Origin of the sequence: Agreia sp. PsM10 (genome assembly GCF_030433855.1) — a bacterium.
GTDB lineage: Bacteria > Actinomycetota > Actinomycetes > Actinomycetales > Microbacteriaceae > Agreia.
In genome coordinates this window covers 1-56,672 of sequence record NZ_JARUXC010000016.1, presented here as the reverse complement: position 1 = coordinate 56,672, position 56,672 = coordinate 1, and the positions used below count along the sequence as shown (strand labels likewise).

Annotated in this window: 56 protein-coding genes and 1 tRNA gene (1 of these 57 running past the window's edge); 27 read left to right on the top strand and 30 right to left on the bottom strand. The window is 67.4% G+C overall.

The genetic code is table 11. The features are described from left to right. A protein-coding gene (locus tag QCD70_RS16510; protein ID WP_301218319.1) for an ABC-F family ATP-binding cassette domain-containing protein crosses the window boundary here: on the bottom strand, window positions 1-755 show its start. Its footprint begins 901 nt before the window's first position; only the first 755 of its 1,656 coding nucleotides appear in the window; its start codon is at window positions 753-755; its stop codon lies off the left edge, out of view. Between the two features lie 155 nt (window positions 756-910). On the opposite strand from QCD70_RS16510, the gene QCD70_RS16505 reads away from it, so the two are divergent. Continuing rightward, window positions 911-1,216 (top strand): helix-turn-helix domain-containing protein, encoded by a 306-nt coding sequence (locus tag QCD70_RS16505; protein ID WP_301218317.1) that lies wholly within the window; start codon window positions 911-913, stop codon window positions 1,214-1,216. Then, on the top strand, window positions 1,216-1,830 hold the full coding sequence (locus tag QCD70_RS16500) for a hypothetical protein (protein ID WP_301218315.1): 615 nt from the start codon (window positions 1,216-1,218) through the stop codon (window positions 1,828-1,830). Before QCD70_RS16505 ends, QCD70_RS16500 begins: the two co-directional genes overlap by 1 nt. 5 nt (window positions 1,831-1,835) lie before the next feature. Here the strand turns inward: QCD70_RS16500 and QCD70_RS16495 are convergent, their stop codons facing one another. From QCD70_RS16495 to QCD70_RS16485, 3 genes are all read right to left on the bottom strand, one after another. Further along, window positions 1,836-2,996, bottom strand: coding sequence for a hypothetical protein (locus tag QCD70_RS16495; RefSeq protein ID WP_301218314.1), 1,161 nt, complete (start codon window positions 2,994-2,996; stop codon window positions 1,836-1,838). After that, window positions 2,993-4,018, bottom strand: a complete 1,026-nt coding sequence (locus QCD70_RS16490; RefSeq protein ID WP_301218312.1) for an XRE family transcriptional regulator — start codon at window positions 4,016-4,018, stop codon at window positions 2,993-2,995. Before QCD70_RS16490 ends, QCD70_RS16495 begins: the two co-directional genes overlap by 4 nt. Before the next feature lie 304 nt (window positions 4,019-4,322). Further along, window positions 4,323-6,533, bottom strand: coding sequence for an ATP-dependent DNA helicase RecG (locus QCD70_RS16485; protein ID WP_301218310.1), 2,211 nt, complete (start codon window positions 6,531-6,533; stop codon window positions 4,323-4,325). 44 nt (window positions 6,534-6,577) lie between these two features. On the opposite strand from QCD70_RS16485, the gene rsmD reads away from it, so the two are divergent. After that, window positions 6,578-7,147 (top strand): 16S rRNA (guanine(966)-N(2))-methyltransferase RsmD, encoded by a 570-nt coding sequence (gene rsmD, locus QCD70_RS16480; protein WP_055946973.1) that lies wholly within the window; start codon window positions 6,578-6,580, stop codon window positions 7,145-7,147. Window positions 7,148-7,151: 4 nt separating this feature from the next. Here rsmD and QCD70_RS16475 read toward each other — a convergent pair whose 3' ends face one another. Further along, the gene (locus QCD70_RS16475) at window positions 7,152-8,201 is read right to left on the bottom strand and encodes a thiamine-phosphate kinase (RefSeq protein ID WP_441004952.1); all 1,050 of its coding nucleotides are present in this window, start codon (window positions 8,199-8,201) and stop codon (window positions 7,152-7,154) included. 77 nt (window positions 8,202-8,278) lie between these two features. Here QCD70_RS16475 and QCD70_RS16470 point away from each other — a divergent pair, with 77 nt between their 5' ends. From QCD70_RS16470 to QCD70_RS16415, 12 genes are all read left to right on the top strand, one after another. Continuing rightward, window positions 8,279-8,812, top strand: coding sequence for a DUF3515 family protein (locus tag QCD70_RS16470; RefSeq protein ID WP_301218307.1), 534 nt, complete (start codon window positions 8,279-8,281; stop codon window positions 8,810-8,812). Between the two features lie 55 nt (window positions 8,813-8,867). Next, complete coding sequence (corA, locus tag QCD70_RS16465; RefSeq protein ID WP_301218305.1) at window positions 8,868-9,845, top strand: magnesium/cobalt transporter CorA; 978 nt, start codon at window positions 8,868-8,870, stop codon at window positions 9,843-9,845. A gap of 87 nt (window positions 9,846-9,932) precedes the next feature. Beyond that, window positions 9,933-11,144, top strand: a complete 1,212-nt coding sequence (locus tag QCD70_RS16460) for a toxic anion resistance protein (protein WP_301218303.1) — start codon at window positions 9,933-9,935, stop codon at window positions 11,142-11,144. Between the two features lie 25 nt (window positions 11,145-11,169). Continuing rightward, window positions 11,170-11,688 carry a hypothetical protein gene (locus tag QCD70_RS16455; RefSeq protein WP_301218301.1) on the top strand — a complete coding sequence of 173 codons (519 nt, stop codon included), beginning with the start codon at window positions 11,170-11,172 and terminating at the stop codon, window positions 11,686-11,688. An 11-nt stretch (window positions 11,689-11,699) separates the two neighbouring features. Next, window positions 11,700-13,289 carry an AAA family ATPase gene (locus QCD70_RS16450; RefSeq protein WP_301218299.1) on the top strand — a complete coding sequence of 530 codons (1,590 nt, stop codon included), beginning with the start codon at window positions 11,700-11,702 and terminating at the stop codon, window positions 13,287-13,289. Further along, window positions 13,286-14,626: a hypothetical protein gene (locus tag QCD70_RS16445; RefSeq protein ID WP_301218297.1), complete on the top strand. Its 1,341-nt coding sequence runs from the start codon at window positions 13,286-13,288 to the stop codon at window positions 14,624-14,626. Before QCD70_RS16450 ends, QCD70_RS16445 begins: the two co-directional genes overlap by 4 nt. Further along, complete coding sequence (locus QCD70_RS16440; RefSeq protein ID WP_301218295.1) at window positions 14,623-15,624, top strand: glutamate ABC transporter substrate-binding protein; 1,002 nt, start codon at window positions 14,623-14,625, stop codon at window positions 15,622-15,624. The genes QCD70_RS16445 and QCD70_RS16440 overlap by 4 nt, the downstream gene beginning before the upstream one ends. A 56-nt stretch (window positions 15,625-15,680) precedes the next feature. Next, entirely contained in the window at window positions 15,681-16,820 is a 1,140-nt protein-coding gene (locus tag QCD70_RS16435; protein ID WP_301218293.1) for a hypothetical protein, read from the top strand. Further along, window positions 16,817-19,138, top strand: a complete 2,322-nt coding sequence (locus tag QCD70_RS16430; protein WP_301218291.1) for a serine/threonine-protein kinase — start codon at window positions 16,817-16,819, stop codon at window positions 19,136-19,138. Before QCD70_RS16435 ends, QCD70_RS16430 begins: the two co-directional genes overlap by 4 nt. Continuing rightward, the gene (locus QCD70_RS16425; protein WP_301218289.1) at window positions 19,135-20,361 is read left to right on the top strand and encodes a PP2C family serine/threonine-protein phosphatase; all 1,227 of its coding nucleotides are present in this window, start codon (window positions 19,135-19,137) and stop codon (window positions 20,359-20,361) included. Before QCD70_RS16430 ends, QCD70_RS16425 begins: the two co-directional genes overlap by 4 nt. Window positions 20,362-20,386: 25 nt before the next feature. Beyond that, window positions 20,387-21,667: a VWA domain-containing protein gene (locus QCD70_RS16420; RefSeq protein WP_055931216.1), complete on the top strand. Its 1,281-nt coding sequence runs from the start codon at window positions 20,387-20,389 to the stop codon at window positions 21,665-21,667. Then, on the top strand, window positions 21,664-22,581 hold the full coding sequence (locus tag QCD70_RS16415) for an FHA domain-containing protein (protein WP_301218286.1): 918 nt from the start codon (window positions 21,664-21,666) through the stop codon (window positions 22,579-22,581). The genes QCD70_RS16420 and QCD70_RS16415 overlap by 4 nt, the downstream gene beginning before the upstream one ends. 57 nt (window positions 22,582-22,638) lie before the next feature. On the opposite strand, the gene QCD70_RS16410 is transcribed toward QCD70_RS16415, so the two are convergent. The 7 genes from QCD70_RS16410 to QCD70_RS16380 all read right to left on the bottom strand — a co-directional run bounded on the left by QCD70_RS16410 (window position 22,639) and on the right by QCD70_RS16380 (window position 30,302). Further along, window positions 22,639-23,742 carry a D-alanine--D-alanine ligase family protein gene (locus tag QCD70_RS16410; RefSeq protein WP_301218284.1) on the bottom strand — a complete coding sequence of 368 codons (1,104 nt, stop codon included), beginning with the start codon at window positions 23,740-23,742 and terminating at the stop codon, window positions 22,639-22,641. Continuing rightward, a complete protein-coding gene (locus QCD70_RS16405; RefSeq protein ID WP_301218282.1) occupies window positions 23,645-24,769 on the bottom strand; it encodes an NAD(P)H-dependent glycerol-3-phosphate dehydrogenase in 1,125 nt (374 codons plus the stop codon). Before QCD70_RS16405 ends, QCD70_RS16410 begins: the two co-directional genes overlap by 98 nt. 10 nt (window positions 24,770-24,779) lie before the next feature. Then, a complete protein-coding gene (locus QCD70_RS16400) occupies window positions 24,780-25,526 on the bottom strand; it encodes a lysophospholipid acyltransferase family protein (RefSeq protein WP_367316740.1) in 747 nt (248 codons plus the stop codon). Beyond that, window positions 25,523-26,893, bottom strand: coding sequence for a UDP-N-acetylglucosamine 1-carboxyvinyltransferase (gene murA / locus QCD70_RS16395; protein ID WP_301218280.1), 1,371 nt, complete (start codon window positions 26,891-26,893; stop codon window positions 25,523-25,525). Before murA ends, QCD70_RS16400 begins: the two co-directional genes overlap by 4 nt. A 23-nt stretch (window positions 26,894-26,916) precedes the next feature. Further along, entirely contained in the window at window positions 26,917-27,513 is a 597-nt protein-coding gene (gene leuD, locus QCD70_RS16390; RefSeq protein ID WP_301218278.1) for a 3-isopropylmalate dehydratase small subunit, read from the bottom strand. Then, window positions 27,513-29,024 carry a 3-isopropylmalate dehydratase large subunit gene (gene leuC, locus QCD70_RS16385; protein WP_301218276.1) on the bottom strand — a complete coding sequence of 504 codons (1,512 nt, stop codon included), beginning with the start codon at window positions 29,022-29,024 and terminating at the stop codon, window positions 27,513-27,515. The genes leuD and leuC overlap by 1 nt, the downstream gene beginning before the upstream one ends. Before the next feature lie 168 nt (window positions 29,025-29,192). Then, window positions 29,193-30,302, bottom strand: coding sequence for a TerC family protein (locus QCD70_RS16380; RefSeq protein ID WP_301218274.1), 1,110 nt, complete (start codon window positions 30,300-30,302; stop codon window positions 29,193-29,195). Between the two features lie 217 nt (window positions 30,303-30,519). Here QCD70_RS16380 and QCD70_RS16375 point away from each other — a divergent pair, with 217 nt between their 5' ends. Beyond that, window positions 30,520-31,281 (top strand): TIGR00645 family protein, encoded by a 762-nt coding sequence (locus QCD70_RS16375; protein WP_301218272.1) that lies wholly within the window; start codon window positions 30,520-30,522, stop codon window positions 31,279-31,281. A 27-nt stretch (window positions 31,282-31,308) separates the two neighbouring features. On the opposite strand, the gene QCD70_RS16370 is transcribed toward QCD70_RS16375, so the two are convergent. The 9 genes from QCD70_RS16370 to QCD70_RS16330 all read right to left on the bottom strand — a co-directional run bounded on the left by QCD70_RS16370 (window position 31,309) and on the right by QCD70_RS16330 (window position 38,265). After that, complete coding sequence (locus tag QCD70_RS16370) at window positions 31,309-32,028, bottom strand: PadR family transcriptional regulator (RefSeq protein WP_301218269.1); 720 nt, start codon at window positions 32,026-32,028, stop codon at window positions 31,309-31,311. Next, entirely contained in the window at window positions 32,025-32,915 is an 891-nt protein-coding gene (locus QCD70_RS16365) for a DUF4097 family beta strand repeat-containing protein (RefSeq protein WP_301218266.1), read from the bottom strand. Before QCD70_RS16365 ends, QCD70_RS16370 begins: the two co-directional genes overlap by 4 nt. A 171-nt stretch (window positions 32,916-33,086) precedes the next feature. Continuing rightward, the gene (locus QCD70_RS16360) at window positions 33,087-33,359 is read right to left on the bottom strand and encodes a GlsB/YeaQ/YmgE family stress response membrane protein (RefSeq protein WP_301218264.1); all 273 of its coding nucleotides are present in this window, start codon (window positions 33,357-33,359) and stop codon (window positions 33,087-33,089) included. A 109-nt stretch (window positions 33,360-33,468) separates the two neighbouring features. Further along, on the bottom strand, window positions 33,469-34,500 hold the full coding sequence (locus QCD70_RS16355; protein ID WP_301218261.1) for an LLM class flavin-dependent oxidoreductase: 1,032 nt from the start codon (window positions 34,498-34,500) through the stop codon (window positions 33,469-33,471). A gap of 78 nt (window positions 34,501-34,578) precedes the next feature. Beyond that, window positions 34,579-35,610 (bottom strand): zinc-binding dehydrogenase, encoded by a 1,032-nt coding sequence (locus QCD70_RS16350; RefSeq protein ID WP_301218258.1) that lies wholly within the window; start codon window positions 35,608-35,610, stop codon window positions 34,579-34,581. A 110-nt stretch (window positions 35,611-35,720) separates the two neighbouring features. After that, entirely contained in the window at window positions 35,721-36,764 is a 1,044-nt protein-coding gene (locus tag QCD70_RS16345) for a DMT family transporter (protein ID WP_301218256.1), read from the bottom strand. After that, on the bottom strand, window positions 36,745-37,113 hold the full coding sequence (locus QCD70_RS16340) for an ArsR/SmtB family transcription factor (RefSeq protein WP_301218253.1): 369 nt from the start codon (window positions 37,111-37,113) through the stop codon (window positions 36,745-36,747). The genes QCD70_RS16345 and QCD70_RS16340 overlap by 20 nt, the downstream gene beginning before the upstream one ends. Window positions 37,114-37,226: 113 nt before the next feature. After that, window positions 37,227-37,299, bottom strand: a tRNA-Glu gene (locus QCD70_RS16335). 51 nt (window positions 37,300-37,350) lie between these two features. Next, the gene (locus QCD70_RS16330; protein ID WP_301218250.1) at window positions 37,351-38,265 is read right to left on the bottom strand and encodes a diacylglycerol/lipid kinase family protein; all 915 of its coding nucleotides are present in this window, start codon (window positions 38,263-38,265) and stop codon (window positions 37,351-37,353) included. Between the two features lie 67 nt (window positions 38,266-38,332). Between QCD70_RS16330 and QCD70_RS16325 the strand changes: the two genes are divergently transcribed. Then, a complete protein-coding gene (locus QCD70_RS16325; RefSeq protein ID WP_301218248.1) occupies window positions 38,333-38,971 on the top strand; it encodes an MBL fold metallo-hydrolase in 639 nt (212 codons plus the stop codon). Window positions 38,972-38,985: 14 nt separating this feature from the next. On the opposite strand, the gene QCD70_RS16320 is transcribed toward QCD70_RS16325, so the two are convergent. Next, entirely contained in the window at window positions 38,986-39,450 is a 465-nt protein-coding gene (locus QCD70_RS16320) for a hypothetical protein (RefSeq protein ID WP_301218245.1), read from the bottom strand. 145 nt (window positions 39,451-39,595) lie between these two features. Here QCD70_RS16320 and QCD70_RS16315 point away from each other — a divergent pair, with 145 nt between their 5' ends. Beyond that, the gene (locus QCD70_RS16315; protein WP_301218243.1) at window positions 39,596-40,018 is read left to right on the top strand and encodes a DapH/DapD/GlmU-related protein; all 423 of its coding nucleotides are present in this window, start codon (window positions 39,596-39,598) and stop codon (window positions 40,016-40,018) included. 39 nt (window positions 40,019-40,057) lie between these two features. Here QCD70_RS16315 and QCD70_RS16310 read toward each other — a convergent pair whose 3' ends face one another. Then, window positions 40,058-41,275, bottom strand: a complete 1,218-nt coding sequence (locus QCD70_RS16310; protein ID WP_301218240.1) for an alpha/beta hydrolase — start codon at window positions 41,273-41,275, stop codon at window positions 40,058-40,060. 38 nt (window positions 41,276-41,313) lie between these two features. Then, entirely contained in the window at window positions 41,314-41,913 is a 600-nt protein-coding gene (locus QCD70_RS16305) for an NAD(P)H-dependent oxidoreductase (protein ID WP_301218238.1), read from the bottom strand. Between the two features lie 107 nt (window positions 41,914-42,020). Between QCD70_RS16305 and QCD70_RS16300 the strand changes: the two genes are divergently transcribed. From QCD70_RS16300 to QCD70_RS16280, 5 genes are read left to right on the top strand one after another with little or no spacing between them, the layout of a single operon-like run. Continuing rightward, window positions 42,021-42,620: a TetR/AcrR family transcriptional regulator gene (locus tag QCD70_RS16300; RefSeq protein WP_301218236.1), complete on the top strand. Its 600-nt coding sequence runs from the start codon at window positions 42,021-42,023 to the stop codon at window positions 42,618-42,620. Window positions 42,621-42,630: 10 nt separating this feature from the next. Beyond that, window positions 42,631-43,581: an LLM class flavin-dependent oxidoreductase gene (locus QCD70_RS16295; protein WP_301218233.1), complete on the top strand. Its 951-nt coding sequence runs from the start codon at window positions 42,631-42,633 to the stop codon at window positions 43,579-43,581. A 7-nt stretch (window positions 43,582-43,588) separates the two neighbouring features. Beyond that, window positions 43,589-44,455 (top strand): DNA-3-methyladenine glycosylase family protein, encoded by an 867-nt coding sequence (locus QCD70_RS16290; protein WP_301218230.1) that lies wholly within the window; start codon window positions 43,589-43,591, stop codon window positions 44,453-44,455. Window positions 44,456-44,482: 27 nt separating this feature from the next. Beyond that, window positions 44,483-45,406: a dihydropteroate synthase gene (gene folP, locus QCD70_RS16285; protein ID WP_301218228.1), complete on the top strand. Its 924-nt coding sequence runs from the start codon at window positions 44,483-44,485 to the stop codon at window positions 45,404-45,406. Between the two features lie 19 nt (window positions 45,407-45,425). Then, window positions 45,426-46,175 carry a pyrimidine reductase family protein gene (locus tag QCD70_RS16280; RefSeq protein WP_301218226.1) on the top strand — a complete coding sequence of 250 codons (750 nt, stop codon included), beginning with the start codon at window positions 45,426-45,428 and terminating at the stop codon, window positions 46,173-46,175. Between the two features lie 9 nt (window positions 46,176-46,184). Here QCD70_RS16280 and QCD70_RS16275 read toward each other — a convergent pair whose 3' ends face one another. Beyond that, entirely contained in the window at window positions 46,185-46,619 is a 435-nt protein-coding gene (locus QCD70_RS16275; RefSeq protein WP_301218223.1) for a VOC family protein, read from the bottom strand. Window positions 46,620-46,752: 133 nt separating this feature from the next. Continuing rightward, a complete protein-coding gene (locus tag QCD70_RS16270) occupies window positions 46,753-47,526 on the bottom strand; it encodes a hypothetical protein (protein WP_055931154.1) in 774 nt (257 codons plus the stop codon). A 202-nt stretch (window positions 47,527-47,728) separates the two neighbouring features. Between QCD70_RS16270 and QCD70_RS16265 the strand changes: the two genes are divergently transcribed. Next, complete coding sequence (locus QCD70_RS16265) at window positions 47,729-49,741, top strand: DUF262 domain-containing protein (RefSeq protein WP_301218218.1); 2,013 nt, start codon at window positions 47,729-47,731, stop codon at window positions 49,739-49,741. On the opposite strand, the gene QCD70_RS16260 is transcribed toward QCD70_RS16265, so the two are convergent. Both QCD70_RS16260 and QCD70_RS16255 read right to left on the bottom strand, forming a co-directional pair. After that, on the bottom strand, window positions 49,742-50,260 hold the full coding sequence (locus tag QCD70_RS16260; protein ID WP_301218216.1) for a hypothetical protein: 519 nt from the start codon (window positions 50,258-50,260) through the stop codon (window positions 49,742-49,744). Further along, complete coding sequence (locus tag QCD70_RS16255) at window positions 50,257-50,526, bottom strand: hypothetical protein (protein WP_301218214.1); 270 nt, start codon at window positions 50,524-50,526, stop codon at window positions 50,257-50,259. Before QCD70_RS16255 ends, QCD70_RS16260 begins: the two co-directional genes overlap by 4 nt. A gap of 23 nt (window positions 50,527-50,549) precedes the next feature. On the opposite strand from QCD70_RS16255, the gene QCD70_RS16250 reads away from it, so the two are divergent. Then, window positions 50,550-50,924, top strand: a complete 375-nt coding sequence (locus tag QCD70_RS16250; RefSeq protein ID WP_301218211.1) for a hypothetical protein — start codon at window positions 50,550-50,552, stop codon at window positions 50,922-50,924. A gap of 28 nt (window positions 50,925-50,952) precedes the next feature. Here the strand turns inward: QCD70_RS16250 and QCD70_RS16245 are convergent, their stop codons facing one another. Together QCD70_RS16245 and QCD70_RS16240 are read right to left on the bottom strand one after the other, a co-directional pair. Further along, entirely contained in the window at window positions 50,953-53,397 is a 2,445-nt protein-coding gene (locus tag QCD70_RS16245; RefSeq protein WP_301218208.1) for a lamin tail domain-containing protein, read from the bottom strand. Window positions 53,398-53,471: 74 nt separating this feature from the next. After that, entirely contained in the window at window positions 53,472-54,599 is a 1,128-nt protein-coding gene (locus QCD70_RS16240) for an FAD binding domain-containing protein (RefSeq protein ID WP_301218205.1), read from the bottom strand. 185 nt (window positions 54,600-54,784) lie between these two features. On the opposite strand from QCD70_RS16240, the gene QCD70_RS16235 reads away from it, so the two are divergent. Both QCD70_RS16235 and QCD70_RS16230 read left to right on the top strand, forming a co-directional pair. Further along, window positions 54,785-56,128, top strand: coding sequence for a HupE/UreJ family protein (locus QCD70_RS16235; RefSeq protein ID WP_301218202.1), 1,344 nt, complete (start codon window positions 54,785-54,787; stop codon window positions 56,126-56,128). Further along, window positions 56,125-56,544: a hypothetical protein gene (locus QCD70_RS16230; protein WP_301218200.1), complete on the top strand. Its 420-nt coding sequence runs from the start codon at window positions 56,125-56,127 to the stop codon at window positions 56,542-56,544. The genes QCD70_RS16235 and QCD70_RS16230 overlap by 4 nt, the downstream gene beginning before the upstream one ends. The last annotated feature ends 128 nt before the right edge of the window (window positions 56,545-56,672 follow it).

Here is a 56,672-nt window from a genome sequence, read left to right as displayed (position 1 = left end):
AGGAACGAGTCGTACCCGCCGCCATACACGCGATTCGTACCTTGGGCCAGGTCGAGTTCGACCACCCGGGTGACGCTCGACGCAAGGAATGCCCGGTCGTGGCTCACCAGAACGACACCGCCGCGCAGCCCTCGAATGAAGCCTTCAAGCCGCTCGAGCCCGTCGAGGTCGAGGTCGTTGGTGGGCTCGTCGAGCAGCACGATGTCGAAGCGCGAGAGCAGCAGTGCGGCGAGTCCGACGCGGGCAGCCTGTCCGCCGGAGAGCGAGGTCATGAGCGCGTCGGAGGAGAGCGAGAGCCCGAGCTCGGCGAGAACGACCGGAAGGCGGTCGTCGAGGTCGGCGGCCCCGCTGGCGAGCCAGCGTTCCAGCGCCGTCGAGTACACGTCGGCCGGATCGGGTGCGCCCGGTGCGACGCCCGCGGTCTCTCCGAGCGCCTCGGCCGCCGCATCCATCTCGCGTGTGGCCACCGTGGTGCCGGTGCGCCGGCCGACGTACTCGGCGACCGTCTCGCCGACGACCCGCTCGTGCTCCTGCGGGAGCCATCCGACGAACGCGTCGCCGGGCGCGAGCGTGACCGTGCCCTCGAGGGGTGCGTCGAGGCCGGCCAGGATGCGCAGCAGGGTCGACTTGCCGGCCCCGTTGGCGCCCACGACGCCGACGATGTCGCCCGGAGCGACCGTGAGATCGAGGGAAGAGAAGAGTGTGCGGTGGGCGTGGCCGCCGGCCAGGCCCTTGGCCACGAGTGTTGCGGTCATGACTCCATGGTGTCAGGAGTGCGAGGTCGGGGTCGAGTTGGCCGGTCGCGGCCTGGCGGACCGTAGCTGTCACCCGCAGGGCTGAGAGGCGCGCTTTCCACTAGTTCTTGACTCGGCTGTAACGCGAAACCCGGGTTACGGGTTACAGTGGATTGATGAGTACGGTTGCTGAGAGTCAGAGGCGGTCGAAGTTGCTCTTCAACAATGCCCATGTTCTGAGCATCGCGGCGATGATCGAAGAAGGCCAGAGCACTATCGACTCGAAGACGCTTCAGGCGAATCTAGCTTTGAGCCAGTCCACGGTGCAGCGGGTGCTACGAACGCTTGAAGGAATTGGTTTGCTGGAACGGCAGGAACGAACGGCTCGAACGGAGTCATTGCGTTATCGACGGATTCCGCACGGATTTTGGAGCTCGGCGAGGGCCTTGCATGACGCAGATGAACTGGAGGAACGATCCTGATGGCATTGCAGATGGAGCCTGTAGAACTTGCGCGACCTGTTGCTGAACCGCAGGGCCTGTTTCGCCACCGGGCGGTCTTTGATAGTCGTGAGGTCTCAGTAACCTACCGTTTAGATAGCGCCGAGCATGCGTGGCGCCAGCAGATCGGACTTGGAGCCGTCACAACGTCGCGCACGCTTGCTGCGCTGTTGTCGCTACCGGGAGAAGACCTTGGTCAGGCGGATCCGCTGCTCGCAGACGCGTTCGACAACCCGGGCACGGCTGCGATGGCAATCATTCTTGACGACCCTGACGGTACGCGATGGGGCAGGCGAATGTTGCGGGCCCCGCTCACGGTGGTGGAGATTGAGGTGCCGGCGACCAGATGGTCCCGTGGCAGGGATGCAGCTCATGACTGGGCCGGGTTCGGCCCGCGCGTGGTCCGCGTCGATGGAGCCCTGCCCCGCGACGAGACCTTCGTTTTCGCTGAGGCTTCTCACTACGGGATCGGAATCAGGGCCGGCGACGGCAAACTGCTACTCGAACCGGGCGAGTACACATCGACGTATTGGAGTCTCGCTCGATGGGGCTTAGCGGAGACTCTCTACGGACAGTTCCTCAATCTGACGTCCTAGCAATATCAGCCCGTCGGCTCACCCCACACCCCGAGGTCGTTCGGTATTCGCACCGGGCGCCCAAGGTGGCTCTCTAGCTGAGGGTACGTGTCAAGAGCGCCTTCAACCAGGCCCGCCCAGACAGCAGCACGTTGTGGCCGAGGTGTGCCCAACATGATAGACGCGAGACGCTCAATGCCGACCACGTTGTGTCGATGTCCCGCCGCCCGCTCAGCCGTACTTTCATGGAGTCTGTCGATCGGGGAGCCCCCGCAAATCCTGCAGAAGCAGTCCATCGGCGGTGCGCTGACGAACCATTTTTTCCGCATTTCAGTAGAACGGACGATACGGAGCATGTCGGGGATTAACATCTGCGGAGAAAGAGCCTCGCGGTCCTTCGGACCGAAGACATTTGCATCGACCGGGTCCAACCGTCGTTTTGACGGGTATGCACCGATGGCCGCAGCCACAGCGCCCTGAGCGATAGCGTCGAAACCGTTGAGGTCGATCCTGTATGCAAGGATCTCGGCGGTCGTCGAAGCAATGAGACGGCGGTGCGCGCGCGTACGCACCATACTCTCGAGAGGCCCCTTACCGTCCGTGAAGGTCAGAGCGATCGGGTGGCGACTGCGGTTGAGGACCATAATGATCTGATCGGTGAGCGGCTGCTTGCCGAGCCAGTTTGCGGCGAGAGGCACGGCGACAAGTACATCCTCTCGATCAAGATCATTGGCGGTCTCGATGACAGCCTTAAGCGCCTCAGAGTCGCCGACGCGGATCTGGCCCGTCGGCGTCATGGCGAGAGGATTGCCGCCAAGGCGCTGCCGGTCGAGCATGGCTTCGAGCGGCAGAGTGACGTCAAAGCCGCCGCTCCCATCAGGAACAGCGAAGGGCGCGTCTTCATCGGCCCAATGGTCGCGGAGGGCCTGCGGCTCTACGATGAACGGTGTATCCGAATAGCGGGCACGCAAGTCGGCAGCGGCGCGACGGGAGTTTTCTCCAGTGAGGAACAACCCCGAATGCGTCGGCGTCACCAACGCCGCCGCATCCGCCCGATTCTCTCCGGTCACGTGCCATTGGCGGTCTGTAATGAGGTTCCGGGCATGCCCGACTTCGATGGTGCGCGGCGCCGCGGGGACCGCGCTTGGGGGCAGGTTGACGTTGTCGATGACGTTGAACTGACTCACGCTATTTCCTCCATGAAGGTTGCTGCGAACTCGGTCGGGTACATGTGGGCTCGCTCGGCGAGAAGTTCAATAGTGATGCCCGTGGCTTGCGCGTGGGCGATGGCCATACGCAGCGCTTTAGGGTTCTCCGGAGGCAGCGGCGCGGGCTCTCGACGATGCATGCCGGTGCTGCTGAGCTTCACATTCCAACCGCGATACTCGCGGTCGTCCAGCAGGTTGCAGTCGTAGCCGCGGCGAATCAAGGCAGCAAGCGAGATGCCCCACTTGCGTTTGATGGGGTAGAGGTCTTCAAGAGACGGGTTGGCGACCCACTCCTTGACAACCTGCTTCGCAGGGAAGAGGAACTCGGCCGCGAAGTCGTCGGCCTCGCGCTCTTGAGCGTCAGAGGCTTCGCCATCATGGAGGACTGCGTGCCCGAGTTCGTGGGCCATCGTGAACCGCTGTCGTTCAGCAGGAACGTGCTCACCGACAAGAATCACCGGACCAGACTTGGCAGGCCATGCTGCGATCGCATCCACCTGCAGTGACTCGAGCGGCCAGCGCAACACGATCACTCCTGCGCGCTCGAGCATCGCGACGAGGTCAGGTACCGGTCCGTCGCCGAGGCCCAGCTCTCTTCGGACCTTCCTTGCAATCTCCCCAGAGGTGTAGTAGCCGTCCTCAAGGTCGTGCCGCCTAAGTGAAGTCTTCTGCGACCCGACAATAGATTCCACTCGAAGACGCGTGAGAGCGAGATCCGCTGCGATCTTATTTAGTGCTGTTTTTGGTGTCGACTTGCGTTTGCGGTGAAAGACAAGAGCGGCTTCCATTGGCTGATTCGCACTGGTAAATGCGGACACCGGTACCCCGAGCTCCTTGGCAATAGTCGCCCACCGATCCTCATCAAAGTCCACGGTGCCGCTCTCAACTTTCGATAAAGCAGCCTGCGATATTCCGGTGGCTGCCGCCAACTGCACCTGAGTGATGCCGCGAGAAATGCGCAACGTCTCCAGGAAGCTTTTGGGGGGTTCACTCTCTGCCATAACCCGAGAATAACACACGGGACAGAATATTCCGGCCCAGATCTCATTACGAGGTTATTACATTCGACATGAAGGGCTTATTGCGCGACCTTGGAACTATCGAGGCCCTTTTTGCCGTCCCACCTCCCCAAGGTCATGATCCGTCATATTCGGCTCAGCACAGCTCCGCCTACAGAACCCTTTTCACGAAGTGGCACGCGAGGCCCGACGCCGCGATTCTCGAAACCACGCCTCGAAACTACCTCGCCGTTTCTGAGCAGCAACCCTTGGTCATGAGACATTTCTGGGGTCGTCTTGGGAGAACTCAGCTCTTGACCAGGAACTCCGCCTCGACCTCGCGCAGACGCCTATCGAGCGCCTCGCGGATCGCCGGGTGCTGCACGAAGCCGGGGTCGTCGTCGATGATGTGCGACGCGGCCATGCGGGCATCGAGGATGAGGTCGCCGTCACTCGTGACCCGAAGTAGACGAAGGCTCGATCGACCGCCCGACTGGGCACGACCCAGCACGTTGCCCTCGCGGCGCAGCTCGAGGTCGACCTGCGCGAGCTCGAATCCGTCGAGGGTGGATGCGACGGCGTCGACCCGCTGTCGGGCGACACTTTCGAGCTCGGCGTTCGTGACGAGCAGGCACAGCCCCGGCACTCCCCCGCGCCCGACGCGACCCCGCAGCTGATGCAATTGGGAGACGCCGAACCTTTCGGCATCCATCACGACCATTGTCGACGCGTTCGGCACGTCGACGCCGACCTCGATCACCGTGGTGGCGACGATGATATCGAGCGCGCCGTCGGCGAATGCGCGCATCACGGCCTCTTTCTCGTCGCTCGGCATGCGGCCGTGCAGCGACGCCACCCGCGCGCCCGCGAGCGCCGGGCTGGCCTTGACCAAGGCCGTAATGGCCTCGACGGATGCGACGGGTCGGCTCGGGCCCGCAGGCTCGGCCGCGTCGTCGACGGGCTCTTCGCCCGCCGGGTCTTCGGTGGCGGTCGCGTCGATGGCGGGGCAGACGACGAAGGCCTGCCTGCCGAGCGCGAGTTCCTCGGCCATCCTGGTCCAGATGCGCGCGCTCCAGGTGGGCTTCTCGGCGAGCGGCACCACGAATGTCTCGATGCCTTGGCGCCCGGCCGGGAGCTCGGCGATGGTCGACACGTCGAGGTCGCCGAAGATGGTCATTGCCACCGTGCGAGGAATCGGCGTGGCCGTGAGCACGAGCACGTGAGGAGGGGTGGCGCCCTTGCGGCGCAGGTCGTCGCGCTGGTCGACGCCGAAGCGGTGCTGTTCGTCGACGACCACGAGCCCGAGGTCGTAGAAAGTGACCTTGTCGCCGAGCAGGGCATGCGTGCCCACGACGATGCGCGCCTGGCCCGAGACCATGCGCAGCAGCGCTTTGCGGCGATCGGCGGTGGGCATCTGACCGGTGTGCAGGGTGGGCACAAGCTCGGCGGCGAGGTCGGGGCCGAGCGAGCGCACGATCGAGCGCAGGTGCTGCGAGGCCAGCACCTCTGTGGGGGCAAGCAGCGCGGACTGCCCTCCGGAGTCGGCCGTGGCCAGCATGGCCCGCAGCGCGACGATGGTCTTTCCCGAGCCGACCTCGCCCTGCACGAGGCGGTTCATGGGCTCGTGCCGTGCCATGTCGTCGGCGATCTCACGGCCGACCAGCTGCTGGTCGCCGGTGAGGGTGAAGGCCAGCTGCTTGTCGAACCTCTCGAGGTAGCCGCCAGGCTTGGGAACCCGGGGAATGGCCTCGTGCTGGTGCGCGAGGCGACGCTGCTCGAGCAGTGCTGCCTGCAGCACGAACGCCTCGTGAAAGCGCAGGGCGTCGCGCGCCCGCTGCCAGTCGCCGGTCTTGGTGGGACGGTGAACGAGTTCGAGCGCCTGCCGGTAAGAGAGGAGGCCCCGCTCGTGGGCCACGTCGGCCGGCACCGGATCGGGGATGTCGCCGAGGCCGTCGAGGATGAGCTCGACTGTCTTCGCGATCTGCCAGCTCGCGATGGCAGAGCTCGCGGGATAGATGGGAATCGGTTGCTCGAGCCATTTCGATGTGGCGGCCGCACCGTCTTTGAGCTGGATGTCGTCGAACATCTCGTAGTCGGGGTGCGCGAGCTGCAGTGCGCCCCGGTAGTCGGACACCTTGCCCGTGAAGATGCCGCGAGCGCCGACGGGCAGTTGGGCCTCGCGCCACGCCTGGTTGAAGAAGGTGAGGGTGAGGAACCCCTGACCGTCTGAGATGCTGACCTCGAGGATCGACCCGTTGCGCGACTTCATGGTGCGTTTCTTGACCGTGCGCACCTCGGCCACGATCGTGACGTTCTCGCCGAGGGGCAGCTGGTCGAGCGCCGTGAGCTCGCCGCGCTTGACGTAGCGCCGAGGGTAGTGGCTGAGCAGATCGCCCACGGTGACGATGCCCAGCGACTTGGCCAGGGGCGTCGCCGTCTTGCCGCCGAGGCTGCCCGAGGTGAGCTTGACGTCGAGGATGCTGTCGCCGGGTGGCGAGACAGGGGCCGACGCGGTCATACGGCGATTCTAAGTGCGCCCGCCGACACGGATAGCATGCAGGCATGACGCGCATCATCTCCGGTTACGCAGGTTCCCGGCGCATTTCGGTGCCCAAGACGGGCACTCGGCCGACCAGCGATCGGGTGCGCGAGGCGGTGTTCTCGGCCCTCGAGGCGCGCGACGTCCTCCCCGGATCGACGGTGCTCGACCTGTACGCCGGATCCGGTGCGCTCGGGCTCGAGGCCGCGAGCCGCGGCGCCGCGACGGTCGTGCTCGTGGAGAAGAATCCCGCGGCGGCGAAAGTGTGCCGGGAGAACGCGCGTCTGCTCCAGCAGGGCGCCCCGAAACCGGCTCCCCGCATCGACGTGCAGGCGAGCTCGGTGTCGAGCTACCTCGGCGCTTCTCCGGACCGCGGCATCGTCGACATTGTCTTCATCGACCCGCCCTACGAGCTGAGCGACGACGAGCTCGCACAGAACCTCGAGGCGCTGGTCGGCCAGCTGTCGCCCGACGCGGTCGTGGTCGTCGAGCGCAGCGCCCGCTCTCCGCAGCCCGTGCTGCCGCCGGCACTCGAACTCGACCGCCGCAAGGACTACGGCGAGACGACCCTGTGGTGGATCTCCCTCGCCTGACCGGTCAGCCTGCGGCGCCGTCCCAGTCGGCGTAGGGGTCCCATCCGCCCGGGCGCTCGTAGGCCGCGCCGCCGACCGTCACGGGGTGCGCACCGCGGGCCCGGACCGTTCCGATCACGCGGAACCCCTCCGGCGCGCCGCCCGCGGGGAACGTGGCCAGCAGCGCGTGGTCCTCTCCCCCGGCGAGCACGAAGTCCGCGGCGCGACGCCCGACGACCGGGTCGATGCCGGCGAGCGCGGCCGCTTCCCCGTCGATGGCGTCGGCATGCAGCTCGATCGTCACGTCGCTCGCATCTGCGATGCGTGACGCATCGAGCACGAGCCCGTCCGAGACATCCAGCATTGCGGTCGCGCCGGCATCGGATGCGACGGCACCCAGCCCGATCGGCGAGCGGGGCGCGACCTGTTCGCGCACCAAGGCCGGATGCTCGTGCCGCACCGCGCGGGCCCGTCGCGCATCCGGTTCCCGCCCGCCCTCGGCATCCGAATCGGTGGAGCCGTCTCTGTACAGCAGCCAGACTCCGGCACCGGCCAGCCCCAGCGACCCGGCGACGGCGAGGTCGTCGCCCTCCAATGCTCCGGAGCGCAGCACGGGGTCGCGCTGCTGCAGGTCTCCGATCGCGGTCACGGCGATGGTCAGCGCGCCCGACGTCGACAGGTCGCCGCCGACGACTCCGCACCCGGGAGCGAGCTCGGCGCACGCATCGCGCATTCCGTCGGCGAACAGCTCGAGCGTGGCGACGGGGGTCTCCTGCGGAGCCGCGAGCGCCACGAGCAGCGCGGTCGGCACGGCTCCCATCGCCGCGACGTCGGCGAGGTTGGAGACCGCGGCCTTCCAGCCGAGCTCGTAAGGCGTCGACCAGGCCAGGCGGAAGTCGGGACCCTGCACCATCATGTCGGTGGTGAGAACGGTGCGCCCGTCGGATGCGGCCACGACGGCGGCATCATCACCCGGGCCCAGCAGCTCGGCCCGCGCACGGGGCAGGCGGCGCACGATCCGGCGCAGCGTCTCGCGCTCTCCGAGCCCGGCAACGGTCTCTCCGTGCTCCGACAGGGGATGCAGGAGAGGGGGCTGCTCGGCGAAGGGCTGCTCGAAGGTTTCTGTCACCGTTGAACGGTAGCCTGTGGGGGATGTCTCGACCACCTCTTTCACGCCGGCTCGCCACCCGCACAGCTGCTGTTCTCGCCGCCGGACTCATGGTCGCCGCTCTCAGCGCCTGCACCCAGACCGTCTCGCTCGAGCCCGCCGAGTCCGCGGCCGACCCGGCCTGCGCCGACATCATCGTGAGCCTGCCGCTCGTGCTGCCGAGCGATGCCGAGAATCAAGACATCAGGCAGACCGACGCCCAGGCGACGGCCGCGTGGGGCTCGCCCGCGAGCATCCTGCTTCGCTGCGGAATCGCGCCGCAGGGGCCGACGACTTTGCCCTGCGTCAACATCAACGGCATCGACTGGGTGGAAGACGTCAGCGATGCGCCGAACTACCGATTCGTCACCTACGGCCGGGTTCCCACCACCGAGGTGATCATCGACTACGACGTCGTCTCGGGCACGTCGACCCTAGTCGACCTCGGTCCGGCGATCTCGAAGATCCCGCAGACGAACAAGTGCCTCGGGGCAGAGGACACGCTCGATATCCCGACCGACGCCCCGTCGGCCGGCTGACACCGCAGACATTGACACACCACAGACGCTGACACACCACAGACAAGAGCACCGCATGACCGTGATCGACAATGCCATCTACGTCGATGGTGTGCGCACCGACAACCCCAAGACCCTCGACGAGACCTTCGAGCTGCTCACCGAGCGCAGCGGCTTCGCCTGGATAGACCTCGACCAGCCCGACTCTGCCGAGCTGCAGGCCGTGGCCGACGAGTTCGAGCTGCACCCCCTCGCCGTCGAAGACGCCCTGAACGGGCACCAGCGCGCCAAACTCGAGCGCTACGGCTCGACCCGGTTCGTCGTTCTGAGGCCCGCCCACTACCACGACGACGTCGAGAAGGTCGATTTCGGCGAGGTGCACCTCTTCGTCGGCACCAACTTCGTCGTCACCGTGCGCCGCACGGATCATTGCGACCTCACCGCTGTGCGTGCCCGCCTCGAAGCGACACCGGAACTGCTTGCGCGTGGACCGCAGTCGGTGCTCTATGGGATCCTCGACCGCGTGGTCGACGACTACGCGCCGGTCGCATCCGGTGTGGAGAACGACGTCGATGAGATCGAAGACGAACTGTTCGACGGCCGCACCGGCTCACTCTCCCGCCGCATCTACGAACTCTCCCGTGAGGTGATGATGTTCCAGCGCGCGACGCACCCTCTCGTCGATCTGGTCGGCGATCTGAAACACGACGTGGAAGAGCACGAGATCGATATCGAGCTGGCGCGGGGATTCCGCGATGTGCTCGACCACACGCACCGCATCGTCGACCGGGTCGACTCCTATCGATCGCTCCTCGAGAACGCCTTGAGCACGCATCTCGCCCTCGTCGGCCAGCTGCAGAACGACCAGGTCAAGAAGATCTCGTCGTGGGCCGCCATCCTGTTCGCACCCACGCTCGTCGGCACCATCTACGGCATGAACTTCGACAACATGCCCGAGCTGCACTGGGCGTTCGGCTACCCCCTCGCCGTTCTGGCCATGATCGTGATGGGCGGCATCCTCTATACGGTGTTCCGCGCCAAGCACTGGCTCTGAGCGCTCCCTCGGGCGGTCCGACCCGAAACGATATAGTGAAACGATTCCTTTGAACTCTGAAGGCTCCGCCCCCGTTGTGAGGACACCATGACCGACGCCGCTCCCCTGCAGGCCCCGTCCGACAGCGTTCTGACGCTGACCGCACCCGAGCCCATCGCGCCCGTCGCGGCCACCTCGGCTCCCGCCATGGCACCCAAGGTCGATCCGGCCGCACTGCCCGGGCTCGACGCCAAGGTCGACACCTACCTCGACACGCTCGTCACCACAGACACCCGCTCTCCCGCCTTCGCCGCGAAGGCCAACGACGTGCGCACCATGGGAGACATCGACATCCGCCGCGCGGCCGACTCGTCGAACAGACTCCTCGCCACGCCCGTGAAGGCCCTGCAGTCGGGCGGCCTGTCCGAGAGCTCCAAGATCGGCTCCACTCTTCTCGAGTTGCGTCGCACCGTCGAAGACCTCGACCCCAGCGAGCAGAGCGTCGAGCGCAAGATCCTCGGCTTCATCCCCTTCGGCCGCAAGATCGCCGACTACTTCCGCAAGTACGAGAGCGCGCAGTCGCACCTGAACGCGATCATCAAAGCGCTCTACGACGGCCAAGACGAGCTGCGCAAAGACAACGCCGCGCTCAACCTCGAGAAGCAGCACCTGTGGGAGACCATGCAGCGGCTGAACGAGTACATCTACGTGGCCGAGCGCCTCGACGTGAAGCTGTCGGCCAAGATCGCCGAGTTCGACACGACCGACCCCGACAAGGCCAAGGCACTGCGCGAAGACGTGCTCTTCTACGTGCGCCAGAAGCACCAAGATCTCTTGACGCAGCTGGCGGTCTCGATCCAGGGCTACCTGGCCATCGACGTGATCATCAAGAACAACCTCGAGCTCATCAAGGGCGTCGACCGCGCGACCACCACGACCGTCTCCGCGCTGCGCACGGCCGTGATCGTGGCCCAGGCCCTGGCCAATCAGAAGCTTGTGCTCGACCAGATCACGGCGTTGAACACCACGACCTCGAACATGATCGAGTCCACCTCGAAGATGCTGGCCGACCAGTCCGCCTCCATCCAGTCGCAGGCGGCATCCGCCACGGTCGGCCTCCCCCAGCTGCAGGCCGCGTTCGCCAACATCTACGCGACCATGGATTCGATCTCCGAGTTCAAGGTGCAGGCGCTCGACAGCATGGCTCAGACCATCGGAGTTCTCGAGACCGAGACTGAGAAGGCCAAGCCCTACATCGAGCGCGCGCGCCGCAGCGAGACGACCGAGGTCGCGAGCACGCTCGACCTCGACAAGCGCTGAGTCGACGGGTCGAGCACGACACGCAATGGGCTTCTGGCAGAACCTCCGCGACTCGGTGACGGGGCGAACTGCTGAGCGCGAATACGAATTCGAGCTGCCTCCGGCTCCCACGAGCGCCGACATCATGTCGTCGATCGCCGATGTGCAGTCCGACACGGCGGGCAAGGTTCCGCCCATCGTGACGGCCCGCATCAATCGCATCGCCAACACGGTGGCCGTGATGGTTCCGCGACTCGACCAGCTCGGTGGAGGAAGCGCGCAGGCCCACACCGTGGTGTCCACGGCCACGAGCTACCTGCCCGAGGCGGTCGGCGGCTACCTCCGGCTGCCCCGCGACTTCGCCGACCGACGTGCCGTGTACAAAGGCAAGACCTCGCTGATGCTGCTCTGCGACCAGCTCGACCTGCTGGGTGCCACGCTCGACAAGATCTCGGATGCCGTCTCCCGCGCCGACGCCGCGGCTCTCGTCGCGCACGGCCAATTCCTGGCCGAGAAGTTCCAGACCTCGACGTCTCTGACCCTCCCGTCCGAACCCCTGAGCTGAGCGAAGACACCATGACATCTGCCGACTCGACCGAGCTGCGCCAGGCCCTCGATGCCCTTGTCGCTGCGGCCAGGAACGCCGGCCTCGACGCCGCCGCAGCACGAGACGAAGGCGTCCGCATCTCCGCAGCCGTCGCCGAATCGGCGACCGGCGCCTCGCTGCAGTGGGTCGACGCGACCGGCGCCGCAAGCGCCGACGAATTCTTCGAGGCGGCCTCGAGCGCCCGGCGCTGGCGCGCCTCCCCCACCGATCTCCTGAGCGGCCTCGCCGGCGACTCTCCCCAGCACGCGGGCGACTACGCCAAGGCGCTCACCGCGGTGATCGCCGCGGCCAGCGAGCTGGGCGAGCCGTCGATCGGTGTGCTCGGCGCGGCGTCCGCCACGGCGGCGGCTCAGCTGGCCGGAGCGCGCCAGGCTCCCTCCCTCCCTCCGATCTCCCGCACGGAGTCGACGCTGTTCCCCTCGACGACGCTCACCTCAGCTCCCCCGTTCACAGCCGAGCAGTTCAGCACCGAGCAGCCCGACTTCGCCCGTCCCGGAGACGCGACGATGGCCGAGCTCGCCCGTCGAGCAGGGCTCACGCCCGCAGGAACGGACCCGAGCTCCCCCACGGCCACGCAGCCGGCACCGGCAGCCGCACCGCCCGCGGCACCCGAGCCCGAGAAGCCGAAGAAGACCGTCGAAGAGCTGCTCGCCGAGCTCGACGGCCTGATCGGCCTCGACCGGGTCAAGCGCGAGATCCACCGGCAGACCCAGCTGCTGCGCATCGACCAGCTGCGCACGGCGGCGGGTCTCATGACCCCGACTCTCACACGTCACCTCGTCTTCCTGGGCAACCCCGGAACGGGCAAGACCACCGTCGCCCGTCTTGTCGCCGGCATCTACGCGGCCCTCGGCATCCTGTCGAAGGGCCACCTCGTCGAGGTCGACCGCTCGGAGCTGGTGGGCGGCTACCTCGGGCAGACGGCCACGAAGACCTCCGAGGTGATCGCCGGGGCGATCGGCGGAGTGCTCTTCATCGACGAGGCCTACGGCCTGGCCCTCGACCAGTACGGCGCCGAGGCGATCACCACCATCGTCAAGGACATGGAGGATCACCGCGACGACCTCGTGGTGATCGTGGCCGGCTATCCGGAGCCGATGAAGGGCTTCATGGAGACGAACCCCGGGCTCGCGAGCCGCTTCTCGACGTCGATCACCTTCCAGGACTACAGCGACGCCGAGCTGCGCGACATCTTCGTGCGCCTCGCCGAGGCATCCGATTTCGAGGCCACGCCCGAAGCGCTCGAGAGGTTCGAGCAGATCGTGTCGATCGAGCCCCGCGACGAGGGCTTCGGCAACGGCCGCTACGCCCGCAATCTGCTCGACAAGGCCATCGCCCGTCATGCCTGGAGGCTGCGCGACGTGGCCGAGCCGACACTCGACGACCTGCGGCTGCTGGTCGCGGAAGACCTCAACGACTCGAACGACGGCGATACGCCGGATGCCGATGGCACGTCGGCCGTGGACCCGATTCTCGTCGATGTGCCGCAGACTGATCAGACAGACGATTCCCCCTCAGACGACCGCGCAGAACCGACCACGTCGAAGGACACCGAATGAGCACGACCGCAGCCGCGCCCCCGCCGCCGGTTCCCCAGGCCTTTCCGCAGGCGACCGCCACGGCCCAGCCCGCGAACGCCGTGCAGCAGCAGGCCGCGCCATCCGCACCCGCTCCCGCGAAGAAGACCAGGTCCACACCGGCCACGCTCCGGCTGCTGCTCGCCCTCTCAGTGCTCGCCAGCCTCGCGTTCGGCGTGGCCGGTTTCCAGACGGGCTCGTCGCAGGCTCGCGCCACGGCCGACGCGAGCGCCGAGGCTGCCCAGCTGATCGGCATCCAGTCTGTTCGCAACGACCTGGTGAGCGCCGACGCGATCGCGGCCAACGCGTTCCTGGTCGGCGGCCTCGAACCCGCTGATCAACGCGCCGAATACGACGCGGCGATCGACGACGCGACCCGCTCGCTCACCACCCTCGCGGCCGACGACAAGGCGGGCGACACCGACTTCGCCCAGATCAACTCCGAAGTCGCGATCTACACCGGGCTCATCGAACAGGCACGCGCCAACAACCGCCAGGGCTTCCCTGTCGGCGCCGCGTACCTCTCGCAGGCCTCTGCCCTGCTGAACGACAGCACGCTGCCGCAGCTCGAGGCACTGGTTCTCGCGAGCGCCGACCGGGCCGCCGGCAGCTTCACGGCGACGACCGTATCGCTGGTTTGGCTCGTCATCGCGCTGGTCGCCCTGATCGCGCTCGTCTGGGTGCACCTCTGGATCACCCGCCGCTCGCACCGCTACCTCAACTGGCCGCTGCTCATCGCGGCGGTCGCCATGCTCGTGGTCGGTGTGATCGGCGTGATCACGTTCTCGAACACCACCGGCGCGGCGATCGAGGCCCGCCAGAACTCCTACGCCAAGACCCTCGCCATCTCGCAGGCCTACACCTCGGCCACCGAGGCCAAGTCGCTCGAGAGCTTCACGCTCATCAAGCGCGGCTCGGGCCAGACTCTCGAGGCCGAGGTGCAGACCGCCATCGCCGACGCGCAGGCCCGACTCGACTCGAGCGGCAAGAACTACCTCATCGGCGACGACCTCGGCAACGGCTTCGACTCGTGGGTCGAGAAGCACACCGAGATCCGAGAGAAAGACGACGCGGGTGACTGGGACGGCGCCGTCGACCTCGCGATCGCCCAGACCGAAGGCAGCGCCAACGCCGTGTTCGACTCCTTCAGCGAGGAAGCCCAGGACGATATCGAGTCGAGCTCGGCGGCCACGCAGAATGCCCTCGACGGCGGCGGCGCGCTGTCGTCGCTGCTCGGCTGGATCTTCCTCGTGGCGGGCCTCGCCGCCGCCGTGCTCTCCTGGCGCGGCGTCTCCCTTCGACTCAAGGAGTACCGATGAGCGCCATCCGTTCACGCACGGCTCGCATCGGGCTCATCGCGGCACTCGTGGGCACGCTGGCGCTCACCGCCTGCTCGCCGCGCTCGGGCAGCGACGACCTGGGGCTCACCCCCACGCCGACGCCCACCGAGACGACGCCGAGCACGCCGGCACCCGCCTCGACGTGCGAGAACGTGCCCGGGGTGGTTCAGCCCTCGTACTCGCCGATCTCGCCCGACTCGATTCCCGCGGGCAGCACGATGGAGGCGATCAGGACCCAGGGCGTGCTCCGCGTCGGCGTCTCGGCCGACACCCTGCTCATGGGCTCTCGCAACCCGCTCACGGGTCAGATCGAGGGATTCGACATCGACGTGCTGCATGAGATCTCGCGCTCGATCTTCGGCGACCCGAACAGGCTGCAGTTCAAGGTCATCACCTCTGCCCAGCGCCTCGAGGTGCTCACGCCCGACGCCGCGGGAAACACGCAGGTCGACATCGTCGCCCGCACGATGACCATCAACTGCGCCCGCTGGGAGACCATCGCGTTCTCCAGCGAGTACTACGGCGCCGGCCAGAAGGTGCTGGTCGCGAGCGACTCGGAAGCGACGTCGATGGACGACCTCGAAGCCATCGGAGACCAGAAGGTCTGCGCTCCCGCCAGCACCACGACCCTCACCCGCCTCCAAGACGAGTTCCCCGGCGTCGAGGCCGTGTCGGCCGCGACCCACACCGAGTGCCTCGTGCTGTTCCAGCAGGGCAAGGTGGATGCGATCACCGGCGACGACACGATCCTCGCCGGCTTCGCGGCTCAGGACCCGTATGCCAAGGTCGTGGGCGACGCGTTCAGCGACGAGCCCTACGGCCTCGGGATGCCCGAGGACAAGGTCGACCTGGTGCAGTTCGTGAACGGCGTGCTCGACCGCATGCGCAGCGACGGAACGTGGACGAGCATCTACGACAAGTGGCTCGGCGTGCTCGGCCCGGCCCCGGCCCCGCCCGCCCCCGTCTACGGGCGCTGACGCACACCTCGCAGCACCCGACACACCCACACCCCGAGCAGCGGAGAGGAGTAGCGATGACGATGACCACCAACGACAGCACACCGCTGGCTCCCGGGCGCCTGGGCGAGGCCATCGAACCGGGCGAGCTGCTGACCTACCTCACCGGCCTCGGCGAATGGGTCGACCGCCAGAGGAAAGAGCTCGATCGGCTCGGAGCCGCGGCGCTCGCCTCGGAGCAGCCCGACTCCTACACCTCAGACATCGTTCTCGCCGAGACACTCTGGGAGGCCACCCGCAAACGCCGTGAGAGCCTCGAGAGCGTGTGGGACAGTGGCCGCGTCGACACGGTCGCGCGCCAGAAGATGTCCCAGCTCATCTGGGGCCGCCTCGACTCCGGTGGCGGAGCAGAGCTCGTCTCCCTCGTCGAAGCGGTGCGCCTCGCCGACGCCCTCGTCTCGCAGCTCACGACACGGCTCAGCCTCGATCCGCGCGCGGCGGGCACCACCGCACGCATCGTGGGCCTGCGCGCCGAACTAGAGCGTTCTCGCGACCTGGCGGCATCCGACCCCGACGCCGCGCAGCGGGTCTCGACCCTGCGCAACCGTCTCGAGGCGCTGGCCGAGAAGGCGGGCCGCGGCGCCGACGTCACGGGACCTCTCGGACAGCTCGTGCACGACTCCGCGCGGCTCGAGCGCGACCTCATCGTCGCCAGTTCGCAGAAGCGCGACCTCGCCCGGGATGCGCGCAAGGCCGCAGACGACGCGGCTGCAGCAGAGCGGCGCGAGCCCGTGCTGCGCGCCCTGGCGGAGCGGTGCAGACGCGAGATCGTCGATCCCCCGCGCCTCGCGATCCCCGACGTCTCGAAGCTCGGTCCCGTGCCGCAGACGCGGGCGGCACTCGATGCCTGGACCGCTCGGCTCGCGCTCGTGAACCGCGCGTTCGAGGCCGTTGAAGACGCTTACGCGGGCCAGCTCCGCGAGCGCGCCGAACTGCGCTACCGCCTGTCGGGCTATCACGCGAAGGCCGAGAGCTCGGGCCGTTCGTCCTCTCCCACGGTCGCCGCCGGCTACATCGAGGCCAAGCAGGCCGTCGACACCACGCCCTGCGACCTGAGGCTCGCCCGCTTCTACGTCGAGCAGTACCAATTTCTCACCCGTGACCTGCCGCCGGCATCCGCGCCGCGCACAGGCCAGGAAGGACGCTACACGTCATGACGGATGTCCAGCACTGCCAGCAGCCCGGCTGCACCGGCGTGATCGAAGACGGCTACTGCAACGTCTGCGGTTCGCCCGCATCGCCCACTCCCCCTCCGCCCGCCTCCGGCACCGGCACGGCCGCCGCCGCGTCGCCGTCGGCGAAGCTGGGCACGGGGTTCTCGGCGGGCCCGCAGACCGGGGCGGGGCCGGATGCCGATTTCGCGCAGGCCGGCTCGACCCGCACGGGCCGCACGTCGTCGTCGCGGCTGGCAACGGCCGCACTCGGGTCGGCGCGCACCGCGGCGACCGGGTCGAAGGCCACGCGTCGCTTCGGCACCACGTCGACGCGCTTGCGCGGTCCGCGGCTCGGCGCCGGGCTCACCACGGTTCCCACGGAGCCGCCGACCGATCCGCTGAAGGCCGTCATGGCGGTCGCCGAGCTTCCCGAATCGAAGCGATTCTGCTCGAACTGCGGCAAGCCGGTGGGTCGCGGCCGCGACGACAAGCCCGGCCGCACCGAGGGCTTCTGCCCGAACTGCCGCACCCCGTTCTCGTTCACCCCCCAGCTCAAGCCCGGCGACGTCGTCGGCGGGCAGTACGAGGTCGTCGGCTGCCTGGCCTTCGGCGGACTCGGCTGGATCTACCTCGCCCGCGACCAGAACGTGTCGGGCCGCTGGGTCGTGCTGAAGGGCCTGCTCAACTCGGGCGACCCGGATGCCTACGCCGCGGCGATCACGGAGCGCCAGTTCCTGGCCGAGGTCGAGCACCCCCTCATCGTCGAGATCTACAACTTCGTGATGTTCAACGGCGCCGGCTACATCGTGATGGAGTACGTGGGCGGGCCATCGCTCAAGGTGATCCTCAAAGACCGTATGAAGGCGAACAACGGCATCGTCGACCCGTTGCCCGTCGACCAGGCCCTCGCCTACGTTCTCGAGATCCTGCCCGCCTTCCAGTACCTGCACGACATCAACCTGCTGTTCTGCGACTTCAAGCCCGACAACATGATCCAGGTCGGCGACACGGTGAAGCTCATCGACCTCGGCGGCGTGCGCCGGGTCGACGACCAGACCTCGGCGATCTTCGGCACCGTCGGATTCCAGGCGCCCGAGGTTCCCGACCTGGGCCCCTCCGTCGCATCCGACGTCTATACGATCGGCCGCACCCTCGCCACGCTCGTGCTCGACTTCCGCGGCAACCAGAGCACGTTCGTATCGTCGCTGCCGGATGTCGCCGACACCCCCGTGTTCCAGAAGTACGACTCGTTCTACCGCCTGCTCGCCAAGGCGTGCGCATTCGATCCGTCGGACCGCTTCGCCTCGGTCGACGAGCTGCGCGCCCAGCTGCTGGGCGTGCTGCGCGAGGTCGTGGCCACCGACCGCGGGCCGGGCCACCCCGCGCTGCACTCCGCGGCATCCGTTCTCTTCGAGGCGCCGGTCGCCGACGTCGTCGATCGCCCCCTCCCCTGGGACGCGCTCCCCGGCCTCAAGGTCGACGAGTCCGATCCCGCGCGAAGCTGGCTGGCCGGCGTCAACATGGAGGACCCGGCCGCCCGCCTGATCGCGCTCGAATCCGCGCCGAACGTCACCGTCGAGATCCGTCTCGCCCGGGCTCGGGCGGCCATCGAGTCGGGCAACTTCCCGGCCGTCGACGCGGTGATGAGCGAGATCCTCACGGAGGACCCGTGGGAGTGGCGCGCGGTGTGGCTCGCAGGCCTCGCCGAGCTGGCCAGGGGCGATGCCCGGTCGGCCCGCGCGTCGTTCAACACCGTCTACGGCCAGGTTCCGGGCGAGCTCGCGCCGAAGCTCGCTCTCGCCGCGGCCTGCGAGGCCAGCGGAGAGCCCGAGATCGCCGAGAGCCTCTACATCATCTGCGCCCGTTCCGACGCGAACTACACCGCCGCCGCGGCCTTCGGGCTCGCCCGCATCCGCGAGCAGTTCGGCGACCTCGACGGGGCGCTCAAGGCGCTCGATCTCGTCACGCCCACCCGCAGCTCCTATGTCGACGCCCGCCGTCGCCGCGCCGAGCTGCTGGCCACGTCGAACCGCGGGCTGCCGTCGCTGGCCGCCGCGCTCGACAGTGTCGCGACGGTCTCGATCGATTCTCGGTCGCGGGTCGAGCTCACGGCGAGCGTCCTCGCATCCGCCCTGGCCGTCGTCCGCGACCAGGGCCCGTCCACCGACGCCCGGGTCGGAGGCATCCCCGCTCAGGAGGGTCCGCTGCGCGACGGTCTCGAACGGGCCTACCGCGAACTCGCGAGCCTCACCGAGAACCCGGCGGAGCGCGTGCACCTCGTCGACGAGGCCAACAGCGTTCGTCGTTGGACCCTGTCGTGAGCGGCGCCCCCGACGAGATCGCCGAGACGTCTCCCCCGACTGCTCCTGACGCGGCCCAGCCGGAATCAACCCCGGAGACCCCTGCTGAAGCCGATGCCCCCGCTGCGGCCGAGGCTCCTGTCGCCGCGGCGCTCATCGTCTGCCCCGCCTGTGCCACCGTCAACGATCCCGACGCCAAGTTCTGCGAGGAGTGCGGCACCCAGCTCGGCGAACTGGTCGAGGTGAGCGCAGACCCCGAGACCACCGACGACACGCACGCCGAAGCCGACGAGGCCACGTCCTCCACCGCGGCTCCGCGCCGGGCGTGCGTCTACTGCGGTGGCAGCATCGCCGACGACGGATACTGCGAGCTCTGCGGCAAACCGGCCCAGAGCGAGCGCGACCACTGGCAGGAGGCGCCCGCAGCCTGGGTCGGCGGCGTGTGCGACCGCGGCATCCGGCACGAGATCAACGAAGACGCGATGGCGCTGTCGGCAGACCCGCAGGTCGGCGAGTTCGCGGTGCTGGTCGTCTGCGACGGCGTTTCATCGACCCCGGGCTCCGACAAGGCGAGCCTCGCAGCAGCGCGCGCGGCCACCGCCATCCTCGAAGCGGGGCGCGTGACGGACGTGGCCGACGGTCACGGCGACGAGTACGCCCAGGCTCGGTGGTCGGGCCGGATGCTCGAGGCCGGCGAGCGCGCGAGCGCCGCGATCTACGAGGCGATCGGCGAGCTGGCGGCCAGAACGAACCCGCCGTCGTGCACCTTCGCGGCCGCCGTCATCGACGGACCGCTCGTGGTTGTGGGCGGCGTCGGAGACAGCCGCGTCTACTGGATCGCCGACGACGGGAAGTCCCGGCAGCTGACCACCGACGATTCCTGGTCGCAGGAGATGATGGCCCACGGCATGTCGCGCCAACAGGCCGAGAGCGCACCTCAGGCGCACTCGATCACCCGATGGCTCGGCGCCGACTCCCCCGACGAGGTGCCCCACGTCGTCCCCACATATCCCACGGGCGCGGGCTGGATCCTCGTCTGCTCCGACGGTCTGTGGAACTACTGCTCCGACGCCGACGATCTCGCCCAACTCGTGCACCGGGTCGTCGGATCGGTCGGCACCAACCCCGTGCAGGTCGCCTCGGCCCTCGTCGACTGGGCCAACGAGCAGGGTGGACAGGACAACATCACCGCCGCGCTCGCTCGATTCGATAGCGTTGTACCTACACCGGCCCAGCCGGCCTGATCTGTGACAGATAGAGGAGTCTCCCATGGCAGAGTTCACCGCCAGCGTTTTCCAGAATGAATTCCTCTCAGACGGGGCCACAGACGTTCACGCCATCGTGACCGTCACGGTCGCCGGCGCGGGCCAGGCGGGTCAGGGTCAGGGCATGGCCGCGGGCGAGATCATCATCGTCGACACCTCGGGCTCGATGACCGGTGAGAACCTCGGGGCGGCCAAGCACGCGGCCTCCGTCGCGGTCGACCAGATCCTCGACGGCACCTGGTTCGCCGTGATCTCGGGCACCGACACGGCAGCCCGCGCGTTCCCCTACCCGAACGCACGGCTCCCCATGGTTCAGATGGAGCCGGGTGCGCGCGCCGCCGCCAAGCAGGCGATCGCCGCCTTCCAGCCCTCGGGCGGAACGGCGATGGGAACCTGGCTGACGCTGGCCCGCGAGCTCTTCCAGGCCACCCCGCAGGCCACACAGCGCCACGCCATCCTTCTGACAGACGGCAAGAACGAGCACGAGTCGGCGCAGGCGCTGAGCCAGGCCATCTACAACGCCACCGGGGTCTTCCAGTGCGACGCCCGCGGTGTCGGCTCTCGCTGGCAGGTCGACGAGCTGCGCCAGATCGCCACGGCGCTGCTCGGAACGGTCGACCTCATCGCCAAGCCGGCCGACATGGCCGCCGACTTCGAGAGCATCATCAAGCAGTCGATGGGCCGCGGTGTGGCATCGGCCGACCTGCGGGTGTGGGCACCCCAGGGCTCCGAGGTGCTGTTCGTACGCCAGGTGGCGCCGACCGTCGAAGACCTCACCACGCGCAAGACGATGGTGAATCCGCTCACGGGGTCGTACCCCACGGGCTCATGGGGCGACGAGTCGCGCGATTACCACGTGGCCGTGAGGGTCGCGTCGAAGCCCGTCGGCTCGGAGCAGCTCGCCGCGCGGGTGCAGCTCACCGTGCGCGACGAGGTCGTCGCATCCGGTCTCGTGAAGGCGCGCTGGTCGAACGACGACGCGCTGACGGCGCGCATCGATCCGGCCGTGGCGCACTACACGGGCCAGACCGAGCTGGCCTCCGCCATCCAGGACGGGCTCGCGGCCAAGGCCGCAGGCGACGCCGCGACCGCCACCGTCAAACTCGGCCGCGCTGTTCAGCTCGCAGCAGAGACGGGCAACGACGAGGCCACCGCCAAACTGCGCAAGGTCGTGGAGATCGACGACGCGAACGAGGGCACCGTGCGGCTGCGCCGCGACGTGGCGAAGCTCGACGAGATGGCCCTCGACACGGCGTCGACGAAGACGACGCGGGTGCGCAAATGACCCTCTGCCCCAACGGACACTCGTCGGAATCGACCGACTACTGCGACGTCTGCGGAACGCCGATGGCCGCCGCCGCTCCTGCACCGGCAGCGCCCGTCGCTGCCCCCTCGTCGACGCCGTCGTCGGGTTCGGGTGAGCCGATCACCTGCCCGAACTGCTCGTTCCCGAACCTGCCCGACGCTCTGTTCTGCGAGAACTGCGGATACGACTTCACCACGGGCTCCCTGCCCGAGCCCGACCCCGACGCACCGGGATTCGCGGCACCGCTCACGGCTCCGGCACCTGTGCCGAACGCGCCGGCCGTCGTTCCCGTCATCGCCCCGGTGTCGAGTCTCGACATCGAGGAGAACGACCTCGGCAAGCACGAGGCGAGCACCGATCCCGGCTACGTCGAGGCACCGGCCATCGAGGGCCAGCCCACGGTCGAGCCCGCCGGAGCGGCCTCTCCTGAGCCCGAGGCCGCCACCGGCCCCGTCTCCTCGTCGCCAGCAGCGTCGACCATCGAAGGCGACACCGTGTGGGTGGCCGAGGTCTGGATCGACCCCGAGTGGTACGCGGCGCAGAAGTCCGACGACCCGCTGCCGTCGGGCGGCCTCCCCGAGATCGTCGTTCTGAAGCAGAGCAGCCTCCTGGTGGGGCGCACCTCGGTCTCCCGCGACATCCACCCGCAGATCGATTGCGGCTCCGACAGCGGCGTCTCCCGACGGCACTGCCAGCTCAACACCGACGGTCAGCGCTGGTGGGTCGAAGACCTGCAGTCGTCGAACGGCACCTTCGTGGGGGCCGCCGGCGAAGAGCTGCCGACCGACGCCATCCAGCCCGGACAGCGGCGCGAGGTGCACGACGGCGACCGCATCTTCGTCGGCGCCTGGACCCGTCTCGTCATCCGCAAGGCACTGCCGGGCGAGGCATAGGCCTTCGTTCCCTGAGGTTGTCGAAGGGGCCCTTCGACAGGCTCAGGGAACGACGACCTACTCGACCGGCGCAGCCGCCGGCAGCGCCAGGTCGATGAGTTCGTCGATGAGCTGCGGGTAGCTCAGGCCCGATGCGATCCAGCACGCCGGGAACATCGAGATCGGGGTGAAGCCGGGCATCGTGTTGAGCTCGTTCACCACGAAGCCGTTCTCGGTGAGAAAGAAGTCGACGCGGGCGAGTCCGGCTCCGCCGATGGCCTCGAACGCCGTTGCCGCGATGCTCTGCATCGTGGCGAGCTCGTCGTCGCTCATCGGCGCCGGGCACACGAGTTCGATACCCGGGGCGTCGAGGTACTTCGCATCGAAGTCATAGAAGGCCCTGTCGGTCATCACGACCTCGCCCGCCACCGACACCCGGGTGGGGCCGCCGTCACGACCCTCGAGCACGCCGCACTCTACCTCTCGGCCCACGATGCCCTCTTCGATCAGCACCTTGTTGTCTTCGGCGAGGGCGATCTCCATCGCCTCGGCGAGCTGCGACCAGTCCGTGACGCGACTGACGCCGACAGACGAGCCGGCACGAGCCGGCTTGACGAAGGCCGGCAACCCGAGGCCGGAGGCGCGCTCCGCGACGGCCGCCGGAGCATCCGCCCACTCACGCGCCGTCACCGTCGTCCACGGGGCGACGTCGATGCCCGCCTGCAGCAGAACGGTCTTCGTGAAGTGCTTGTCCATGCCCAGGGCCGATGCGAGAACGCCCGATCCCACAAAGGGCAGCCCGAGCAGTTCGAGCATGCCCTGAACCGTGCCGTCTTCGCCGAAGCGTCCGTGCAGGATCGGGAACACGACATCCACCTCGCCGAGGCTGCGCGAGCTGCCGTCGGCGAGCTCGACGGTCAGCGTGCGGTCGCCCGCCCTGTCGGGCCAGCGGATGCGTGTGCCGTTGTCGCGCACGCGAGGCATGGCCTCGGCGTCGATCGCGAACTTGGCGGGGTCGTCGTCTTCGAGAACGAACGATCCCTCGCCGGTGATGCCGATGGGAATGACCTCGAACCGGTCGCGGTCAATCGCGTGAAGAACCCCGCCCGCCGTTGCGCAGCTGATCGAGTGCTCGCTTGAACGGCCCCCAAAAAGCAGAGCCACCACTGTTTTTCCGGCCATCGATAGTCCTTTCGCCCTGCGGCTCGTCCGAGTCCGTCGTCAGGTGGGGAGCTATGTCCCGGGGATTCAGCGTACCGGCCAGCACCTCGCTGACCTGCTTCACGATGGGCATGTCCACGCCTTTGGCAGCCGCGAGCTCGAGGATCGGAGCGACTGAAGCGAGACCTTCGGCGGTCTGCTGCATGCTCTTCACCACGTCGGCGAAGCTGTATCCCTGGCCCAGAAGTCGACCGGCCGTGTTGTTGCGCGACAACGACGAGCTGCTGGTGGCGATGAGGTCGCCGAGCCCGGCGAGACCCGAGAGCGTGTCGGGGTGGGCTCCGTATGCCACGGCGAAATCGGTCATCTCGGCGAGACCACGGGTGATGATCGAGGCCTTCGTGTTCTCGCCGTAGCCCACGCCGTCGACGATGCCGATGGCCACCGCGATGAGGTTCTTGAGCACGCCGCCGAACTCAGTGCCGATGACGTCGGTGTTCACGAACGATCTGAAGTAGCGGTTACTCGCCGCCATGGCGACACGCTGTGCGGTCTCGAGGCTCTGCGACGAGATCACGGCGGCCGTGGGCTGCTCCTTGGCGATCTCGAGCGCCAGATTGGGGCCGGATGCGACGGCGATGCGATCGCGGTCGATCTCCAGTCCCAGCTCGATCACCTCGCTCATGCGCAGGCCGGATTTCTTCTCCACGCCCTTCATGAGGCTGATCACGAGTGCGTCGCTCGGCAGGAGCGGCCGGATCGCGGCGAGGTTCTCGCGGAGGCTCTGGCTGGGAATCGAGACGAACACCATCTCGGCACCTGCGAGGGCGTCGGCGAGGCTCGACGTGGCCGTGACCGCCAGCGGAAGGTTGATGCCGGGAAGGTAGTCGCTGTTGCGCTTGGCCTCGCTGATCTCGCGTGCGAGTTCGGGGCGACGCGCCCACAGGGTCACGTCGCTGCCGCCGTCTGCGAGGATCTTGGCGAAGGTCGTTCCCCAACTTCCTGCGCCGAGCACGGTCACGCGGCGACGGGGAGGGACGACCGCCACGGGCCTGGTCCTACTCAAAACGACCGGTCTCCTTCTGGTTGTGCGCGGCAGGGTTCCAGCGTTCCACCGGGGCGGTCTCGCCACGCAGACCTTCGAGCAGCGCGGTGATGTCGGCCATCACGAGCTCGGTGGCCGCCGTCAGCAGAGCCGAGTTGATCGGCTTGCCGCGGAATTCGTCGAGGTCGACGGGATCGCCGAACGCGACCTTGATGGTCTTGCGGGGAAAGAGGCTGATCTTGTTGGAGTAGCGCGCCATGACGGCCTGGGTGCCCCAGTGGGCGGCCGGGATGAGCGGCAGGTTCTGCTCCAGCGCCATGCGCACCGCGCCGGTCTTTCCCTTCATGGGCCAGATCTGCGGATCGCGCGTCAGCGTTCCCTCGGGGTAGATGATCACAGCGTTGCCCTTGTCGGCCAGCTCGTTGGCGGCCTTCAGCGGTTCGCTGCCCCGAACGGAACCCGCCCTCTCGACGGGGATCTGGCCGGTGCCGCGCAACACCGCACCGACGACGGGCACCCGGAACAGGGAGGCCTTCGCGAGAAAGCGCGGTGCCCGGCCGAGCTTCCAGATCGACCAGCCCATGATGACCGGGTCGATGTTGCTGTAATGGTTCGGCGAGAGCACGAACGCGCCGGTGCGGGGCAGCTTCTGCGGGTCGGTGAACTCGATCTTCGCGATGCTCGAGAGAAAGGGCACGAGCACCGCGGCCAGGGCTCGAAAACCGATGGTCTTCTCAGACGGCTGACCTGCCACGGTCACAGCTCGAAGGAGAAGTCAGCTCCGAGCTTCTCGAGCTTGGCCACGAAGTCGCCGTAGCCACGACCGATGAGTCCCACATTGCTGACGGTCGAACGGCCGTCGGCGGTCAGGGCTGCGATGAGGTGGCTGAAGCCGCCGCGCAGGTCGGGAACGACGATCTCGCTGCCATGCAGCTTGGTGGGACCGGTGATGACGGCGGCCTGCTCGAGCGGACGACGAGGAACGCGTCGCTCGCCGCCTTCGAGTCCGTGCTTGTGCACCTGGATGTTGGCACCCATCTCGACGAGGGCGTCGGTGAAGCCGAAGCGGTCTTCGTAGACGGTCTCGTGCACGATCGACGTGCCGATGGCCTGGGTAAGCGCGATGATGAGCGGCTGCTGCCAGTCGGTCATGAAGCCGGGGTGCACGTCTGTCTCGATGACCACGGGCTTGAGGTCGCCGCCCGGGTGGTAGAACCGGATGCCGTCCTCTTCGATGTCGAACGCTCCGCCGATCTTGCGGAAGACGTTGAGGAACGTCATCATGTCCTGCTGCTTGGCGCCCTTGCAGGTGATGTCTCCGCCAGTTGCCAGAGCGGCCGAGGCCCAGCTGGCGGCCTCGTTGCGGTCGAACAGTGCTCGGTGGTCGTAGCCCTTGAGGCTGTCGACACCCTCGATGAGGATGACGCGGTTGGGCTCGACCGAGATGATCGCGCCCATCTTCTGCAGAACCGCGATGAGGTCCATGATCTCGGGCTCGATGGCCGCGTTCTTGAGCTCGGTGGTGCCCTTCACCCGCACGGCCGTGAGCAGAACCTGCTCGGTCGCTCCGACGCTGGGGTAGGCGAACTCGATCTTGGCGCCGTGCAGACCGTTGGGCGCGGAGATGTCGATTCCGCTCGGAAGCTTATCGACGACGGCGCCGAACTTGCGCAGCGCGTCGAGGTGGAAGTCGATCGGCCGGTCACCGATGCGGCAGCCGCCGAGGTCGGGGATGAACGCGTGACCGAGACGATGCAGCAGCGGCCCGCAGAACAGGATGGGGATGCGGCTCGATCCCGACAGCGCGTCGATCTCGGCGCTGTTGGCGCTGGCGACATTGCTGGGGTCGAAGATCAGGATGCCGGTCTCGGCACTGCCCGAGATCGTGACGCCGTGCGCCTCGAGGAGGCTCGCGACCACGCTGACATCCGAGATGTCGGGAACGTCGCGCAGAATGCTCTTCGTGTCGCCCAGAAGGGACGCGACCATCGCCTTGGTCACGAGGTTCTTGGCGCCCCGCACGTCGATGGTTCCACGCAGCGGGCGACCACCGTTGATCACGATCGTGTCGCTGGGTAGGCCCACTCTGCGTGCCGCTTTCTGAGCATCCTGAAGAAGTGAATTCACTGATGTAACCGCCTGTACTGCTGTTATTTAACGGGGAGAGTCTTCGGACGCCAGCCTTCGCGGCGGCCCTCGAACTCCGTGATTCGCGCTTCGTCGCGCAGGGTGAGCCCGATGTCGTCGAGGCCTTCGAGAAGCCTCCATCGAGTGTAATCATCGATCTCGAACGGCACGGTGAGCGCCCCCGCCGTCACCGTTTTAGCCGGAAGATCGACCGTGACCTCGAGACCGGGCTGGGCGTCGATCAACGCCCAGATCTTCTCGATGTCGGACTCTGCGAGCTGGGCCGCGAGCAGCCCCTGCTTGCCCGAGTTGCCCCGGAAGATGTCGCCGAATCGCGCGCTGAGCACGGCCTTGAAGCCGTAGTCGCGCAGCGCCCAGACGGCGTGCTCACGCGACGAGCCCGTTCCGAAGTCAGGGCCGGCGACGAGCACCGACCCGGTCTTGTAGGGCTCCTGGTTGAGCACGAACTCCGGGTCTTGACGCCAGCCGTAGAAGAGTGCGTCGTCGAAGCCGGTCTTGGTGACCCGCTTCAGGAACACGGCGGGGATGATCTGGTCGGTGTCGATGTTCGACCGCTCGAGCGGAACGGCGACTCCCGTGATGACGGATACCTTCTCCATTACAGAATCCTCCCGCTGCCTGAGCCTGCGTTCCCTGAGCCCGTCGAAGGGCCCGCATCCACCAGCCTCGCGTCATCGACGGCGAGATCCCACGGGCTCGAGAGCGTTCCGCGAACGGCGGTGGCCGCCGCGACGAGAGGCGACACGAGGTGCGTGCGCCCGCCCTTGCCCTGGCGACCCTCGAAGTTGCGGTTCGACGTCGACGCGCAGCGCTCGCCCGGGGCGAGCTGGTCGGGGTTCATGCCGAGGCACATCGAGCAGCCGGCGAAGCGCCAGTCGGCACCGAAATCTTTGAACACCTTGTCGAGCCCCTCGGCCTCGGCCTCGATGCGCACGCGCGCAGAGCCCGGAACGACCATGACGCGCACGTTCTCGGCCTTCGTGCGTCCGCGCACGATGTCCGCAGCGGCGCGCAGGTCTTCGATGCGCGAGTTGGTGCACGAGCCGATGAACACGGTGTCGACCGCGATCTCCTTCATGGGAGTTCCGGCGTCGAGGGCCATGTACTCGAGCGCACGCTCGGCGGCGGCGCGCTCGTTGGGATCGATGATGGTGGCGGGGTCGGGCACCGGCTGCGAGAGCGAGACGCCCTGGCCGGGGTTGGTGCCCCAGGTGACGAACGGCTCGAGCTCGTTCGCGTCGAGGAAGACCTCGGCGTCGAAGACGGCGTCGTCGTCGGTGCGCAGTGTCTTCCAGTACTCGACGGCGGCGTCCCAGTCTTCGCCCTCGGGGGCGTGGGGACGGCCCTTGAGGTACTCGAAGGTGGTCTCGTCGGGTGCGACCATGCCGGCGCGTGCGCCGGCCTCGATCGACATGTTGCAGATCGTCATGCGTCCCTCCATCGAGAGGGAGCGGATTGCGGAGCCGCGGTACTCGAGCACGTAGCCCTGGCCACCGCCCGTGGAGATCTTGGCGATCACGGCGAGGATGATGTCCTTCGCCGTGACTCCCGGGCGCAGTTCGCCCTCGACCGTGATGGCCATCGTCTTGAACGCCTTGAGCGGCAGCGTCTGCGTGGCCATGACGTGCTCGACCTCGCTGGTGCCGATGCCGAACGCCATCGCCCCGAACGCGCCGTGCGTGCTCGTGTGCGAGTCGCCGCACACCACGGTGATGCCGGGCATGGTGAGGCCGAGCTGCGGTCCGACGACGTGCACGATGCCCTGCTCGACGTCGCCGAGCGAGTGCAGTCGGATGCCGAATTCCTTGGCATTTCGACGCAGCGTCTCGATCTGCGTGCGGCTGGTCAGATCGGCGATGGGCCGGTCGATGCCCGCCGTGGGGGTGTTGTGGTCTTCGGTCGCGATGGTGAGGTCGGGCCGACGCACGGGGCGACCGGCGACGCGCAGACCATCGAACGCCTGGGGGCTCGTGACCTCGTGCACCAGGTGCAGGTCGATGTAGATGAGGTCGGGGGTGCCGTCTTCGCCCTTGACGACGAGGTGATCTTCCCAGACCTTCTCGGCCAGGGTCTTGCCGCGTTTCGCGGCGGGTGCTTCTGCATTGCTCATGAGTGATGCCTTCTCTTACGAATCTGCTTGCGAGAGCCCATGACACACTCCGCGACGAGGTGAGGCCTTAGAACGAGGACTCGTCGCGGCAACCAAGAAGAAGTCGACCAGACAGCATCCGTCTAGGGTAACACTCGCGATCCTCCCGGGCATTCCCGGCGGCGGTGGTCAGGCGCGCGGCGCGCCGTCGGTATCGGACTTCTCGTCGACGGCGTCGACCGGAGCATCCACGACCCGCGTCGGAGCCGTGCCCGCCGGACCGGCGACCGGAGCACCCGCGGGTGCGGCATCCGATCGACGGGCCTCGCGGCGCATGGCGATCAGGCTCGCGACGGTGGCCACGGCCATCGAGCCGATGATGACGGCGAGCGAGGTCCACGTCGAGATGTCGGGAGCCCACTCGATGTGCTCGCCGCCGTTGATGAACGGCAGCTCGTTCTCGTGCAGTGCGTGCGCCACCAGCTTGAAGCCGATGAAGGCCAGGATGAAGGCGATTCCGTAGTGCAGGTAGATGAGCTTCTCGAGGAGCCCGCCGAGCAGGAAGTACAGCTGACGCAGACCCATGAGGGCGAAGACGTTGGCGGTGAAGACGATGAACGGGCTGGTCGTGATGCCGAAGATGGCCGGGATCGAATCGAGGGCGAACAGCAGGTCGGTCGAGCCCAGGGCGATGAAGACGATGAGCATCGGAGTGAAGATCTTCTTGCCGTCGACGCGGGTACGCACCTTCGCGCCGTCGAAGTCGTTCGAGATGGAGATGTGGCGGCGCAGGTAGCGGATGAGCCGGCTCTCGCCGTCGTCGGCGTCGTCGTGCTTCGAGAAGGCCTGCTGCCACGCCGTGTAGAGCAGGAAGGCGCCGAAGATGTAGAAGATCCAGCTGAAGTTCTCGATGAGCTGTGCGCCCAGGAGGATGAAGATGCCCCGAAGCACGAGCGCGATCAGGATGCCCACCATCAGGGCCTCCTGCTGCAGCTTCTTCGGCACCTTGAACCGCGCCATGATGATGATGAAGACGAACAGGTTGTCGATCGAGAGGCTGTACTCGGTGAGCCAGCCTGCCAGGAACTGCCCCGCGTGCTCGCCGTCGGCGAAGATCAGCATCAGCAGGGCGAACACCAGCGCGAGGCCGACGTAGAACACCACCCAGAGCGTCGACTCCTTGGCCGAGGGGATGTGCGGCCGCTTGAGCACGAGCAGAAGGTCGACGACGAGGATCAACGTCAGGATGACGAGGGATCCGACTTCGAACCAGACCGGGAGGTTGAGCGTGGCAGGCATGGGAGGGAGTGTGACCTTTCGGGATGGCGGGTACGCCGAGCGACCGAAAGTCTCTCCCGCGCGACCCCGGCCAGGCCGGTCACGCCACCGCAACGGACCCGCGGCGATGGGGATCGTACTGACGACTGCGATGAAGGTGGGATACTCCCCTTCTTCAGGCGATGTTACAGGATGCTGCCGCTAGGATTCCGCCCAGACCGATATTCAGGAGACCCCCTTGGCCAGCAGCCCGCAGACCACCGCCACCCCGTACCAACAGAGTCCGTCCAAGCAACGCCAGTACCGACCGCAGACCGCGTGGGTCAAGTCGGTCGGCTACCTCATCTTCTTCAGCCGCTGGCTGCAAGCGCCCCTCTACCTGGGCCTGATCATCGCGCAGCTGGTCTACGTCGTGGTCTTCGTGATCGAACTCGTGCACCTCATCGAGACCGTGCTGAAAGACCCGCTGCACATCGAGGAATCAGTGATCATGCTGTCGGTGCTCGGTCTCATCGACGTGGTGATGATCGCGAACCTGCTCATCATGGTCATCATCGGCGGCTACGAGACCTTCGTCTCGAAGATCGACATCGAGGGCCACCCCGACCAGCCGGAATGGCTCTCGCACGTCAACGCGAATGTACTCAAGGTCAAGCTGGCCATGGCCATCATCGGCATCTCATCGATCCACCTGCTAAAGACGTTCATCGAGGTCAACGATCTCGGCGCCCCCAACGCCACGTCCGAGACGGGCGAGGAAGACCGCTACACCTCAGACGGCGTCTTCTGGCAGGTGATGATCCACGTCGTGTTCATCCTCTCGGCCATCGCACTCGCGTTCATCGACCGCATGTCCCAGAACCACGGCGCCGGCGCCCGCAGCCTGACGCACAAGCCTTCGGACCAGGTCGTCGAGCCGATCGATCCGTCGGCCGTGCCGCAGGGCGCCGTCGCCGTGTCGGGCTACATCATCGACGGAAAGTTCGTCGAGCAGCGCTAGCCGCCCGACGAACCTCCGCCTCGGCGGCTACTTCTTCAGGTCGTCGAGAAGGGATGCGCGCACCTCGTCGAGGCGGCGGGCGAATGCGGCGGCCGTGCCCGCGGGCACGGTTCCCCTCGCCCCGCTCGATCGGAGTGCTGTGCGCACCGACTGGCGGAACTCGGCCAGCGCGATGTCGACGTCGCGGATCTCGTTGCGACTCGCATCCCGCGACGCGTCGGCCGACGCCGGCGTCTCGTCTGCGGGACCGGCCGTCTCGTCGGCGGGCGTCTCGCCCTTCGCACCGTGAGTGGGCGAATCCTGAGTGGAATCGAAGGCGAACCACGACGAGTACGACTGGCTCGTCGCATCCGTCGCCTCACGCGCCTGGCGCGCGGCCGAAGCGAGATCGGCCCGCAGGCTCTTCATCGCCTCGCCTACACCCGAGCGCACCTCGTCGGCGAGCCGGCGAACACTGTCGGTGAGGTCGTTCTCGATCGAGGTGAGCTCACCCTCGCGAGCGGCGAGTTCTGCGCGCCCGACCTCGGTGATCTCGTAGACGGTCTTGCGGCCGTCGGCGGTCTTGGTGACCAGCCCCTCGTCTTCGAGCTTCGCGAGCCGAGGGTAGATCGTGCCCGCGCTCGGCGCGTAGGTGCCGCCGAAGCGCTCGCTGAGAGCCTGGATCAATTCGTAGCCGTGCTTGGGCGACTCGTCGAGCAGCTTGAGCAGGTAGAGCCGCAGGTGGCCGTGGCCGAAGACGGGGGTCACAGGGATTCCCCCTCCGGTGCGTCGAACGGCGCGGCATCGTCGACGGGTGCGTCGAACACGCCCGATGACGGAACGTTCGATGCCCCGACGGTCGCGCGTCGCACCGACGTGATGTCGCCCGACACCGAGTTCGCGCGCACCTCGACCCACTTCGTGTCGAGGGTGCCCGACGTGTGGTTGAAGCCGCGGCCGCGGGTTCCGCGGGTGATGGTCGAGTCGACCTGCAGCGTGCCGCTCACGCTGTTGAGGGTGAAGCGCGCCGGAACATCCTGGTCGAGGCGCACCGTGAGGTCACCGCTGACCGTGTTGTTGCTGATCTCCTCGGGAACGCCGGTGAGGTCGAGGAACACGGCACCGGAGACCCCGTCGGCGGAGAACTTGCGCAGCGCGCCGGTGACCGTGATGTCGCCGGTGACGGTGTGCGCATTCAGCACGCCCTCCTGGTCGCTCACAGAGATCTCGCCGCTGACGGTGTTGATGTCGAGGTCGCCGACGATGTCGTCGATCACGATGTCACCCGACACGGAGTTGACCCGGGCGTCGGTGCGCAGGCCCGAGATGAGGGCCCCGGCGTTGACGACGCCGAACTTCAGGCTCGCGTCGCGCGGAATCATGATGCTGATGTCGGCCTTCGCGTTGCCCTTGAACGACTTGAAGACCTCGATGAAGTTCTCCCAGCTGAGCTGCGGGTGGTCGATCTCGAGCACGTCGCCGTCGATAGAGACCTTGAGGTCTCTCCCCGAGACAGAATGCACCTCGACGCGGGCGCCGGGCTCATCGTGGGCGATCACGTCGATCTTGCCGCCGATGAGGCTGATCTTGACCGAACGCACGAGTTCGAGGTCGATGACTTTGGGGCCGGTGACCAGCCACTTCTCGATGGCCATGAAATTCTCCTTGAGGTCGAGAACGCGATATATCGCGTTGATTGATCTCAAGATATATCGCGAATTGTGATCCAGTCAAGATATATCGCGAATTGGATGCCGACGCCCGGCTTAACGACGAAACGCCCCGACCCACAAGGGGCCGAGGCGTTTCGAGCGTGTGTTGGCGCGTTACGCGCGGCTGCGGCTTCCGCGACCCACGATGAGGCCGTAGATGAGAAGCACAACGATCGAACCACCGATGGCGAGCAGCCACGACCGAATGTCAAAGAAACCACCCATGTCGACGCCGAAGACAGCGTTGCCGATCCATCCACCGATGAGGGCACCGACGACACCGAGGATGAGGGTGATGACCCAGCCGCCACCCTGCTTGCCCGGAAGAATCGCCTTAGCGATTGCGCCCGCGATCAGACCGAGAAGAAGAAAACCGAGAAAGCTCATGACTGTCTCTCCAATGCACTGTGTAGTGCAGCAGACGGATTTCGACTACTGCAGCCAAGACACTAGCGCTCGTGCCCCATTCGGGGCACAGGGCTTGACATGGGGCTCTTCAGTCTGATTTGTGCGGAGATTCCCAGCCTAGGAGAGGCGCGAGAATGGTGGCGATGTCGGTGAGGATCTGCACGTCGTCGTCGTGTTCGAGTGTGAACGGCAGCGCAAAGACGACCTCGTCGACGGCTCGATATCCCGCGTGAGCCCGCAGCGCATCGGCGATCTCCTCCGAGGTCCCCACGAGATCCGGCGCGAAGAGCATCCGCTGCGGCCCCTGCGGCGCGGTCGTGCGGGCGAATCGCCGCTCGGCGAACGCTCGGTACTTCGCCGCCTGCTCAGCCGTGGCGGTGTCGGTGGGTATGACCACGAGGCCCTGCGAGGCACGAGCCGCCTGCCCCAAGGGGTGCCGGTCGCGGAAGAGATCGATCTGCGCCCGTTGGATGCGGGCGAAGTCGTCGTCCTCCTCGGCGCGCACGACGCTGCTGCTCAGCAGATTGAGCCCGCGCTCCCCCGCCCAGGCGGCCGACGACAGGCCGGCTGCTCCGTACCAGACTCTGTCGGCGAGGCCGGGAGAATGGGGCTGGATCCGCGTCGAGTACGCCTCGATGCCCTCCGTTCCCTCGAACGTGCTCACCGCATCGCCGCGAAGGTTGTGCAGCAGTCGATCCACCCGTTCGGTGGTGAAGTTCTCGTTCTGCCACGAGTCGGGATACAGGTGGTGCTTGATGTCATCGAAATGCGTCGGCACTCCGACGCTCACGCCCGGGTTCAGTCGGCCTCGGCTCAGCACGTCGACGGTCGAGAGGTCTTCGGCGAGCCGGAACGGGTTCTCGAGCCCGAGCGGGATCACCGCCGTGCCGAGCTCGATGCGACTCGTGCGCTGGCTCGCGGCAGCCAGCACCGCGACCGGCGACGAGATTCCGTGCTGCAGGTGCCGGTCGCGCAGCCAGGCGCTGTCGAAGCCCAACTGCTCGCCCAGTTCGATGATCTGCAGGGTGCTCTCGTGCCCGCCGAACGGATCGGCCTCGTCGAAGAAGCCGATGGTGAGAAATCCGAGGCTCTTCAGGTCGCGAGGGCTGTCTGTGCTCATGAATTCACAGTACCCATGCGGATGCGCCCGACCGGGCCGACGACATCCGCGGCCGTCATGCGGCGCAACACGTCGCACTCACGGGCGGATCAGCACCTTGAGCGCCTCGCGGTCGGCCATGGCCTTGTAGCCGGCCGGCACCTCGTCGATGCCGATGGTGCGATCGAAGACCTTGCCGGGCTCGATGGTGCCATCGAGCACCAGAGGAAGCAGTTCATCGATGTACGCGCGGGCCGGTGCGACCCCACCGGTGAGGGTGATGTTGCGCATGAACTCGCGTCGGCCGATCGGCACCTCGGTGAACTGTGGAACGCCGACCCGGCTGATCACGCCGCCGTCGCGCACGATCGCGATCGCGGTCTCGAGGGCGGGCCTCAGCCCCACGGCCTCGAGCACGGCGTGGGCGCCATCGCCGTCGGTCAGCTCCAGAACGCGGGCGATCGCCTCGTCGCCCCTCTCGGCCACGACGTCGGTGGCACCGAACTCGCGTCCCAGATCGGTACGCGCCTCGTGCCGGCCCATCAGGATGATGCGAGTGGCTCCCATGAGCTTCGCCGCGATGACCGCGGAGAGGCCGACGGCTCCGTCGCCGATCACGGCGACGGTCTGGCCCGCTTCGATCTGCGCCTTCTTGGCCGCGTGGTACCCCGTCGACATCACATCGGACAGGCTCAGCAGCGACGGGATGAGCTTCTCGTCGAAGCCCACGGGCACGACGACGACGGTTCCGGATGCCTGGGGTACGCGGGCGCGCTCGCCCTGCCCGCCGTCCTGGTCGCCGCCCCAATGCCCGCCGTGGCGGCACGAGGTCTGCAGGCCCTCGCGGCAGAAGTCGCAGGTGCCGTCGGAGACGACGAACGGCACGATCACGAAGTCGCCGATGGCGAGATCGGTGGTCTCGGAGCCCAGCTCCTCGATGACTCCGACGAACTCGTGCCCCATGCGGGACCCCTCGTCGGTGTCCTTGCGCGACGCGTACGGCCACAGGTCGCTGCCGCAGATGCATCCGGCGACGATGCGCACGATGGCATCGGTCGGTTCCTGGATCACGGGATCGGCCACGGTCTCGACGCGCACGTCTCCGGCGCCGTACATCAGGGTTGCTCGCATGCTGAGGTCAGTTCCTTCTATCCGGGATCACTGTGGTGAATCAACTCTTGCATCCTTCGCCTCCGAGAGTCCCGGATGTTCGGGGTACTGGTACTACCCCCGACGAACGACTAGTGAGAATGCCGGTGATGACTGTCGGGATAGTGCTCGTGGGTATGAGTGATGGGGTCGTGGGTGTGCACGTGCTTGTGCCGCACACCGGGCGCCACCGCCTCATCGTGCTCGTGTTGATGGTGGTCGTCGTGAACATGCCAGTGCTCGTGGGTGATCGCCTCGTGGGTGTGCTCGTGCTCATGCCGCTCGGTCAGGTGAAGCCAGACGCCGACGGCCATCAGCAGGCTAGCGGCAACCAAAGCGACCGTCACCGGTTCTCCGAGACCGACGGCGAGGACCGCTCCGAAGAACGGTGCTACGGAGTAGTACGCGCCGGCCCGCGCGGTTCCGACGTGGCGCATAGCGACGATGAACAGCACCAGGCTCACGCCGTAGGCGAAGAATCCGACGACCAAGGCGGCCGCGACGTTTCCGATTGCCGGCAGCTGGGCGCCCAGTGCGAATGCCAGCGCAAGATTCACCGGACCGGCGACAGCCCCCTTGATCGCGGCGAGCCACGTGGCGTCGTTCAGCGCAACGATCCGCGTGAGATTGTTGTCGATGCCCCAGCAGAGGCAGGCGCCGATCACCGCGAGCGAGGGCAGAGCCGTGCCAAGATCCGCACCCGCAGGAACACTCAGGACGATCGCACCCGTCACGATCGCCAGCATGCCGAGAGCTATCCTCCGGTCGACGTTCTCCCTGAACACGAACCACGCCAGAAGCGCGGTGAAGACACCCTCCGCGTTGAGCATCAGCGAGGCACCTGAGGCGGGCATTCCCACCAGACCGACCATGAGCAGCACGGGCCCGAGGATGCCGCCGAACAGGATCGCACCACCCAATGGCAGGTATTCCGCGCGGGCGAGACGGACTCGAGGTGATCGGCGGATGAGCCGGATGAGGCCGAGGCCCAGCCCGGATCCGGTGTACAGAAGGCCCGCCAACAGCCACGGACTCACCGAACCGAGCAGATACTTCGCCGCCGGAGCACCGGCGCCGAACAGCACTGCCGACAGCAGCGCCGCTTGAACGCCCCGATTACGCAGGCTCGACAGCACGCTTCACCGGGTCGTGGTGGGGAGGGTTGCCGCTCAGCGCGTGCTCGGCCTGGAATATGGCATCGCTGACGAGTTGGCGGGCATGCTCGTTTTCGAGTCGGTAGAAGACCTTGGTGCCCTCCTGCCGTGTCGAGACGATCCGCGACAGACGGAGTTTGGCCAAGTGCTGCGACACCGCGGCAGGGCTCTTCTCCACGATCTCGGCGATCCTGTTGACGGGCAGCTCGCCGTCTCGCAGCGCCAAGACGATCCGCACCCGAGTGGCGTCGGCGAGCATCGAGAAGATCTCCACGGCCAGTTCGACGTACTGGCTGTCGGGGTGGCGACCGCACGTGTTATCTGCATTCATACGCAGATTCTTGCATTAAAAATGTCGCACGGCGGGAGCGATCCGGGAGACGAGCGCGAAAAGAGCACACGAAAAAGCCCGGCGCCCCTGAATCAGGGGAACCGGGCTGTCTGTGACCCCAACCGGATTCGAACCGGTGCTGCCGCCGTGAGAGGGCGGTGTCCTAGGCCGCTAAACGATGGGGCCGTCTGCAACTCAACGAGTATGCCATACGATCCGCCCTCAATGCCAATCGGCTCAGGCGAGGATACGGAGCGCCCCCGCGACGACCTCGACCTCGACCGGAAGAGGGCCGACTCTCTCGCCGTCGGCGTAGGCGATCACGTCGTCCGCATCGATGCGCACGCGCGTCACCCGGGAGATGTCGACGATGTCGAGCCCGGTGTGGCTGCCCGAGAACACTTTCGGAAACAGGCGGAGGAAGCGCACGCGAGACAGCGCCCCCACCCGGAACAGGTCGAGGTATCCGTCGTCGATGAGCGCATCGGGAGTCACCGTCATGCCTCCCCCGAGCGATCGGTTGTTCGCCACCGCGATCAGGGATGCGCTCACGGTGGACGACACTCCGTCGACGGTGAGCTCATAGCTGCGGGCGCGCAGCGTGACGAGCTCGGCGAGCAGCGCGATGACGTAACGACTCGCCCCGCGCGGACGGCTCATGCGATTCGCACGCTCGTTGACGAGGGCGTCGAATCCGGCCGATAGCACTCCCCCGAACCAGGTCGTTCCGTCGGCGTGATGCACACGGCCCGCATCGATCGTTCGGGGGCCCGCGGTCAGGGCCGTGCGGAGAACGGCCAGGGCGTCGTCGTGCGAGTCGAGGGGAATTCCGAGCCCTCGCGCCATGTCGTTGCCGGTGCCCGAGGGGATGATGCCGAACGGGATGCCCGTCTCGGCGGTCGCATTGACCGCCAGGCTGACCATGCCGTCACCGCCTACGACGACGAGCGCGTCGGCCTCGGCCGGGCCACCGGCATCCAGAGCCTGTCGAACGGAGGCCGCGAGCGCGGCGAAATCGAGCTCGGTCAGGGCGACCACGTCATGGCCCTCGGCGAGGAGCGCCTCGACGACGCGAGGGCCCGTGGCACTTCTCGAGCCGAACGAGGCCGACGGGTTGATCGCGAGGACGATCCGCTTCGGCGAGGTGGTCATGATCTGTCGATTATGGCCTACGTACAAGGCGGGCCGGAGACCTCCGCGAGAGTTCTACGCTGGAGAAATGAGACTCACGAAACTCGAGCACGCCGCACTCATCATCGAGCAGTCGGGAAAGAAGCTCTTCGTCGATCCGGGATCGTTCACCACCGCGATCACCGAGGCCTCGGGCGCCGTCGCCGTCGTGATCACCCACGAGCACGCCGACCACTGGACTCCCGAGCAGCTCACCCGACTGCTCGACAAGGCGCCCGACATCCGCATCTTCGCCCCGAGGGGCGTCGCGGATGCCGCGACCGGGTTCCCGATCACCATCGTCGAGGCGGGCGACGAGGTCACGGTCGCTCCCTTCACCCTGCGTTTCTTCGGCGAGAAGCACGCGGTGATCCACTCGTCGATCCCCGTGGTCGACAACGTGGGCGTGCTCATCAACGGCTCCGTGTACTACGGCGGCGACTCCTACACGGTGCCGGAGGGCGTCGACGTCGACGTGCTCGCCGCGCCCGTCGGGGCTCCGTGGCTGAAGATCGGCGACTCGATGGACTACGTGCTGGCCGTGAAGCCGAAACGGAGCTTCCCCACCCACGAGATGACTCTCTCGAAGGCGGGGAAGACGATGACGGGCGAGCGCATCAAGTGGGCCACCGAACAGAACGGCGGACAGTACTTCGCACTCGAACCGGGCGACTCGCTCGACGTGTAGCCCGAGCTCAGGCCTCAATCGAAGCGGGGCTTCTTTCTCTCGTCGTCGCCGAACACCTCTTCGGTGATCAGCGCCGTGTTCACGAGCGGACGGCGGTCATTCGCCGACTCGCGACCGGGCTCGTCGTCCTCCGCCGTCGGGTCGAGGTCGGGGTCGGCGTCGAGCTGCTCGTCGTTGGTGTGCGTCTCGCCGTGGTTGCGGTCGACCTCCTCGACGATGCCGTTGGTCTGGTCAAACGGATGCGCCACCTCATCGAGGGCGCTGAGGTTCGGTTGCGCCCGTTCGGTGTGGTTGCCGTCGACATCGTCGGTGATGGGATCGAAGGGCTGGGTGTCGTCGCTCGCGAAAGCGCCGGCATCGCGTTCCGCCTCGGCAGGTGGTCGGGCGTGACGGCCGGTGACGGCGTCTCCCCGGTCGACCGCAGCTGCTGCGACGGCGTCGTCGTTCAGGTGATTCGTGGAGGGGTCGAATGTACTCATGCGGCTGACGTTACGCCCGCGCGGATGACGCGGAAAGGGGGTTGAGTTTTCGCAAAGCGCAATGGGGTCGGCCGGCGGGAATCCTCTTCGCCCCTTGTGTGTTATCTCTATCGAGTCGTGAGAACGGCTGTAGATGGAGGCACAAGTGACCAGACCAATAGAAGAGATTGAAGACGAGTCCGGCGTCGTCACGAAGTACCGGCGCCACCTGAACGGGCGCGGCCGCGTGGCATCCGGAGCCAAGGTGCACCCGAGCGCGTTCATCGATTCGTCGGCCTACGTCGAGTCGGATGCCCGGGTCGGGCAGAACGCATGGGTCGGCGCGGGCAGCTGGGTCGATCGCGGGGCGGCGCTCGCCGACGGAGTCTTCGTCGGGGCGAACGTGCACATCGGCCGCGGGGTGCTCGTGGGCCGCGGAGCACGGCTGGGCAGCAACTCGCGCATCGAGCCCGATGTGCGCATCGGAGACGAGATGCGTGTCGAGCGCGACACCCGAGTGGCCGAAGACCTCGGCTGGAGCGAGCGCCAGCGCCAGTCGCCTGCCGACGGCTTCGCAAAGGCCGCCTGACCCTCGCCCACGTGACGACCGAACCGGTCGCATCCACCCTCAGCAGGTGGATGCGACCGGTTTCTGCGTGAGGGCGCCCTCGAAGAACGCCAGCACCCTCGGCACGGCCTTGTTGGCGATCTGCCCGTGTGTTACTCCGGCAAAGGTCTCGAACGTGATCGACTCGCCGGCAGCGCACCTCTCAGCAGCGAAGGTCGTGGTGACCGCGGGGTTCACCGTCGTGTCTGCCAGCCCCTGCGCAATGTAGACCGGCACCCCCATGGTCTGCGCGCCCGGTGTGTTCTCGCTGAGCAGGGTAGCCCACGGCTCGGTGCGGCTCGGGTCGTTCGTGAGGAATGTGTCGACCAGCTTCTCGGCGTCGGCACTCGTTTCTTTGTGCTGGCCTAGGTTGCAGAGCTTCGCCAGGGCGGGAGCCGCCGCGAGTGCCTCCGGGGTGAGGATCGTCGACAGCTCGGCGCCCGGCGTCGTCGGGCCGTAGACCTCGGCGTAGGCCTCGAACGCGTACGACGCCAGGGTCACTCCGGATGCCGTGCCGATGTCATCGTCGAGCAGCTCGGCGAGTTTGGTGGCCGGAGCGGCGACCGCCACGGCCTGCAGCTTCAGTTCCGGCGCATAGCTCGCGGCCTCCTGCGCCGCGAACAGGGCCGCGTGGCCACCCTGTGAGTGACCCCATAGCAGCAGCTCGTCACCCGCTCCAGCCTCGTCGAGCTGACGGGCCACCCGGGCGGCATCGAGCACGCTGTGGCCCTCGCTCACTCCGATCAGGTACGCGTTCGGCCCATCCACCCCCATGCCCGGATAATCCGTCGATGCCACGACGTAGCCGGCCTCGAGCAGCGAGGTCACCCCCTCCATCAGAAGAAAGGGGTCGACTCCCACCGACGGCGCGCAGTCCTTCGATGACCCTGTGGTGGGGTGCCCCCACGACACGATGGGTCGTCCTCCGGCCGGGGCGTCGCCCGTCGGGGCCACGATGATGCCCGACACGGGCACATCCTTCCCGAGCACGTCGACCGAGTGGTAGACCACGCGCCAGGCGATCGATCCGTCGGGCGCGCCGAGCAGGCGCTCGGACTTGATGATGTCTCCGGGAGAACCCGCCTCGACGGGCTGCGTGATGTCGTAGAACTCGGCCGCGCTGTCGTCTTCGATACCACCCTCGACCGCCCGGCGCTCGAGCGAGTCCACGCATCCCGACAGCGACACGAGCAGAACGAGCGCCAGAGCAGAGCGGAGAACGACGGAGAGGGAAGTCACGACACCAGTATGAGAGATGTCGGCATCGAAGGGGGCGATCAGGCTTTCACTGGTTTCGACCTCTCGACGCCCGAGCGCCGCTCGGCGTCGGTGCGCCCCAGCCGCTCGACTTTCGCAAGCCATCTCGCACGGAGTTCGTCGCTCGAGCCCTTCACTGGTCCCAGTCGCGTGGCATGGACGGGCCGGATGCCGCAGAAACCCAGCGTCGTCTGTCGAACATGACGCATGGTGGTGTCGCCCGCCAGCCGCAGGTACCACCAGGGAGAATCGGTGGTCACGATCACCCGGCCGGTTCTGCCCGAGAGCAGACCTTCGGGCAGACCGTTGGGCTTGATGCGGTAGGCCCGACGAGGCAGCAGCAGTCGATCGAAGAAGCCCTTCAGCAGGGCTGGTACCGAGCCCCACCAGACCGGCGTGACCACCACAACGTGGTCGGCGTCGAGCAGCAGCTGCCACGCGCGCTGCAGGTCGGGCTCCAGCTCCTGTCTTCTGGTGTATCCGAACCGCATGTTGTGGTCGAACTCGAGGTCGCGCAGCGCGAGCACGCGCGCGTCGCCGTGCGCCACGGAGTAACGCCGGGCGATCTCCGCACACAGCGAGTCGGGGTTGGGATGGCCGTCGATGATCAGGGTGGTCATATCTGTTCGTCTCTCGTGTGAAGTGGGAGGGAGAAAGGCGGGCGGGTCGCCCTGATCTGGACACTGTCCACATTGCCTGAACTCGACCGTAGGATATGATCTTGCTCGTGTCAAGATCAGACAGTGCGTATCACCACGGAAGCCTCAAGCCGGCACTCGAAGACGCGGCGCTCGACCTCATGCGCACCACCGGGCACACCGAGTTGAGCCTGCGGGAGGTCGCTCGGGTCGCCGGCGTGAGCCACAACGCGCCGTACCATCACTTCGGAGACAGGACCGCCCTGCTCAAGCGGCTGAGCGAACGCAGCATGGCCGAGCTGCTCGATTCATTGACGAGGGCACAGGCAGACCTCGCTCCCACCGACTCCCCGCGCGCGCACCTCGTGGCCGTCGGTGCGGCCTACATCGAGTATGCGGCCCGGTACCCCGAGCGATTCCGCATCATCTACGACCCCGCGGTCTGCGTTCCGGGCTCGCCCTCTGCCGAGATGGCGCCGCTGATCGCCGCGGTCGAAGACATCCTGGCGCGGGTGACCTCCGCGACCATCCCGACGGCGTCCCGAGAGACAGTCGTCGCTCTGACCACGGGCGTGTGGGGAGCGGTGCATGGCCTTGCCGAGCTCGTCGTCGCCGGCCACATCACGCTCGACGAGACACGCCCCGCGCTCGCCGCCCTGCTCGACCCGTCGGCTGATCGAGGCATCTAGGGTTGTAGTCGTGACCACTGCCACCGTCGGCATCATGCTGCCCCGCGACCTCCCTGCCCACCAGATCGTGCCGTTCGTGCAGAAGGCCGAGCAGCTCGGGTTCGACGAACTCTGGGTCGTCGAGGACTGCTTCTTCCGCGGCGGATTCGCGCAGGCGGCCGTCGCCCTGGCCTCGACCCGGAGCATCCGGGTCGGCATCGGCATTCTGCCGGCGCCCGTGCGCAACGCCGCGTTCACGGCGCTCGAGGCGAACACGCTCGCCGAGATCTACCCCGACCGCCTGCTGCTCGGAATCGGGCACGGAATGCCCGTGTGGATGCAGCAGGTCGGAGACAAGCCGGCAAGCATCCTGACGATGCTCGACGAGCAGCTCACCGCGCTGCGCACCCTCCTCGCCGGCGAGCGGCTCGAGGTCGACGGGCGCTACGTGAAGATCGACGGAGCCCGGCTCGAGAGCCCCGCCGCGATCGCTCCTCCGGTTCTCGCCGGAGTGCGGGGGCCCAAGTCTCTCGCCGTGTCGGGCCGATCCGCCGACGGCACGATCCTGGCGGAGCCGGTCACTCCCGAATATCTGGCAGCTGCACTCGGCCACATCGATGCCGTCGGCCCGCACAGCGTCGTGGTCTACAACGTGGCCTCGGTCGACGACGACCTGTCCGTCGCCCGCGAACTCGCCCGCCCCGCCCTGGAGTGGATCGGCGAGCCCGACTGGGCTCCGCACATCGCGCCGCTTCCCTTCGCCGCGGAGTTCGCGGCGCTGCGCGAGCGGTCGGCGACACGGGCCGATTTCGTGGCGGCGCTCCCCGACGAGTGGGTCGACGCGCTCGCCCTGACCGGAACACCCGGTCGGGTGCGCGACCGCATCGCCGAACTGCACGCCAGCGGAGCCACGAGCGTCGTGTTCATCCCCGCCGGCACCGACCCGCTCTCCCGTCTCGACTCGCTCGCACGCGCCCTGTGACGCGGCGATGACGGGCGACGGGGCCACCGTCGAACTGCCCTTCTTTCCTCCGTACGAGCGTGAGAAGGCGCTGGCGCTGATCGCGGCGCACGCCGTGCCCGGGTCGGAACGGGTCGACCTGCCCGACTTCTCCGTCACGCGGATCATCACCGCACCCAGCGGGCCGGTCGCCGTTCGCGTCGAGCTCGGGGAGACCTCGGTGAGGGCGACCGTCTCGAGCGGCGACGCGCGCGATGTCGAGGCCATCGCATCCATCGTTCGTGCGTGGCTCGACCTCGATCTCGAGCCGTCGAGAATCGTGGATGCCTGCGGTCGCGACCCGAGACTGGGCCCGCTGGTCGCGGCCCGGCCCGGCCTCCGCGTGATCGGCCACCCCGACGGATACGAGGCCGCCCTCACGACGGTGCTCGGTCAGCAGGTGTCCCTCGCCTCGGCGCGCACCTTCGCCGGACGCCTCGTCGCGGCCTACGGCGAGCCGGGGCCGGATTCGCTGATGATCTTCCCCCCGGCCGCGGTCGTCGCGTCGATTCCGGTCGACGATCTGCAGCGCACGATCGGTCTCACGGGAGCACGGACGAGGACGCTGCACGCGGTCGCGCAGGCCTCGTCCGACGGGCTCGATCTGAGTCCCTCTGTCGACCTGGCGGCCACCCGAGCGGCGCTGCTCGCCATTCCGGGCGTCGGACCATGGACGGCCGACTATCTCGCCGTTCGAGCGCTCGGCGATCGCGACGCGTATCCGGCGGGCGACCTCGTTCTGAGGCGGGCGCTCGGAGTGCGCACGGCCGCCGAGGCCGAGCGCATGGCCGAGCCCTGGCGGCCGATCCGGTCGTACGCGCTCATCCACATCTGGACAGCCGCCGCGTTCTCCTGACCGTCGCCGCGCAGGCATGATGGAACCATGACGATCCCCCCGGTGGCCTCCGGGTTCCCGCTGCCACCGCTCACGAGCCCGGTGCGCACCTTCGGCGCTCGCACCATCGACTTCTCCTCGCGCATCGCGGTGATGGCCATCGTCAACAGAACACCCGACAGCTTCTTCGACCGCGGTCGAACCTTCGCGCTCGACCGGGCCGTCGATGCCGCTCTCGCCGCGGCCTCGGCCGGAGCCGACTGGATCGACATCGGCGGCGTCAAGTTCGCCCCGGGCCCCGAGGTCTCGGCCGCAGAAGAGCTCGACCGGGTGCTTCCCGTCGTGCAGGCCGTGGCCGCACGCTCCGATGTCGTGATCTCGGTCGACACGTTCCGACCCGAGGTCGCCGAGGCGTGCATCGCCGCAGGAGCCTCGGTGGTGAACGACACCACGGGGTTGCAGAACCCGCAGCTGGCCGAACTCGCGGCGTCGACCGGCGCCACGCTCGTGATCACCCACAGCCTCGCCCGGCCGCGCACCGCCTACGCGGCTCCGCGCTACGACGACGTGGTGCAGAGCGTCGTGGACTTTCTGCGGGAACGCATCGAGGTGGCGATGGGTCTGGGCGTGGCCGAGTCGCAGATCATCATCGACCCGGGGCACGATCTCAACAAGAACACCCTGCACTCCCTCGAGATCACGCGGCGCTTCGACGAGATCGCACGCATCGGACTGCCCGCCATCGCGGCCGTGTCGAACAAGGACTTCGTGGGCGAGTCGATCGAGGCGCCGCGCGAGGAGCGCGGCGACGCATCCCTGGCCGCGGCTACGGCCTGCGCCCTCTTCGGCGCCCGCATCGTCAGGATGCACGACGTGCCGAGATCGGTGCAGGCGATGCGCATGACGGAGGCCATCCTGGGCCTGCGTGAACCGCGGCAGCTGCGCCACAACATGACCGACGAGAACGACTGACCACGAGAACGAGGCCGACGTGACCGAAACCCGCATCTCAGCACTCTCCCCCGCGGCTGCGGCGCTCGACGAGGCCGGCCTCGTCTCGGCGTACTCTGTCGCCGATCGCAGCACCCCGACACTGCGCGTGAACTTCGTGACGAGCCTCGACGGCTCCGCCACGGTGAAGGGACTCTCCGGCGGGCTCGGCGGCCCCGCAGACAAGCTCGTGTTCGACACCCTCCGCCGCCTGGCCGACGTGGTTCTCGTCGGCGCGGGCACCGTGCGCTCCGAGGGCTACGGGGCGATGCGACTGCCGGATGCCGACGAGCAGTGGAGAGTGGAGCACGGCCTGGCAGCGCAGCCGGCTTTCGCCCTGGTGTCGCGCCGGCTCGACCTCGATCCGGCGAGCGACATCTTCACGAAGGCCCCCGTGCGACCTCTCGTGCTCACCTCGGCCGCGGCGCCGGCCGGCGCGCGCGACGCACTTGCCGAGGTCGCCGAGGTCGTCTCGTGCGGCGACGACCATGTCGAGCCGCAGCGCATCATCGACGCGCTCGTCGGCCGGGGACTCCCCCAGATCCTGTGCGAGGGCGGACCGAGCCTGTTCGGAACGCTCATCGCCGCCGACCTCGTCGACGAGCTGTGCCTGACCGTCAGCCCGCTCCTGGAAGGCGGGGCGGGCATCCGGATCTCGCATGGCGAGAGCGAGGCGGTGCGCCGGATGCGACTCGTGCACGTGCTCGAGTCGGACGGACTGCTGCTGACCCGGTACGCCCGCGCTCGATAGTGGAACGCGTCAGGACTGGGGCGTCGGCTCGGTCGGCGAGCCTCCGATGTTGACCATCCAGCGAACACCGAACCGGTCGATGAGCTGCCCGAAGCTGTCACCCCACGGCGCCTTCTCGAGCGGCATGAACACATTCGCGCCCTCGCTGAGCCCGTTCCAGAACCCCGTGAGCTCATCGACATCCTGGCCGCTGAGCGACACCGAGAAGGCGTCGCCCGGGGTGAACGGCATGCTGTTCGGGGTGTCCGCCGCCATGAAGATGAGTCGGCCCGGCGCGACGAGCTGGGCGTGCATGATCTTGTCGGCCTCGGACGGGTCTTCGTTCATGCCGAAGTCCGCGTAGCGGCTCATCGTGAGCTCACCGCCGAAGACCGACTGGTAGAACTCCATGGCCTCCTTCGTGTTGTCGCGAAAGCCGAGGTAGGGGGTGAGTATCGAGGGCATCATGGTCTCCTTTGTCCGTGCATCTTCCTATTAGGAACATTATGGGCGCGTCGTTCTCTGCCCACAACGCCGAAAAAGGGGCTCCCTTCCGATTCGGAAAGGAGCCCCTCAGTGAGCTGTGAAGCGGTGAGGCCTAGGCCTCGCTCATCACGAGCTTCTCGGCCTGGCCGCGAGCGGCAAGGGCTGCGGCGCGGGCGGCGAGACGGCGGGTCTGCTCGGCCTGACCGGCGTCGAGAACCTCCTGGTCGACCTCGAAGTTCGGAACGAGCTTCTGGCCGTTGTACTTCTCGATGTAGGCGTCGAGCTCGGGGCCCGACTCCCACGACGTGATCAGGCAGTAGCGGGGGTCGGTGCCCAGGTGGGTAGCGGCGTGCCACAGGCGCTGGGTGTCGATGATGAGCTGGGCTCCGGCCGGAAGCGCGATGCGGTACTCGACGCTCGGGTCGGTGCGGTTCTCGCGCAGAACGAAGAAGCTGTCGGTGTCGTCGGTGAGGTTGAAGAAGCCGCGAACGACCCAACCGGTTCCGTCGGGGTTCAGGCGGTTGTTGTCGTCCTGGTGGAGGTTGTAGAGGCAGTCGGCGTAGCTGTTGGGCTGCAGCTCGATCACGCGGCAGCGGCCGATGTTGGCGCCGGGCTCCTGGGCGCGGGCGGTCAGGGTCGGGGCCTTCTCGACCTGCGAGGGGATGAACACGCCATCCTTGTCGGTGCGCGGCGGCTTGTGGTTCCAGAAGCCGTTGCACTCGATGTCGCCGAAGGCGCTCGCGAGGGGCGCGAACCGGGTGTCACCCGAGGACTTCCAGTCGACATACTCGATGTCGAGCCACTCCTTGGGGTCGATCTCCTTGTTGTAGCGATCGAGTACGACATAGCCGGTCTCTTCCAGAGCGGCAGATTTGATGTAACCCATGATTGAAAATCATGTCCTTTCGTTGGGGGCCAGCACGTTTTAACAGGCCCAACTTAGGCAAGCCTACATTGGACGATTTCGATACGGACTTTAGTCCCATCCTCCTCCCGAACCTGTCTGGAGTCTCCGTCGGCGCGCATCCTTCATCGACTAAACTCGGCGGTTGCGCACCCCAGCATTACCGAGAGGCGAAAACGAAGACATGGTCACTGCCACGAACATCGATGCGACCGCGGTCAACACGGTCGCGTGGCTCTCGGCAGACGACACGACCATCGTGGTTCCCGTCTACCAGCGACAGTACCGCTGGGACATCGGCGCGTGCGAGAAGCTGCTCGCAGACATCCGAGCGGTCTCGCAATCGGAGGATCGGCACACCCACTTCATCGGCTCGATCCTCTCGAGCCGCAGCACAGACGACGCCGACGACTCCGAGCTCGTGCTCATCGACGGCCAGCAGCGCATCACCACCCTCATGCTGCTGATCGCCGCGCTGCACCACACGGTCGCCCACAGCGACCCGTCGCTCGCCGGCGAACTGCAGAGAGTGCTCGTGCGCGCGGCCGATCCGGCCCGCACGAAGCTGCGCCCCCACCGGGCCTGGGCCCAGGTCTTCGAAAGCGTCGTGCTCGACCACCTCGGCCCCGGCGACGAGCTGCGCGACTCGAGGTTCGACGACAACTACGCCTTCTTCCGCAGCCAGGTGCGCCTCGACGAGGTGCCCCGCATCTGGCGCGGGCTGCAGAAGCTCGAGCACGTGGCCATCACCCTGGGCGCCGACGCGAACGCGCAGCAGATCTTCGAGAGCCTGAACTCCACGGGCGAGCCCCTGCGCGACCACGAGCTCATCCACAACTACGTGCTCATGGGCCTCACCCACGTCGAGCAGAGCGAGATCGAAGAGTCCTTCTGGCTGCCCATCGAGCAGAACACGGGCGAGCAGATCGCCTCGTTCTGGAGGCACTACCTGGTCATGACCACCGGCCGCGAGGTCACTGTCGTCGGCCAGCGAGGCGTGTACGACGCGTTCCAGCAGCAGTTCCCCCGACTCGACATCGACACCCTGCGCGCGCACGCCGCCGAATGGCGTTCGTTCTCGGCCGCATATCGGGTCCTCCTCGATCCGAGCCTCGAGGCAGACCCCGAGGTCTCGCGCCAGCTCGGCTATCTCAACACCTTCGGGCGCGGCATGTACCCGCTCGTGATGCGGGCCTACCTCGACTATTCGCGGGGCGCGCTCGACGTGACGAGCCTCATCGAGCTGCTCGAGAACATCCAGTCGCTGTTGCTGCGCCGCACCCTCGTGGGCGTGAGCAACGACCGGCTCGTCGCCCGGCTGAGCCGGGCGCGCGCCGAGGGGCCGGATGCGCTGGTGCGCGCGATCTCCCGCATCACCCCCAGCGACGAGCGTGTGCGCGTGGCCCTGAAGTACGCCGAGCTGCCGCACTCGGCCTACGTTCTCGCGCGCCTCAGCGACGTGCCCGCATCCATCGACCTCGAGGTCGAGCACATCTTCCCGGTCTCCCCCGGCGACTCGTGGAGCGGCGACGGCGAGCGCGAGTGGGCCGACTACACCGACGACGAGCAGAACAGCCACCGCGCTCTGTCGCAGACCGTCGGCAACCTGGCCCTGCTCGAGGAGCACCTCGCCGAGCGTGCCGCCGACAAGTCGTTCCTCGACAAGCGCGACCGCTCCTACGCGAAGAGCTCGATCGCGCTGACCCGCGAGCTGGCCGATGTGCCGAGCTGGGGAACCCGCGCGATCGCGGAGCGCACCGTGCGCCTCACGGAGAGGTTCCTCGAGGTCTGGAAGCGACCGGCCGTCGTGATGATCGACGACGACGGGCTCACGCCCATCCTCGACGCCCAGAAGCGACGCGGCTGGCCGCAGGGCTGGCAGCGCGAGTTCGAGTACGTCGAGTACCGCGGCGAGCACTGGGAGGTCTACGACGTCAAGTACCTCTTCAACCGCATCTTCAAGCGGCTGTGGGCCGACTCGCGCGCCGACGTCGTGGCGTTCAGTGCCCGACGCGGTGGACCGATCTACGACGTGCAGTCGTGGAACGGCCACTGGGACACGCTCGACGACGAGCACTTCCTCTACATGGGCTGGGACTCGCGCTACATGCTGACCGCCGTGCAGGGAGTGCTCGACGAGGCCGGCATCGCTGCCGAGGTCTTCGTGAAGTACTCCTACATCGGCGCGGTGATGTAGTCAGGCCCAGTACCACTTCTCGACCCAGGCGGCATCGAACATGTCGCCAGACGGAGTCACGGCGGGCTCGCGGCCATACGCACCTATGCCCGGATCGAGCCACTCGACCGACGGCATGGTCGCCGCGGTTGATCGTGCGAGAGCGAAAGCCTCATCGTCTCCGGACTCCCATCCCGGCACGACCAGAATGGGTACGCCTCGCTCGAGGGCGGAGCGCACGACGCGGACGGCGTCCTCCGCGGACTCGTCGGAGCCCCCGGTAGAAGCGAGCCAGTTTGCTGAGGCCAGTACGACGACGCGGCCGATCGTCAGCGACAACTCCGTGCCGTCGAGGTGCGCGGGCGCCGCCGGATTCCTGACCATCTCGGCGAAACCGTCGGCATCCCACCCTGGAGCGAGCTGCTGCAGGTCATCGGTGGGAACGAGCACGACATCTTCGCCCGCGGCGACGAGCTGGTGAACGATGTCTCTCGCGAAAGCCTCCAGCTCGACCGCGTCGACGATCAACGCGATCGTCACGAGCGGCGCTCGAACTTCTCGAGGGGAGTGCGTCTTCCTGCCAGGAACGCCTCAAGGCCCTGCTGGAAGTCGAGCGCCGAGGCCACGAAGAGCACCGACAGGTCGGGGGCCACGTAGATCTTGCCGCCGCCCCTCACCGTGTGCATCATGCAGATGCCGGCCTCGTTATCGAGAACGACCGTGTCGAGGGTCGCCTCCGGGGCGAGGACCTCGAAGAGTCGCCTGCCCTGCTCGACGAGCGGTGCGTGGAGGGCTGCCTCATTCATGGCTACAGCCTAGGCTTTTCGCCATGAGTGCCGACTATTTCCTCGTGTCGATCGAGCCTGGTCCACCCCAGGGCCAGCAGGCCGTTCGTGACTTCCTCGCGCCCCACATGACGGCAGGCGACGTGCACATCGAGTGGGGTGACGACGGCAGCGGGGTCGACATCTACGGTCTCGAGCGCGACTTCGAGCTCCTGACTCTGAACCGTCCGGCAGGTGATCAGATCTGGAACCTGGTCTACGAACTGATGCGCGTTGGAAACCTCATGTTCGCGCCCTCCGATGGCAACCCGATCATGGTTCTCGATCACGCAACCAGAGACGCCGCTCCCGAGATGTCCCCCGAATCGAATGTCGTCGTCGTGTCGAGCGGCGACGAGATTCGCGAGGCCCTGGGTTAGGTGCAGCCCGGGCCCCGCGAATCGGGAGTCAGACCTCTGTGCTGCGCGCCCGGCGTCGACCGATGACGAGCCCAGCGCCGAGCATCAGGAACAGGGCGCCCGCAGCGATCACGGGCAGCGGCTGGACGCCGGTCGATGCGAGACTGCTCGGCTTGGCGACGCCGTTCGCCGGCGTGGTTCCCGACGGCGCCGTCGTCGCGGCCGTCACCGTGATCGGGGTGCTGGCCACCACGACAGACGGGTCGGATGTCGCGGCGAGCGTGATCGTGTGGGCTCCGGCGGTCGTGTCGGCCGGGATGCGCGCGTCGCGCAGCGTCAGCGCGCCATCGGCGTCGGCGACCACGCGGCCGAGTGTCACCGGCTCGGAGCGCAGCACGATCGTGTACTCCGCATCCGGTTCGAGACCCGACGCGACGATCGTCGTCGTGCCGCCGGCCCGAACCGTCGACGGCGTCGCAGTGACGGTCGGGGTCGACTCGGCGGGCGGGTTCGGACCCTGCGGGCCGAGTGCGAGGTCGCACGAGATCGTGCCCGACCACAGGGAGTGTCCGCCGTTGTTGCCGTCATCGGCCCGGATGACCTCCTTGACGCCGTCGACACAGGTCGAGCTCGGCGCGATGGCGAAGCCCTCGTTGTTGTAGTCGGGCAGGCCCGTCGGGCGGTTGTAGATGCGGTCGACGACGAACGCACCGTTCGCGTCGATCTTGAGCAGCGTCGTGGATCCGGCGGACGAGTTGTCGGCCACCGCCCAGATGCGCTGCGAGTCTGCATCCCACTGCGTCTCCTGGATCATCGGCAGACCCGTGTCGATCGAGGCGACGCGCTGGAAGGTGCCGTCGTTCTTGAGGGCGTAGGCGTAGAGGTGGCCGTTCTTCTCGAGCGCGCCGAAGAACAGGCCCGTGCCGTGGCCCGCGTAGTCCTGCGGGTCGTACGCCTTCGTCGTGCTCTGGTCGACGAAGCCGTTCGCGGTGAGGTAGGAGTCGGGCACCCAGGTGATGCCCTCGAAGCCGAGGTTGGAGTCGGCCTTGACCGGGTCGATGACGTCGGCCAGGTCGGCGGTAAGCACCCACTGCTGGGTCGGGTGCAGAACCGCTCCCGACTCGGTCGGGTCGAAGCGCAGAACGCTCTCGAGCGGCACACCGCTCGCCGCGTTGTCGCGCTCGGTCGTGACATAGAGCAGGCCGTCGGGGCCGACCGTGATGCCTTCGGAGTCGGGCTGGCCGCCGCCGTTCGGGAAGACGAGGTCCTTGCCTGTCGACCACCCGTTCGTGGTGTCGGGCACCCAGAGCGCTCCGCTCTTGATCAGACGGTAGACGTGGCTCTTGTTCTTGACGGCCCACATCACGTCGGGCGCGCTCGGGTCGATGTCGAGGCCTGAGACATCCTGGCCCGAGACGGGGGTGACGAACTGGCACTCGTTGTCGGAGACGACAGGGTTCTGGCTGCCGGGCCAGGCGATGCCCCCGGCGATCGCGGGGCCGCTGCCCGAGGGCGCCTCGGTCTGGCAGGAGACCTCGCCGCCACCCGGGGTGCTCGGCGGGATGATGTCGCCGGCGCACGCGGTGGCGTTCGAGGCTCCGAAGCTGGATGCGGCGGTGTGCGCCCAGGCGCCCGTCGCGTCGGCACAGCGCGACCACGATCCGGGCTGCGCGTCGGCATTGCCCCATCCGACCGTGTCGACGATGGTCGAACCGTCAGCCCGGTAGACCTTCACCGAGTCGCCGCCCGAGCTCAATCCCTGGTTCGAGAGCAGCACGAGGTAGCCGTGCGCGGGAACGACGGTGCCGTTGGGCGCCTCGATCGCGGCCGGAAGGCTGGTGCTGTCGGACTGCAGGAAGGACGAGACATCGACGTCGGCGTCACCCGTGTTCACGAGCTCGTAGGCGTCGTGGGTGGGGTCGTCGTTGGCCGACGTCACCTCGTTGAGCCTGATGGACTCCCACCCCGTGTCGTCGCCGCCCTCGCCCGGGTCGGTCGCGACGGGGTTGAGCTCGCCCTTCGACGGCGCGGCCTGCTGCACGAAGTCGCCGGTGCCGTTCGGAACGCGTCCGTAGGTGTCGAGGTGGAAGTCGCCCCACTCGTAGGAGTCCAGCAGCGTCGTGCCGTCAGACGCGAGCAGGCTGACCTTGTCGCCCTTCTTGAGCTTGAAGGTCGAGCTCTCGGCAACGTAGACCGCTCCGGGCTGGATGGTGGTTCCGCTGGGCAGCGTGATGGTCACGGCGTTCGCACGGCCGGTCAGAACAACGCCGGACGCGTCGAGCGGCTGCGCGCTCGTGTTGATGACCTCGACCCAGTCGGGCGAGCTGTCTGTCTCGATCTCGTTGATGCGGAGGTCGCTGGCGGCTGCGGCGGCGACGCTCGTCTCCTGCGAGCCGACGTCGGCGGTCGCCGCGGCAGGAACGGCGAAGAGGCCCGCGAGCAGCACGGCGGATCCAACGGTGAGGGAGAGGGGACGCGACAGGGGTTTCAGCACCCCGCAACACTGCCGCCGCCACATGAACGGCAGGTGACGCGCGGGGAACCACGGCCTGAATGAAGGAAGGGCCGTCAGCGTGCGAACGGCAGCGAGGCCGCCAGTCGCCGTCCATAGTCGGACACAGCGCGACCGACCGCGAGTCGCTCGTCGTTGTACCGGTCCAGCGCATCCGACACATCGAGTTCGGCGAGGAGCGCAGCGATCGTCATCGCATCCCCCGCGGCCTTCGCGGCTCCCATGGCCGTATGCGGCCGCACCATCACCGCGGCGTCGCCGAGCAGAAGCACCCGGCCCCGTGCCATCCGTAACGGCACGTAGTCGTAGATGGCCTGCAGGAACGGACGAGGTTCGGCGACGACCGCATCGGCGAACTGGTGGGGAAGCTCGTCGAGCGCCGACCTCACCAGTTCGTCACGGAGACGCTCAGGCAGCTGTCCGGGTGCCAGGGAGGTGCTGGAGGAAGGGCGGGCGGAATCGACCATGAGAGTGCGCAGCTGCGCGGATGTCAGCGCGCGATACCAGACCCAGTTGTAACGGCGCTCGCCCGCCGCCGTCTCTCCGCTCGGACCCGGCACCAGGTACCCCAGCATGTGCGCCTCGGGCCCATTGAAGAAGGCGAAGCGGTCGAGCAGCGTCTCCGCTGAGGAGGCAGGCAGCGACGACTCCGGAATGAGACCGCGCCAGGTCACGTATCCGGCGTAGGAGTTCTCGGAGTGGCCGGGATCGACGAACCCTCGGGTGACGGAGTTCAGCCCGTCTGCACCGATCACGAGATCGAACGTCTCCTCACGACCGTCCTCGAAGCGAACACTGGCCTGCTCATCGCTGGACGACACGCTGTGCACCGCGCTCGAGAGGAGGTAGGAATCCGACGGCAGGAGACCGCGGAAGGCCTCGTAGATGTAGTCCCACGAGAGCTGAGTCTGGGGCGAAGGGTCTCGGTAGACGACGCGGCCCGATCGGTCGAGAGTGATCCGTTCGCGAGCGACGACACCGACATCGGCCGCGTCCCGGCGCCCGGCGATGCGCAGGATGTCGAACAGCTCCTGCTGCGCGACGAGACCGGCGCCCCGCTTCGCCAGACCATGCGCGGATCGCTCGTGCACGGTGACGTGATGACCCGCCTGCGAGAGGAGCACCGCGGCGAAGAGCCCTCCGATGGAGCCCCCGACGACGGCGATGCGCAGCTTTCCGTTCATGCCCCGAGGCTAGTCACCGCTTCATCGAGCAGGTTCCTACAGACGACGGAAGATCCGCTGCGACGTCGGCGCGTAGGTCCACTCCTAACCCACTTCGCACCGCGCCGCACAACGCGTCGCCCACCGTTCTCCTTCCGTTCGCCGGAAAGAACCGACCGGCAATTCGAAGCAACTACCGTGCCTCTGTGACCTTGACTCCCGTGAGACGCATGCGACGCTGGATGATCGCGCCGCTGGTCGCGGTCGCGATGGCGCTCGTGTTCCTTCCCGCCTGGAGCGCGTCCGCGCATCCGGCCGGCACCACGGGTCTTCTCGTCACGATCCAGTCGGATGCGGTCGAAATCACGATGCAGATTCAGGAGGCCGGGTTCACGGCGGCGACGGGGTACGAGGTCACAGACCAGGCCGCGCTCGACGCGGTGGCGGACAACCTCATGACGTTCATCCTCCATCGCGTCAGCGTGGCGGACGGCGTCTCCACCCTCACTCCGACCGTGGTCGCGAGCCCCGAACTCGTGCCCGTCAACGGGGAGAATGCGATCGCCACCACGGTACGGTTCGCGGACCCTGGGCGCAGCATCGAGGGTGCGATCACTCTCGACTACTCCTTCATCCTCGACGTGGTTCCGGCACATCAGGTCTACGTGGCCCTGGTGAGCGACTGGAACAACGGGCAGATCGCCGAGGGCGACCCCGAGGTTGTCGCCGTACTCGGGGGCGGGGTCACCGAGGTGACGCTCGACCGCAGCTCCCCCGCGCCGGCGAACGGCTTCTTCTCCGTCATCTGGCTCGGCATGCTCCACATCGCGGAGGGCACCGACCACCTGCTCTTCCTGTCGACGCTCCTCGTCGTCGCGCCCTCACTCGCTTCTCGTGCGAAACGGGGATACCGCTGGAACCAGCCGATACCGCTGAAGAAGACCATCGGTCGCGCGGCCCTCATCATCAGCTGCTTCACGGTCGGTCATCTCGTGACGCTCGCACTCGTGTCACTGGGCCTCATCTCCTTTCCCACGAAGCCCGTCGAGATCCTGGTGGCCGTGTCGATCATCGTCGCCGCGATCCACGCCATCCGCCCGATCGTTCCGCGGGGAGAGCTGCTCATCGCCGGGCTGTTCGGGCTGGTGCACGGCACCGCGTTCGCCACGACGATCCTCGACCTCAACCTCGGTTTCGGCGAGAAGATCCTGGCGATCCTCGGATTCAACGTGGGCGTGGAGCTGGCGCAGCTCATCGCCGCGGTGCTCGTTCTTCCGCTGCTCATCCTCCTGTCCCACGCACGCGTCTTCGGCGGATTCCGCACCGTCATTGCGGGGATCGCGATCATCGCCGCCGCCGCGTGGATCGTCGGCATCAGCACGGATCAGAACTCGGCATTGCAGCCCGTGTTCGACCAGATCGCCCGCTTCCCGATCGCCTTCTACCTCGCACTCGTCGTGATCGTGGTGGGGCTCTGGTACTTCGCGCGCACTCGGCGCCCCGAGAACGCAAGCGCGGAGAAGTCGCGCACGGAGGTGCTTCAGCCGTGAACTCCCTGTCAGCCGCTCCGCTGAGGAGACGACTCCGTCGAGGCGCCGCGGCCCCACTGCGCGGAATCGGCGCCCTCGCGCTGGCGGCCGCGCTGCTCGCGCCCGCCGGGACGGCATTCGCGCTGAGCGACGACGACCCGGCATCCTCGCAATCCGAAGAAATCGGGGTGCGCATCCCTGATCGCTCGGGGATTCCTCCGACGGACTCCCCCACGGCGACTCCGACCGCGACTCCGACTCCGCCGCCGACACCCACCCCAGCGCCCCATCACGGCGGTGCCTCGGGCGAACTCCCCGACACGGGCGGTGACTGGTCGTCGCTGTGGCCCGGCGCCCTGCTGGCTCTGGGCCTGACCGTCACCGGCACTGTGCTGATCGCGGCACCCCACCGTCGAACCCGCCAGCGCGTGAGCTGATCCGTCCGATCGACGAGGTTCGGCATCTGACCCGTTCGTCAGCTGACACAGAAGGGCCCCGCCGATCATGGACTGGTCCCGGATTGCTGGACTGGCCAATTGAAAGTCTAGGCCGCGAGGGCCTGGGT

Coding starts and splice junctions, on each gene's coding strand:
- QCD70_RS16330 (WP_301218250.1), bottom strand. CDS start 38,265: ATGACCACCTCGCCGAAGCGGATCGTCCTCGCGATCAACCCGTCGGCC.
- QCD70_RS16410 (WP_301218284.1), bottom strand. CDS start 23,742: ATGGCCGGAAAAACAGTGGTGGCTCTGCTTTTTGGGGGCCGTTCAAGC.
- QCD70_RS16340 (WP_301218253.1), bottom strand. CDS start 37,113: ATGAATGCAGATAACACGTGCGGTCGCCACCCCGACAGCCAGTACGTC.
- QCD70_RS16380 (WP_301218274.1), bottom strand. CDS start 30,302: ATGCCTGCCACGCTCAACCTCCCGGTCTGGTTCGAAGTCGGATCCCTC.
- corA (WP_301218305.1), top strand. CDS start 8,868: ATGACCGTGATCGACAATGCCATCTACGTCGATGGTGTGCGCACCGAC.
- QCD70_RS16270 (WP_055931154.1), bottom strand. CDS start 47,526: ATGGGTTACATCAAATCTGCCGCTCTGGAAGAGACCGGCTATGTCGTA.
- QCD70_RS16265 (WP_301218218.1), top strand. CDS start 47,729: ATGGTCACTGCCACGAACATCGATGCGACCGCGGTCAACACGGTCGCG.
- QCD70_RS16485 (WP_301218310.1), bottom strand. CDS start 6,533: ATGACCGCGTCGGCCCCTGTCTCGCCACCCGGCGACAGCATCCTCGAC.
- QCD70_RS16360 (WP_301218264.1), bottom strand. CDS start 33,359: ATGAGCTTTCTCGGTTTTCTTCTTCTCGGTCTGATCGCGGGCGCAATC.
- QCD70_RS16275 (WP_301218223.1), bottom strand. CDS start 46,619: ATGCCCTCGATACTCACCCCCTACCTCGGCTTTCGCGACAACACGAAG.
- QCD70_RS16470 (WP_301218307.1), top strand. CDS start 8,279: ATGTCTCGACCACCTCTTTCACGCCGGCTCGCCACCCGCACAGCTGCT.
- QCD70_RS16250 (WP_301218211.1), top strand. CDS start 50,550: ATGAGTGCCGACTATTTCCTCGTGTCGATCGAGCCTGGTCCACCCCAG.
- QCD70_RS16320 (WP_301218245.1), bottom strand. CDS start 39,450: ATGAGTACATTCGACCCCTCCACGAATCACCTGAACGACGACGCCGTC.
- QCD70_RS16435 (WP_301218293.1), top strand. CDS start 15,681: ATGACGATGACCACCAACGACAGCACACCGCTGGCTCCCGGGCGCCTG.
- QCD70_RS16355 (WP_301218261.1), bottom strand. CDS start 34,500: ATGAGCACAGACAGCCCTCGCGACCTGAAGAGCCTCGGATTTCTCACC.
- QCD70_RS16450 (WP_301218299.1), top strand. CDS start 11,700: ATGACATCTGCCGACTCGACCGAGCTGCGCCAGGCCCTCGATGCCCTT.
- QCD70_RS16445 (WP_301218297.1), top strand. CDS start 13,286: ATGAGCACGACCGCAGCCGCGCCCCCGCCGCCGGTTCCCCAGGCCTTT.
- QCD70_RS16305 (WP_301218238.1), bottom strand. CDS start 41,913: ATGACCACCCTGATCATCGACGGCCATCCCAACCCCGACTCGCTGTGT.
- QCD70_RS16505 (WP_301218317.1), top strand. CDS start 911: ATGAGTACGGTTGCTGAGAGTCAGAGGCGGTCGAAGTTGCTCTTCAAC.
- QCD70_RS16440 (WP_301218295.1), top strand. CDS start 14,623: ATGAGCGCCATCCGTTCACGCACGGCTCGCATCGGGCTCATCGCGGCA.
- QCD70_RS16430 (WP_301218291.1), top strand. CDS start 16,817: ATGACGGATGTCCAGCACTGCCAGCAGCCCGGCTGCACCGGCGTGATC.
- leuD (WP_301218278.1), bottom strand. CDS start 27,513: ATGGAGAAGGTATCCGTCATCACGGGAGTCGCCGTTCCGCTCGAGCGG.
- QCD70_RS16460 (WP_301218303.1), top strand. CDS start 9,933: ATGACCGACGCCGCTCCCCTGCAGGCCCCGTCCGACAGCGTTCTGACG.
- QCD70_RS16500 (WP_301218315.1), top strand. CDS start 1,216: ATGGCATTGCAGATGGAGCCTGTAGAACTTGCGCGACCTGTTGCTGAA.
- QCD70_RS16365 (WP_301218266.1), bottom strand. CDS start 32,915: ATGGCCATCGAGAAGTGGCTGGTCACCGGCCCCAAAGTCATCGACCTC.
- leuC (WP_301218276.1), bottom strand. CDS start 29,024: ATGAGCAATGCAGAAGCACCCGCCGCGAAACGCGGCAAGACCCTGGCC.
- QCD70_RS16415 (WP_301218286.1), top strand. CDS start 21,664: ATGACCCTCTGCCCCAACGGACACTCGTCGGAATCGACCGACTACTGC.
- folP (WP_301218228.1), top strand. CDS start 44,483: ATGACGATCCCCCCGGTGGCCTCCGGGTTCCCGCTGCCACCGCTCACG.
- QCD70_RS16455 (WP_301218301.1), top strand. CDS start 11,170: ATGGGCTTCTGGCAGAACCTCCGCGACTCGGTGACGGGGCGAACTGCT.
- QCD70_RS16350 (WP_301218258.1), bottom strand. CDS start 35,610: ATGCGAGCAACCCTGATGTACGGCGCCGGAGACGTGCGCGTCGAGACC.
- QCD70_RS16290 (WP_301218230.1), top strand. CDS start 43,589: ATGACGGGCGACGGGGCCACCGTCGAACTGCCCTTCTTTCCTCCGTAC.
- rsmD (WP_055946973.1), top strand. CDS start 6,578: ATGACGCGCATCATCTCCGGTTACGCAGGTTCCCGGCGCATTTCGGTG.
- QCD70_RS16325 (WP_301218248.1), top strand. CDS start 38,333: ATGAGACTCACGAAACTCGAGCACGCCGCACTCATCATCGAGCAGTCG.
- QCD70_RS16255 (WP_301218214.1), bottom strand. CDS start 50,526: ATGAATGAGGCAGCCCTCCACGCACCGCTCGTCGAGCAGGGCAGGCGA.
- QCD70_RS16420 (WP_055931216.1), top strand. CDS start 20,387: ATGGCAGAGTTCACCGCCAGCGTTTTCCAGAATGAATTCCTCTCAGAC.
- QCD70_RS16490 (WP_301218312.1), bottom strand. CDS start 4,018: ATGGCAGAGAGTGAACCCCCCAAAAGCTTCCTGGAGACGTTGCGCATT.
- QCD70_RS16240 (WP_301218205.1), bottom strand. CDS start 54,599: ATGAACGGAAAGCTGCGCATCGCCGTCGTCGGGGGCTCCATCGGAGGG.